The organism is Dermatophilus congolensis, from assembly GCF_900187045.1.
Lineage (GTDB): Bacteria > Actinomycetota > Actinomycetes > Actinomycetales > Dermatophilaceae > Dermatophilus > Dermatophilus congolensis.
The window spans coordinates 691,570-748,351 of the sequence record NZ_LT906453.1 but is presented as its reverse complement, the minus strand read 5'-3'; the positions used below and the strand labels follow the sequence as shown (position 1 = coordinate 748,351).

Here is a 56,782-nt window from a genome sequence, read left to right as displayed (position 1 = left end):
ACCGTCGCGATCAGTGACGTGTTTTGAGTGACGCAGAGGCGAACTCGCATCATCACATCAAGGATGTCAAGTCCTCCGACGGTATTCGAAAAGAACAACAAGACACCCCAGTCAAATGTTCCCACCGAGCCAAAACTTGAGTTGACCCGGCTCAATCCGCCACTTAACTTCCTTTCCTTCGCAGGTCACTTACAGCCACAGAACTCCTCACGACAGCATGGACACCGATACGCCAGACGGTCAAAGCATGTTGTGGGCGTCCTCACCTCTGCCGTGACTCCACCAGCGAATGCCTGCGCGCCAACACCGCACACACCATCAACTGAGCCTGATGAAACAGCATGATCGGCAACACCATCAGCCCAACCATCGCCCCGGGAAACAACACCAACGCCATCGGCACCCCTGTAGCCAACGACTTTTTCGTGCCACAAAACTGGATCGCAACGCGATCAGCCCACTCAAACCCCAACACCCCCGAAAGCCACCACGTCAGCCATAAAACAAACACCAACACCACCAACACCACCAACACCAACACCACCAAATCCCCCACCGACACCCTCGACCACATCCGCTCAACCATGCCTCGCGAAAACGCTGAGTAGACCACCGCCACGATGATTCCCTGATCCACTCGCTTCAACCAGGCATGGTTGCGCTTCAGCCATCCACTCACCCACGGCTGCACGCACTGCCCCACCAAAAAGGGAACAAGAATATGCAAAACAAGATCGACAACTGATGACCCCGAGATCGTGAACCCACCTGCGCCACCCATGGTGATCACCACAAGCACCGGAGTAATAACCACCCCCAGAAGATTACTCAACGACGCACTAACTACCGCCCCAGCAACATTTCCACCCGAAATAGATGTGAACGTGATCGACGACTGAACCGTCGAAGGAACAGCACATAAAAACAGCACTCCCGCCATCAACTCCGGCGACAACATCCACGGCTCCAACAAACGCAGAACCTGACCGATAACTGGAAAAACCACGAAAGTAAAACCCAGAATCATCAGATGCAACTGCCAATGCCGAAAGCCCGCCCACACCTCTTCCCGAGACAATCTTCCGCCGTACATGAAGAACAACACAGCGATCGCCACTGTCGTTACATCATCAAAAACGACTGCCGCCACACCCGAGATCGGTAATAGCGAAGCAACCCCCACCGCACCCAAAATCGCAAGAACAAAACCGTCCACCGGAAACGAAAAAGTCCGGCGATGACTTCTCAAAGCACCAGAAGAATCCGGATGATCTGCTCTGCGAATCACCATGCGAAACACCACCCAATCATTGCCAACAACAATACGGAGGGGCGGACCCCACAAGGTCCGCCCCTCCGAAAAAAGCTATATCTATCACACAGAGCACCAAATCAGCGCCCTGAACGATCATTAAATAATCAGTTGTGAGCCCGATCGTAGGCCTCTTCAACCTCACGGGAAACACGCCCACGGTCAGAAACCTTGAACCCGTTTTCACGACCCCACTGACGAATCTCATTCAGGTCATTACGGCGTCCCGAACCTGAACCCGAACCAGAGGCACGACGACCCGCAACACGACGGCCACCAGCACGGCGTGCCTTCTCGACCCACTCCTGCAAGGAAGCACGCAGCTTCTCAGCGTTTTCCTTGCTCAGGTCAATCTCGTACTGGACACCGTCCAGGCCGAACGACACAACCTCTTCAGCGACTCCCCCATCGAGATCGTCGATGAGGATGACCTCTACACGCTTTGCCATCATCTACTCCATCGAAAGATTTGCGCCTTCGCACCAAGCGAATCACATGCCTACCCCAGTGAAAAACCGAGGACCACAACTGAACACGCAATGCAAAAACACATAACTCGCGCACAAAAAGTACGTTGGAAATGCCCGACAGAACCTCATGACACTGGATGTGAACATCCAGAACGCCAGACGCTCATGATCTTACCTAGGCAACAACAATTATGCAGGAATAAAAGCGATCACGACAAATTACGAACACAAAAAATCACTCAAGGTTGTTTACGTTCCCGAGAGGATTCCCGAGATGCTTCTTCACCCTCTATACGAGATGAAGAAGCATCAGAACTCATATCCCACTCAGCTTGAGCACGTCGCTCGTTACGGTCAGCCTCAACCAATGCCTTCATAATCCGATAGAACAACCACACCACCCCGATGGACGGAACAAGTCCCGCAACAATTTGCCAGGCAACATCCACCGAAATCTCCTCCGTCCACGTTCGCGTAACCGACGCTACCTGAACGAAAATCTATCCCGTTCAAGCATTCAACACACCCTCAACTCATCAACGAACGATCACGTCAACAACCAGCTCACGGCAGGCACCGCTGAACACTACACCCACCCATCGAAACGCGCTGCAACACAGTTCCCCACATCAACACTCAACACCACATACACATTTTTCAGATTGCACACATGAACCAGAAGTTTTAGAGATCACCAAACAAATACCAAAATCACTCAGAAGCGCCCTCAGAACGCGGCCTATGCAACACATCAAGGATCTCAGCCATACCCGCAGCAGGAAGACGCCCTTCAAACACCGCCGAAGCCACCAAAGCTCTCATAGCCGCCACATGAACCTCCTGCCCCACCGGCCCCAAAACCACCCCTAACTCACGCAAATCCGCACTCACAACCTCCGCACCATGCAAAGCCCCCCGCGCCGCCGGCTGCTCCCCCCGCCTCATCGCATCAGCACGACCCGCCAACACAACCCCCAACACATGCGGCACCGCATCCACCCCCGTAGCTGACAACATTTCTTTCGCCCCCGAAACCACCGCATCCAACGACGCCTCCACATACGACAATGCCGCCCGCACCCGCACCACCTCATCCGGCGCAACAAAAGACGGCTCAGCCCCCATCTCAATCACCAACGCCTCACCCACCGGACGCAACTCCGGCAAACACGAAACAAGCACCGGACTGCCCCTAAACCGCTCAACATCCGCAGAATTCCCCACAAACGTCACTAACGGCTCCACACAAACCGGCAAAATCTGCTCCGAAACCACCTGATCCATCAACGAAACACCGGCAGTAAAACCCGTATGCAAAACAATCTGCCCCGGACGAAAACCACCATTGATAACCAAATGCTCCACCAAAGCAGGCAACCGCTCATCCGGCACCGCAAGGAGCAACAAATCAGCTGAAGCCGCCGCCGTTACTGGATCCACAACCGGAGCATCTGGGACCCACTGCCCTGCCAACCCCTCATCGCAACCATCTTCCTGCCACGGAGCCACAAAACCCACCGTGTGCCCCGCCTGGTCCAAAGCACGACCAAGAACCATCCCCACCCGCCCCATACCAACAACACCCACCGCCAACCGCGCAGGCCGATCCATCACGACCCCTCACCCCCCCGCAGCAACTCCACCCTCCCCATCAGGTGGATCAACCCGACCACACCTCTGCACAAACATCCCGCCACAAGCCATCGCAACACCCGACAACGCCACCGCCACCGCAGCCCACGCACCCGCCTGCACCGAACCCGCATCCAAGTCCGAAGCCACCACAACAACACGCGAGACAAACCACCCCGCCACCGCAGCACCAGTCAAAGCAGCAGCCTGCCCACCAAGCAACACCCGATTAGCAACAAGCACATCCATCCCCCGCGAAGACTTTCCCCGCACCACTCGACGCAACCACATCCCCACCACAAACTCACTCAACGCCACCACCAACAACACCACCGCAGCACCCCACGAGGGCATCAACAACGGCCCCGACACCGTCTGCCACCACGACAAAAACCCAAAACCGCACCCCCCTGCCACCAACGCCACCACCAACAACAACCGCCAACGCACCCCATAGCGATCACCCGTCATGGCAACACCACCCACTCCGGCCCCGGTCGAACACCCTCAGGCAACCCCATCTCATCCAATCCCATATCCGCCAACAACTCCCTCACCAAACGCACCTGAGAACCAACACGCAAACACGCCCCAGGATCGGCACTCACCCACGGCGCAAGCACAAATCCACGCTCATGCGCCCGCGGATGCGGCAACACCAAATCTGGTTCATCTACCACCACATCAACATCACCCACCTGACACTCAGGCCTGCCGTACTGCACCAAATCCAAATCCAACGTACGCGCACCCCAACGCACTTCACGCACCCGACCATGCTCTGCCTCAATCTCATGCAAAGCCCGCAACAACGTGCGCGGACGCAACGTCGTCCGCAAAACCGCCACCGCATTCACATACACCGGCTGCTGCGGCCCACCCACAGGATCAGTCTCAACAACCGACGACACCGCACGCACAGACGTCCTAGGCAACCCACGCAACGCCTCCACCGCCAACGCAAGCGTCCGCCCAGCAGAACCAAGATTCGCACCAAGAGCAACAACAGCAGTACGCACATCCGAACGCGACACCGTCACCGACACATCCGAAAACGGAAGCCCCACCGGCGCATGCGGTTTATGCACCTTCACCTCAACCTGCTCCACCACCTCATACCCCAACACCGCATCAGCGATACGTACCGCCAACGTCTCCACCAAATCAACATGCTCACCAGTGATCACATCCGTCACCTGCTGAGCCACCTCGGCATAATTCACCGTCGCCGATAAATCATCACTAGCAGCAGCAGAAGAAACATCCACCAACATCGCCACATCCACCACAAACGGCTGCGGGCTCACATGCTCACTATCCAACACCCCATGCGTACCGCACGCCCGAACACCCTCGATGCGCACCACATCCCCGGGAACGTCAACAGCAGAAAACCCACCAACACCAAAACCACTCATACACAAACCCATTCCCTCAACGCTGCCAGAAAATCACGCTGCTACACGGCCCCCTCACCGAGCCGCCCGAACCGCAGCCCCCACCCGCAACGCAGCCAACGTCGAACGCACATCGTGCACACGAACAGCCCACACGCCAGCCTCCTGCCCCACCAAACTCGTAGCTGCCGAGGCAGCATCACGCTCGCTAGGAGCCGAAGGATTCCCCTGAGCATCACAATCTATTGCCCCTAAAAACGTTTTACGCGAGGCCCCCAGCAACACTGGATAACCAACCCCACACACCTGTTTAAGCCCAGCCAACAAAGCCCAGTTGTGTTCTGCCCTCTTCGAAAAACCTAAACCTGGATCAAGCACAATCTGCTCAGCCGCCACCCCGGCCTCCAAAAACACTCCTACCTGCGCCAACATCTCTGAGCACACCTGAGCGACTACATCGTCATAGTGAGTCAACTCCGCTGACTGCATCGTCGTTGAGTGACCCCGCCAATGCATCAACACATACAACGCACCTGACTGCGCAATCACCTGCGGCATCGCAGAATCTGCCATCCCGCCTGATACATCGTTGATCATCACGGCACCAGCTTCCACGCAGGCAGCCGCCACCGAAGCGCGCATCGTATCTACTGACACAGCCACTCCCGCATCAGCCAACGCCCGCACCACTGGCACCACCCGACGCATCTCCTCACTTTCGGGAGTGCGTTCAGCCCCAGGACGTGTCGTCTCACCACCCACATCAACAATCGCTGCACCCTCGGCGACCATCGCCAAACCATGGTTCACCGCCGTCTGAGGGTCAACCCAGGATCCACCGTCACTAAACGAGTCCGGAGTGACATTCAAGATGCCCATAATCAACGAAGACGGCACCCCGGTTTCTTGCCGGGTCACCACCGGCGGAGCAGTGATCTCTTCCAACCGCCGCGCACCCGGAAACTTCATTTACGTCCTCCCAAAATCAACCCCAACGCTTCAGAACGTGTCGCGGCATTACGCAGCTGGCCACGCACCGCAGACGTCAACGTTGTCGCACCCGGTTTACGCACCCCTCGCATTGACATACACATGTGCTCAGCCTCAATCACCACAATTACCCCACGCGGATCCAGCGTCTCCTGCAGTGCATCAGCGACCTGCGCTGTAAGCCTCTCCTGCACTTGCGGACGCCGCGCATACACATCCACCAACCGTGCCAGCTTGCTCAAGCCGGTTACACGGCCATCCTCGTTCGGTAAATACCCCACGTGCGCCACGCCATGAAAAGGCAGCAGATGGTGTTCACATACCGAATACACCTCGATGTCTTTCACGATAATCAGCTCGTCATGGTGCACATCGAAGGTCACCGTCAACGCATCGGGCCCAGACATAGCCAGACCACCAAAAATTTCCTGATAGGCCCGTGCTACACGCAATGGAGTATCCCGCAGCCCATCACGGTCCGGGTCTTCACCAATCGCGATAAGAATTTCCCGCACCGCAGCGGCAATCCGTGGCTGGTCAACCTCACGGTCAGTCACCGGGGCAGTTGATGCCGCCCGTACCTGACCAGTATCAGGGCCCTTCTCAGCCTGTTCGACAATCTCCTGGCCACCCTCGTTGCCGACAGGTGTGCTCCCGCTCATATGCACCTCACGTGCTGAAAACACTTCGGGCACCCGTGGCGGGTGCCCGAAGTGGGTGGAAAGTTCTGTTCTTTGAGGTTAGTCGTTCGTGGTGCCTGGCATGTGATCACCAGCAGAACCCGTCGGAGGCTTCGGAGTTTGCGTCGTCGGGCCAGCTCCAGGAGAAATCACGGAGGTAGAGTCACCGCTTTCCTTAAGCTGCGATGCACCCTGTTCACCACCTTCAGCTTTCTTGGCAGCAGCCTCACGCTCGGCTGGCGTCATCACCGGTGGTAGCTCGCTGACACCACGGTGCTCACCACTAAGCCATACGTCACGACGAGGCAGCTTACGGATGGGTTTAAAGATCTCCGCCAAAGCTTCCCGACCCAAGGTTTCTTTTTCGAGAAGTTCCAGCACCAACGTGTCGAGCACATCTCGGTTCATCTGGAGTGCCTCATAGGCTTCATCGTGAGCAGCCTCGATAAGGCGGCGGATTTCAGCGTCGACAACCCCAGCCAGTCCCTCGGAATAGTCACGTTGGCTGCCCATGTCACGCCCAAGGAATGGTTCACCACCGCCAGAGCCCAAACGAATCGCACCGATCCGTTCGCTCATGCCGTACTGGGTAATCATGCGCCGAGCTGTCTCTGTCGCCTTTTCGATGTCGTTCGCGGCACCAGAAGTCGGGTCATGGAAGACGAGCTCTTCAGCAACCCGACCGCCCAACGCGTAAGCCAGTTCATCAAGCATTTCGTTGCGGCTGGAGGAGTACTTGTCATCATCAGGCAACACCATGGTGTAGCCAAGGGCGCGTCCGCGCGGCAAGATCGTGACCTTTGTAACCGGATCGGTGTGGTTCAGAGCAGCAGCGACAAGAGCGTGACCACCTTCGTGGTAGGCCGTTAGCTTCTTCTCTTTGGCGCTCATGATGCGTGTGCGCTTCTGCGGACCGGCAATCACCCGGTCAATAGCTTCATCGAGTGCCCGGTTGTCGATGAGTTGAGCGTTGCTACGTGCAGTCAGAAGTGCAGCCTCGTTAAGGACATTGGCCAGATCTGCACCTGTGAAGCCGGGGGTACGTCGGGCCACGGAGAGAAGATCGACATCATCAGCAAGCGGTTTGCCCTTGCCATGAACCTGCAGAATGCGGTGGCGTCCGATCATGTCCGGTGCTTCTACCGCAATCTGTCGGTCGAACCGTCCTGGTCGCAGCAACGCAGGGTCTAGCACATCGGGCCGGTTCGTGGCCGCGATGAGGATGACGTTTACGGAGGCATCGAACCCGTCCATCTCAACGAGGAGCTGGTTGAGGGTTTGTTCGCGCTCATCGTGGCCACCGCCCAAACCTGCGCCACGGTGACGTCCTACGGCGTCGATTTCGTCAACAAAAACGATGGCTGGCGAGTTGGATTTAGCTTGTTCGAATAGGTCACGAACACGAGAGGCACCGACACCGACGAACATTTCCACGAAGTCGGAACCTGAAATTGAGTAGAAAGGCACTCCCGCTTCGCCAGCAACGGCTCGGGCGAGGAGGGTTTTACCGGTTCCAGGGGGGCCATAAAGGAGGACACCCTTGGGGATTTTGGCCCCCACTGCCTGGAATTTGCTTGGTTCAGAGAGGAACTCTTTGATCTCGTAGAGCTCTTCGATTGCTTCGTCGACTCCGGCGACATCTTCGAACGTAACGGTGGGGCGTTCTTTGTCAGCCAGTTTTGCTTTGGATTTGCCGAACTGCATGAGTCGGCCACCGCCGCCTTGCATACGGCTGAGGAGAAGCATGAGCAGGCCGAAGAGAAGCGCGATTGGCAGGAGAGTTGTGACGATAGCGCCCAACCAACTGCTCTGCGGTGGCTCATCGGTGTACCCCTCGGGGGGCAAGTTTTGGGTCAGTGCGCGTACGAGCTCACTACCGCGTTGAGGAATGTAGAGGGTGTAAACCTTCTGGACGCCCTTAGCTTCGCCGACGTCCTGTGCCGACTTAAGCGTCAGTTCGAGGCGGTCTCCATCGCTGAAGGTGGCTTTCTGTACCTGTTTGGCAGCGATCAGTTGTTCGGCTTGTGAGGTGCCAATCCTCTGGTAGTCGCTCGCGGTGGCGAGGTTAAACGCGGTCAAGATCGCTATGACAAGGAGCACGATCCACAGCCAGCGCTGGCGCGCAATTTTTTTCACATCCATCGGCACGTTCGGCGCGAGCGCCTCCGTCCTTCCTCTTGAGCTCGGCGGTGGCCGGCGGTGGTGGGGGTTCGGGGGTGTAACGCCTGCCGGTAGGGGTGCGTTCCCTGGGATGTTTGTTTACCGGCAGGCATGGGTGTGGTCAGTTTTCGTAGACGTGGGGGGCCAGGGTTCCGATGCAACGCAAGTTGCGGTATTTCTCGGCGAAGTCCAGGCCGTAACCGACAACAAATTCGTCGGGGATGTCGAATCCGAGGTATCGGACGTCAATTTCGGTTTTGGCTGCGTCGGGTTTGCGTAGCAGTGCGCAAACTTCGACGGAGGCGGCAGAACGGGACTTGAGGTTGGCGATGATCCAGGAAAGGGTCAGGCCAGAGTCGATGATGTCTTCGATGATGAGGACATGTTTGTTGGTGATATCGGTGTCGAGGTCTTTGAGGATACGGACGACGCCGGAGGATTTAGTTCCGGACCCGTAGGAGGATACGGCCATCCAGTCCATGGGGGCTGAGCCAGGTAGTGCGCGCATAAGGTCGGCGACAACAACGACGGCGCCTTTGAGCACGCCGACGAGGAGTAGATCTTTTCCTTGGTAGTCCTGCCAGATCTGTTGGGCGAGTTCGCCTAAGCGGATTTGGATCTGTTCTTCGGTCAGCAGGACGCGCTCGAGGTCGCCTTGCATGTCCTTTGCGTCCACTCGGACTCTCCTCATGTGTTGGGTATTTCACCTGTGTGGTGATTCTTTACTGGTGTGTTGGGCACCGATGTGATGGTGCGCTACAGATCAAACCTAATCCACTTCAGGGTTTGGTGACTGGCCCGACTCGGGTGCCGGTGCGTGTGATGACGTGTCCGCCTGGTAGATGTACGCCTCCTTGGCCGTGCCAGTTGGTGATTAGGGCGTCGAGTTGGTTGACGTGGGTGGATGTGAGAGCGCCATGGGGGGCGCCGATAGTGGTGGCGAGTTGGCGCCAGACGCGTCGTCGGATTCCGGGGAGGAGTTCGGCGATTTTTTGTGTGTCCCAGGGGGGTGGGCCGAGTTTGGTGGTTTCGTGGGTGGCGATGGTGTCGAGGGTATCGGCGTCGGTGCGTAGGAGTTCGGCGGTGCGGGCTAGGCCGGGGATGATGCCTGGGCCGAGTTCGGTGGCGATGGTGTCGAGGAGTTCTCGGGTGCGGACTCGGGTGTAGCGGGGGTCAGTGTTATGAGGGTCGTGCCATGGGGTGAGGTTGAGTGCGGCGCATGCGTCGTGGGTCAGGTGTGCGGGGGTGTTGAGTAGGGGGCGGTGGTAGAGGTCGCGGTGGGGTGGCATGCCGGCGAGGGAGCGGGCTCCGGAGCCGCGCAGGAGGCCTAGGAGGACTTGTTCTGCTTGGTCGTGTTGGGTGTGTGCTAGGAGGATGGCGCTGGCGTTGGTGCTGGTGGCGGTGGCTTCGAAGGCGGTGTAGCGGGCGGCGCGGGCGGCGGCTTCGGGGCCGGTGTTGGAGTAGGTGGTGGTGTCGACGCGGTGCGTGATGACGGGGTGGAGGCCGAGGTTGGTGCAGGTGGTGGCTGCGGAGTGGGTGATGGTGTGGGAGTTGGGTTGGAGGGCGTGGTCGATGATGACTGCGCCGGGGTGGAGGCCGAGTCGGGGTGCTTCGAAGGCGGCAGCTGCGGCGAGGGCGAGTGAGTCGGGGCCGCCGCTGCAGGCGACGAGGATGGTGGTGTTGGGGTGTTGGTGGGCGATGGTGGCCAGTGTGGTGCGGGTGGCTAGGCGAATTGCTGCGACGGCGGGGTGTGGTCCGGTCATGGTTGCACTCGTGCGATCCAGATGTCTGGGTTGTGTATTTCGGTGGGGGTGGGGAGTGTTTCGGGGGATGTCCAGATGGTGTTGAAGCCGTCGATGCCGATGCGTTCGTGGATGTGTCGGACGAATGCTGCGCCGTCGCGGTATTGGGCTGTTTTGGTTTCGATTCCTAGGAGGCGTCGTAGGAGGAAGTCGATGGGGTTGGTGGGGGTTCTGCGGTCATCGAAACGGGCTCGGATGGTGGTGACTGTGGGGATGTGGCGGGGGCCGACGTTGTCCATGACGACGTCGGCGTGACCTTCGAGGAGGGTCATGAGGGCGTTGAGTCGGTCGAGGCGTTCTCTGGTGTCCAGGTCAAGGACGAGGTTGATTATGCCTACGGGGCCGTTTTGGGTGATTTCGTGGGTGGCTTCGGGTAGTCGGGTGGCAAGGGCTTTGACGAGTTCGAGTGGGCCGCCGGCGGCGGTGGTGAGTTTGTCGACGAGGATGGTTTGTTCGTTGTGCATGTGGTCGCGTAGCCAGGGGATGGCGGTGAATTGGACGCGGTGGGTTTCTTCGTGGAGGCAAACCCAGAGCCGGAAGTCGTTGGGGTTGAGGTGGAGTCGTTTTTCGGTGGCGACGACGTTGGGGGCAACGAGCAGGAGGCGGGCGGCTTCGGGGGGTTGGCCGTAGGCGGTGATGTATTGCCCTAGGACGCGGGTGGCTAGGACGGCGAGGATTCCTCCCATTTCGGTGCCTGCTGCTTTGCCGCTGACGGATCGTGCCCAGGGTGACATGGCTCGTCGGCCGTTGTGGCTGGTGAAGGTGTCAAGGGCAGGGTCGAGGAGCTCGGCAAGGGAGTTGATGTTGGCTTCGATCCAGGTGCCGCGGTCGATGATGAGGGCGTCGGGGCCTTCGTTGTCGGTGTGCAGGCGTGCGGTGTCTGCGACGAGGGTGTGGGCGCGGGTGGCGGAGCTGCGCAGGGCTGCGACGGCGTCTTTGGCTTCGGTTAGGGGGACTCTGGGTCCTGGAGGGGTGAGGGTGCGTGCGGTGTTTGCCGCGAGTTTCCAGTCGATCACGGCTTAACTTTCACGTATTGGGCTCGCGTGGTGCATGTGGGCGGGTGTGGTTGCGTGGGTTGGTTTTTCAGTTGCAGCCGCAGCTGACGAGGGTAGTGGCGACGTAGTCGAGGGCTGCGCGGGTTTCAAGGGAGGTGGTGGGGGGTGCTTGGTCAGCGAGGATTGTGTAGGTCAGGAGGCGTCCGGAGTTGGTGACGAGAGTGCCGGTGAGGCCGCCGATGCCGGTGAGTGTTCCGGTTTTCGCGCGGACGACTCCGCGGCCGGTGGTGGTTTGTGGGGTGGCGAATCTGTCGTGGAGGGTTCCGGTGAGGGCGGCTACGGGCAGGTTGTCGAGGATGTGAGTGAGTTGTTTGTGGTTTTTGTTGGCGGCCAGGGTGGTTGCTTTGTTGATGAGGCGCACGGTGACGCGGGAGGAGCGGGATAGGCCGCTGGCGTCGGCGAGGTGGCTGTGGGTGGTGTCGAGGCCGAGGGATTTGAGTGTGGTGATGATGTGTTTTCCGGCCTCGGCGAAGGTAGCGGGGATTCCGCGGTCGGCGAAGGCTCTGCGTGCGGTGGATTCGGTGAGGGCGTTGTCGGATTCGGCGAGGGCGAGTGTGAGGACGTCGCCAATGGGGGCGCTGGCGATGGAGGCTATGTGTTTTCCTTTGTGGGCGTTTTTGGGTGTGCGGGTGATGGGTTCGGCGACGGGTATGCCTGCGGTGATGAGGGCGTCACGGAAGGCTGTGGTTGCGGTCATGGCTGGGTCGTGGGTGGTGGGGTGGCCTGGGGTGGCGCGGTCTTCGGCGAGCCCGAGCATGGTGACGGGGGCGGTGAGGCCGGCGTGGACGTCGGCGGTTTCCCATTCGGGGGCCAGAGCTGGGCCGGAGGCGGTGCTGTCGTCGAGGGTGAGTTGCCAGCCTCCGGGTGGTGGGGGGGTGTTTTTGAGGGCTTTGGCGGTGCGTTCGGCTAGATCGGCTAGTCCGGCGTGGCCTTGGGTGGCGTAGGGGTTTCCGTGGCCGCGGGCTAGGAGGGTGTCGCCGTCGGCGACGAGGGTGAGGGTGTTTTTGTTGCGGGTGACGCGGGTGGTGCGGTGTCCGGCGAGGTCGGTGTGGGCGGCGATGGCGGTGGCGGTGAGAATTTTGGCGGTGGATGCGGGGGTACGTGGGGTGGTGCTGCGGGCGGAGTAGAGGGTTTTTCCGGTGGCGGCGTCGGTGACCATGATGCCGGGGTTGGTTCCTAGGGCGGGGGCTGCTAGTGGTTGGGCTAGTCGGGTGGCGAGGGTGTTGGTGCGTGGTTGGGGGGCGTTGGGGTTTAGGTGTGGGAGGGGGTGAGGTATTGCGGTGGGGCCGGTGGTGGGTAGGGGGTCGGCGCGGAAGGGTCCGATGCTTAGGTCGCTGGTAAGGGCACCGGGAGCGATGTCAAGGGCGTCGGCAGCAACGTAGGTGGTTCCTGCGGCAAACAGTGCTGTGGCTACTAGGGCGCTGGCTCTGTATCGCAACCGTGTGCCTCTCGTTGGGGGTGTTGTGGGGAATTGCTTTGTTGGGTGGTTATCTTGCCTTGGGTGGTGGTTTATCTTCTCGTGGCTGGATGGTTGGGTTAGGTGGGCGCCACGCGCCACGTGCGGGGCGTTGGGCGGGTACGCTCGATGTCAATCTGCGTAACGTCACCGGTGATGTAGCTGTTTGTCGCCGGCGCTCTTGTTGAGCACGTGATCGAAGCAGCCCGAGGAATTCCCCGCGAGGACAGGAGACGCGCACACATGAGCAGCGCATCCAGTAACGAGCCGCTCTTCTTCGACGTCACGGTCGAGATCCCTAAGGGTCAGCGCAACAAGTACGAGGTGGACCACGAGACGGGTCGTATCCGCTTGGACCGGATGTTGTTCACGTCTACTCAGTACCCGAGCGACTATGGCTACATCGAGGACACGTTGGGTGAGGACGGTGACCCACTGGACGCGTTGGTGTTGCTGGATCAGCCGACGTTCCCTGGTGTGTTGATTCAGTGCCGTGCGATCGGCATGTTCCATATGCGTGATGAGTCTGGTGGTGACGACAAGATTTTGTGCGTGCCGGCGAAGGACCCGCGTGCGCAGGACAAGCAGACGTTGGAAGACGTGAGCGAGTTCGATCGTCTGGAGATTCAGCACTTCTTTGAGACGTATAAGGACTTGGAGCCGGGTAAGTCGGTTGAGGGTGCGCACTGGGCGGATCGGGAGACCGCTGAGCGTACGGTGCGTGAGGCTTTCCAGCGCGCGATCGATGAAAACTTTCACAACCCCTTGAAGCCAGCGACGAGTTCTCCGGCACCGAGCCACCCGACGCAGGCTGCTGAGAGCACTGAGAGCACTGAGAGCTGAGTTTTTCTCAATTTCTGGTCTGGCTCGCGTGGGTTGGTTGTTCTGATGGCCCGAAGTGAGTTTTTGTCATGACTGGTTGGCGTAGCCGGGGCGTCGTCGTGTCGGGTTCGGTGGCTGCTTGTGCGGTGGTTGTCGGGGGCGCGGCGTTCGGCCTGGCTTTGTTCAATGGGTTGTCAGTGGTTCCCAGCCTGAAACTGTGGTTCCGTCGAGTGCTTTTGCGTATGCGGCGGTGGATTTGGATCCGTCGATGCGTCAGAAATTGGGGGCGTTTCGGTTATTCAATACGTTTCCAGCGGCGAAGAAAGCTGTGTCGGAGTCTGATCCTGCCCAGGTTGTGTTTGGGGCGGGGCAACAGCTTGCCGAGGGTCTTGGTCCTGTTGATTACGCCAGAGATGTGAAGCCGTGGCTGGGTAGGCGGGGTGGGATAGCGCTGCTTCCTCCTGTTACTGCTGGGGGTGCTCCGGTCACGGTTGTGGCGCTGCAGGTGAAAGATCGTGAAGTTGCTGAGCGCAGTTTGTCCACGTTTGAGGGGTTTTCTGGCAGGGCAGGGTCGCTGTCGTATGTGTTTGACAGGGATTACGTCGTGGTGGTTCCGAAGAAGGCTAAGGCTGCTGTTCAATCGCAGTTGAGTGGTGGGCGCCTTGCTGACCATGAGGCTTTTGTTTCTGATGTGGCGGCGTTGGGTGAGCGTGGCGTGGCGACAGCGTGGGTGAATCATGCTGGGGTGGCTCAGTTTGCTGGGGCTGGTTTGGTTAAGAAGTCCGGGCTGGTGGGGCATACGGCAGGCACGCTGCGTTTTGCTGCAGATCGTGCTGAGTTTGCTTCGGTGACGCGTGGTGTGGATCTTCCGGATGAGGGTGTTGCTACTCATGTGTCGGATTTTCCTGGCGATACGGGGGCGCTGTTGTCTTCCGTTGATGGTGGTGACCTAGTGGAGCGGTGGTGGCCTGCGTTAAAGGGGGTAGTGAATATTCCTGGGCTTCCGATAAAGGAGGGCCTGCAGGCGGTAAGTGCTCGTACCGGGTTTACGGTTTCGGAGTTTGTGGCAACGCTGTTGGGTGGTCAGGTTGATGTGGTTGCTGGTAAGGAACAGGTTGATGTGGTGCTCGGTAGGCAGAGTATGCGGGAGTTGTTCTCTGGTGGCGGCCAGATACCGGAGGTGACATTCCGGGCCAAGACGAAGGATCCGCAGGCAACGCTTCGCTCGGTAAGTTCCACGCTGGTGAAATTGTTGGGGCCGTTGGGGGCATTGATTCCTCATCAGGTGTCGGGTGATCGTGTGTTGGCTAGTCCGCATATTCAGCATTTGCGGTCGGTAGCTTCTCCTGATGTGAAGAACCCGTTGAGGGCTAGCGATGTTTTCCGCAGTGTCATTAACCCTGCTGAAGCGGTTGCTGAGCTTGCGTACGTCGATCTTGATGCCTTTGAGGATCAGTATCTGCAGGAGTTGCCTGCGCAGTACCGTTCGGGTGTGAAAGCGTTGCGTGCGTTGGGGATTTCTCGCACTCCGGTCAAGAGTGGTCAGTTTTCTTTGGTGGTTCGGTTGTCGGTGAACGAGGGCTGAGTGCCCAGCTCACGTTGTTCGGCGTGCGCGGGGTGGGGGTGCTGGTTTGTAGGTGGAGACGGTGGGGTTACCGGAAATCCAAAAGCGGGCGAGAGTTTCTCGTGCGGAGCCGACACCAACGCGGGGTCCGGTGGCGATTTTTCTCTCGGGTGTATGGGGGCCGTAGCGGAGCTGGATTCCGGTGGATCCGTCTAGTGGAGCGTTGTTATCGGCGGTGTTGATGCCTAGTGCGACGGTGAGCCGTGCTGGCCCGGAGGCGAGTTCTTTTGGGGATCGGACGCGGCCTTTTTCGCTGCGGCGTTGGTGCGCTAGGGCTGTTCCTTCAATGATTTCGCCAGCACGGATGAGGATACCGGTGGGGGTTCCTTCTTTTCCTACGACGATGTTGAAGCAGGTGTGCAGGCCCATGTGTCGGTAGACGTAGGCGCGCCAGGGCGGACCAAACATGGCAGCGTTGCGGCTGTTTGGCCCTCGGTAGGCATGTGAGGCGGGGTCTTCTTCTCCTGCATAGGCTTCGACTTCGGTGATGCGTAGGCTTACGCGCCCGCCGTCGCGGTCAGTGCTGAGGGTGGCTCCTAGGAGGGCGCGGGCTGCTGGGATGACGTCGTCGAAGCTCATGGGGCATGGGCTCGCGGCACTGTGATGGGGCGTTGCGAGCCGAGGTAGCCAGGCAGGGTTGCTGTGGTGTTAGCTGCCGGAGACGGTTTCGGCCAGATGAGCCAGGCTGGCTTCGAGTTGTTCTTGTGGGAAAACGGGGAAAGTTATTTTTTTGAGCAGTGCCTTGTCGGTGACTGCTGACCAGTCGTAGGTCAGGGTCACGGTGGTTTGGTCTTGGCTTTGGGGGGTGAGTTCCCAGATCCATTGCCAACCTTTGGGTTCGGTGCCTGCTGGTGCGGTTTTCCATGCGATGAGGCGATCTTTGTCGTATCCGACGACGTGGTTGTCGGTTTTATAGTCTCCGCCCATGTGTTCGGCATTCATGTTCATCGTGAATATGTTTCCGACTGCGGTGACTCGGTCGGATTTGTCGTCGGAGACGATGGTGTTGGTTCCGTCTAGCTCGGCGTGGCGAGCGGGGTTGGACAGGATGTCGAAGATGGCTTGTGGGGAGGCATCGATGGTTCGGGAGATTGTGATTTTTTTCTCGTCGCTCATCCTTTGACCCTGACAGATTTTGGGCAATACGCAACGCCATCGGTGGTTTGGGTGGGGGTGTGTCCGGTGAATGGGGTGTGGTCTTGGGGCATGGCACGGTAGGGCAATGCGTACACGTCCTGCTCTTCCGGTGGTGGTGTTGTCCGGCAAGCTTGGCTGCGGCAAGACCACCTTGCTGAACCACATTCTTGCTCAAAGCCATGGACGTGTAGGCGTTATTGTCAACGATTTTGGTGACATCAACGTGGATGCGTTTCTTATCCAGGGTCAAGTGGATGCCAAGGCCACTTTTTCTGGTGGATGTTTGTGTTGTTTGGCTGATCCGGGCGATTTGGATCGTGCTCTTGCTGATTTAGCTGCGCCTTCACTTGATTTGGATGTGATTCTTATCGAGGCTTCTGGGCTTGCTGAGCCTCGTGAGCTGGCGCGGATGGTGCTTTCTTCGAGTGTTTCTACGGTGCGTTTTGGTGGGGTTGTAGAGATTTTGGATGCGGCTGATTGGGCTACGCCAGAGGTGGGAAGTCCTGATCCAGCTCCGGTGGCTATTGATCATTTGCGGGTTGCTTCGCTGTTGGTCATTAACAAGTCTGACCAGATTGCTCAGGATGCTGGTGCTCGTGAGCGGCTCGATGCGGTTGTGGCTGCGCATGCGCCGACAACCCCTGTGGTGCACACCATGTTTGGCCGTGTTGATCCGGAGCTTCTATTTGATCCTGGTGAGCATGAGGAGCCGACTGGGCAGCTTTCGTTTGCGGATTTTCTTGCTGAGCAGCGTCATGGCGAGCGTGGTCATGACCATCACGATCATGGGCATGCTGGTTTTTCTTCGGTCAGTGTGGATTCGTCAATGCCTGTAGATCCGACCCGGTTGATTCATTTTCTTGAAAATCGTTCTGCGGGTGCGTATCGCGTTAAAGGGCGGGTGCATGTGAGTCGTCGCGGGCATCGTGATTACACGGTTCAGGCCGTGGGTGATTGGTTCGGTTTTGAGCGTTTTCGTGTTCCTGAGGGTCAGGAGAGCCGGACTCAGCTGGTGGTGATTGGTCCAGGGTTGGCGCAGGAGGGCGTGCGTCGGGAGGTGGAGTCCGCGCTGCGTGGCTGCCTGTCTGATGGGAGGGTTTGCCAGGGAGCAGAGCTGCACCGGTTTGATCGGTTTACGCGGTGAGTGCCGCCCACAGTGCACCTGTTGCTGTGTATGCCCAGCACACTGGCTCTATGACGCAAATCTCACGTGCTGATTGGCATGTTGCTCCTTTATCGCGAGAGTTGTGGGAGCGCGGTGGTCGTGTTGCGTATCAGGAGGGGATCGATACAGAGAACGCGAGTTTTGCGTCGGCTGCTCCGGACTGGGAGACGTTTGTCGCTCATAAGATCGCGCCCTACTGCCTGGCTGCTGTTGATGACGCCAGTGGTGATTGCCTGGCGGTGGCGTGGGGTATTCATGCCTTTGCCCGGCCCATTTATCTGGGGGTTGTTGAACATAGTCTTTATGTGCGTTCTTCTGCGCGGGGCCGTGGGGTAGGCAAGGGGTTGTTGGGCGAGTTCATTCGGCGCACTGAAGCTGGTGGGACGTGGACTTTGCTTGGTCTGGTGTTTCCGGAGAATACGGCCAGTATTGCTTTGCACGAGTCGTTGGGTTTTCGTCAGGTGGGCGTGTATGAGCGTGTGGGGAAGATGCCTTTCGGGGCACGTAAGGGGCAGTGGCGTGATGTGTTGTTGTTGGAGCGGCGCAGTCCGATCGTGAGTTAGTTCCTTTCTCCGGCAGGCGAATCACCGGGAAAAGTTGTCCGTATTTCGATCTCAGTCGCGCTCAATCTGTGGAAAATCTTTCACCCTTTAGGGTGAGGCCGCCTCTATGGTCACCGCATGACATCGGCACCCATCGCATCATCTTCACCGTCAACCAGCCACTCAGAAGCTGACACCACTGCAGTTCTCATCTTCCGCTCTTTCGCAGACCGCACCCGGCTAACCATCATCCGCCACCTTCTCCTGGGCGATCAGCGCGTAGTCGAGCTGGTGAATCATCTTGGTTTGGCCCAGTCGACGGTGTCTGCGCATATCGCCTGCATGCGACAAAGCCGTCTACTGCACATCCGCCACGAAGGACGCTCTACCTACTACTCCCTTGCCGCACCTGAGCTGACCCGATCTTTACTACATGCCGCCGAAAGCCTCATTGACACCCTTGGGGCCATCACTGATCCCAGAGCAGCGGAGGCCAACGCATGAACGGCCACGGGCACTGCCATGTGCACCTTCATGCCCATGAGCATGCTCAACCCCCTTGCCTTGCCAGCCGGAGTGCTCGGCGGCGTCAAAAAGCTGACACAGAATCCCACGACCACGGCCACAGCCATGGCCATGGCCATTCCCACGGACACTCGCACTCACACGCTGACAGCCACACAAATCGCACACGCATCCTCATCGCGTTATGCATCACCGGCTCTGTACTTGCTATTGAAGCGATAGGCGCTGCGCTTCTTGACTCTCTTGCTCTGCTCGTGGATGCAGCACACATGCTCACAGACACCCTGGGCCTGGCCATGGCTGCTACTGCAGCTACGCTCATGAGCCGCCCACCCAGCGCACGCCACACATGGGGCCTAAAACGCGCAGAGGTCATCGCTTCGGCAGCGCAGGCATTCATTTTGCTTCTGGTAGGCGGTTACGCCGTCTACGAGGGCCTCATGCGCCTTATCGACCCTCCCCCGGTTTCTTCGCACGGCCTGGCTGTCATTGGGCTGCTTGGCTTGCTCGCTAACTTCGCTTCGCTTCTTGTCCTTTTGGGAGGCCGAGACAGCAATCTCAACATGAAGGCGGCATTTCTGGAGGTTGCTAACGATGCTCTCGGGTCGGTAGCGGTGCTCTTAGCTGGGGTTCTTCTTTATTTCACCGGCTGGACACTCGCTGATTCCATCGCAGGTTTATTCGTCGCAGCGCTGATCGTGCCACGCGCTGTGGCGTTATTGCGGGAGTCAGGATCGATCTTGCTTGAAAGCACTCCCGACGGGCTAGATCTGGAGGCTGTTCGGGCGCATATTTTGGAGCAACCCCATGTACGTGAAGTCCACGACTTACACGCCAGCACAGTAGCCACGGGGCTTCCGCGTTTGAGCGCCCATGTGGTTCTCGATGACGATTGTTTTTTCAATGGCCACAGCCAACGTGTCCTGATGAATCTGTCCATGTGCTTGAACTCTCATCACGGTATTGCAGTGGAGCACTGCACTTTCCAGCTTGAAGCAGCCTCCGTAGCAGGAGGACACGCTGAGCATGTTCATTAATAGACACCTTTGAAGTCATGCTCTCTAGCGAAAGCACTCTAGGCACTCCGCCGGGCTCTTATGGGAGCCCGGCGTTTGTTCGCCATAGATGAACATCTTCAGCAGGATTACCCAGCAGCACGAGAGGCACAACCGCACATCGACAACAAATCGTGCAGAAAGCCAGCCACACGGCCTCCAAGAGGCCTTGAGCGCCATGAAAGCCACATAGGTGATTGGCCTTATCGGGCAGATCTCACCGCCTGAAAACCCGAAATACTCACACCCCATAGAGACAGCACTTCTACGTTCGCTTTTGGCGAAAAGTGATAAGAGGCTTCTACAAAGATCGCAACACACAAAAACACCCTCCACGAAGTGGAGGGTGTTGCTGGAGCCGCCTGTCGGAATCGAACCGACGACCTATTCATTACGAGTGAATCGCTCTGCCGACTGAGCTAAGGCGGCGTAGGCCGAAGCGCTTAATCACTGTACAAGGTGAAGGGCGCAAACTCCGAATCGACCGGAGGCACCCATCTCACCAGGACAAAAAAGCGGACGCCCCGCCCGGAGTGCTGGTCGCAGGCCGGGTGGAGCGGCGGCGACCAGGGGAGGCGCGGGTGGTAGCGCCTCAACCCAGTTGCAGTTCCGGGCGGAACGTCCTAGGCCTCCCCGTACTGGGGGTGGGTGATCAGCAGGAGAGGCCGTCCTTGGGCGGTGTGCCATTCATAAGATACCCATCAACCGCCTGGTCCACGCAACTGCTGCCCGTCTTGTAAGCCGTGTGACCGTCTCCCTCATGTGAAATGAGGCGACTGTTCGACAGCTGATCATGAAGCCGCTTAGCCCATTCGTAGGGCGTAGCAGGATCACGAGTAGTGCCGATGACCACAATCGGACCGCTTCCTTGCGCGGAAACCTTGTCTATCTTACCCGTAGCCGGGACCGGCCACGCGGCACACGAATTTCCGCCGAAAGACATCATGCCACCCCACACCGGAGCCTTCGACTCGAACTCGGCCTTCTTGGACTTCAGCTGCGCTTCATCCCATCGCTGAGCACCACGATCCAAGCAGTTCACTGCATTGATGACCTGCATCGTGTTGTTCTCGTACTCGCCGTTGTCATCACGGCTGGCGTACTCCGAAGCCAAAGCAAACAGCGGCGTCCCATCGCCATCCTTGGCCGACTGAAGCGCCTCAGTGAGGGTGTCCCAGTAGGTCTTCGTGTACATGGCTTGCGCAACACCAATCGTTGCCCAGCCTTCAGTCAATTCCTTAATGCGCGGGTTACCACTAACCGGCAAAGGCTTTGAGTCAAGCTGCTTGAAAAAGTCTTTCAGGCCTTTCATGACAGATTCGACGTCATTACCGAGCGGGCATTTCCCAGAAGAAGTACATGACTTCGCCCACGCACGCGTTGCCGACTCAAACCCAGCAGCTTGACCCAAGCTGACCTGCTCAGAGGTCAAGTCAGGGGGCATAACACCATCGAGAATCATGTTCCCGACATTCTTAGGGAACAATCCTGCATACGTTGCCCCGAGATACGTGCCGTACGACTTGCCCAAATAGTTCAGCTTAGGCTGGCCCAAAACGGAACGAACCACATCCATGTCCCGCGCAGCTTCTGCTGTCGAAACGTGCCCAACCAAATCGGGATATTTCTGCTGGCATCCCTTGCCCATTTTCGCCAAACCGCCATAAGCGATTTCTATTTCTCGTTGATCATCCGGAGTTGGGTCAGCACCCATTACCGCATCCATTGATGCATCATCAAGACACTTCATTGGCGACGATTTTCCAACCCCGCGAGGATCGAAACCAACGATGTCGTAATTCTTCCGAATAGTTCCAGAAACAATAAAGTCAGCCATCATCGCATACTGCGTAGCTGAAGCTCCCGGACCACCTGGGTTAACCAGCAACGCCCCTCGCGGAGCCTGACCATTCTTTGCGCCATTAGCCGCAACTTTCAGGACGCGCAGCTTAACGGTTTTCCCATCCGGCTTTGAATAATCAATCGGAACCTTTACCCATGCACACTTAGCCGATGCGCCCTCAGAATTATCAGAGCACGTCTCCCACACAGGCTTCTGCGTATAAAACTTCGAAAGCCTGGCATCACCCGTAGCGGGAGCCTGAGCAGCACCGTTTTGGGAACCATTGCCGGGCTGTTTCCCTTGCGAATTGCCCTGGTCGTTCTGCTCACCAACATGTGAGCTCGAAGCAGAACCATTGCCATTCTTGGACCCGTCAGTCACAGTGTCAGCTTTTTGACACCCGGCGAGAGCCAACGCCACCGCGCCGGCAACCGCCACTGTTCGCATTCTGGCTGTCCTCACGTGCATGACTCCTGTTCATTGGGCTACTTAGCGTCGGCAGGAGCGCCGGGCAGGCGTGGGGGCGCCTTCTCGATCACTGCTCGACTTTGTGAGGGATAGGGCGAGTCTTTCTACTCAACGAAACGCCCCGTTTCCTTACACCGTATCGGCTCCTCAACGTGGCATCATCTCGTCCCACATTTACTTAGGAAAGGCACTCCTTCAACCAAGACAAAATTCACTTGTCCAGGGCTGGAACCCGCAGCTGCACCAACATCGCCTCAAGCGCAAGCAAAGGCGGAACATTGGCAGCAATTCTCTCTCGTGCCGCCATAATCGCGTCCATCGCAGCAAGCAACCACTCTGCTTTTACTGCCTGAGAGAGAGCGATCACATCAGAACGAAGATCCTCATTAACAAGAGAAACCGGTTCGCCCATCGCAACCACGAAAGCATCCCGATAAATGGACTGAAGATCAATCAGTGAGCGATCGATAACATCCCGATTCCGGCGTGTAGCCCGAGTTTTCTGTTCTTTTTCCAGCGCGTTCACCTGCGCACGAACATGCGCAGGCTGCGTACGCGCAGCGGGATCAGCACCAAGCGTAACCAACAACTTCTCTTTTTCACGACGATCACGCTCACCCCCATCTGCGCCAGCCTCGTCTGTAGCAATCGACGCCAAATCAGCCGCAGCGCTAATCGCGTCAGCAACACTATGAATTCGGGTAGCCATCTTCACCGTCTCACGACGCCGAGTCCGCGCACCCTCATCCCGCGCCAAACGCCGCGCCAACCCAATATGCGACTGAGCAGCACGCGCCGCATCCGCAGCAAGCACCGGGTCCACACCATCACGCCGCACAAGAAGCTCCGCCACCGCCCCCACCGGTGGAGTGCGCAAACGAACATGCCTACTGCGCGAACGCAACGTCACAATCACGTCCTCAAGAGAAGGCGCACACAAAACCCACACCGTCGCCGGACCAGGCTCCTCAATAGCCTTCAAAAGCGCATCTGCCGCACGCTCAGTAAGCCGATCCGCGTCCTCAATCACCACAATTCGCCACTGCCCCACCGAGGGCAGATGCGCCGATTCATGAGCAAGATCACGCGCATCATGAACCTGGATAGTCAACCCCTCGGTCGCAACAACCTTCACATCCGCATGAGTGCCAGCAATCGCAGTGCGACATTCAACACACCCACCACACCCGCCATTAGGACATTGCAAAGCCGCAGCAAAAGCCCGAGCAGCATTAGAACGCCCAGAGCCAGGAGGCCCGGTAAAAAGCCACGCATGCGTCATAGCAGTCGGATCAACAACCGCCCGCTTCAAAACCTCAACCGCAGCCTCCTGCCCCACCAAGTCATCCCAAACAGTCACCCGCGCTCCCCCCGACGCTCACCCAACAGACTTTCCACACGGCCCAACACAGCATCAGCTATCTCATCAACAGGCGCAGCAGCATCAAGAACCAGATAACGCTGCGGCGCGCAGCGAGCACGCTCAAGAAACCCATCACGAACAGCCTGATGAAAACTATCCGGTTCCGCCTCAATCCGATCCCGGTCTCCCCCAAGACGAGCCGCACCCACCTGAGCAGACACATCCAAAAGAACCGTCACATCAGGCACCAAACCACCCGTGGCATACGCAACCAACCCGCGCAAATCCTCCACATCAAGGTCATCACGAGCCCCCTGATACGCAAAAGTCGAATCCACGTAGCGATCGCACACCACCACCGCCCCTGCAGCCAACGCAGGACGAATCACTGTCTGCACATGCTGCGCTCGATCAGCGGCGAACAACAACGCCTCCGCCGCAGGAGCGACCTCCTGCCCATGCAAAAGCACCTGACGAATCTGCGCCCCCACAGCAGTCCCACCAGGCTCACGAGTCGCAACAACGCGCTCCCCCCGCGCAGATAACGCCTCCACCAGACGCGCAACCTGCGTAGACTTCCCCGCTCCATCTCCACCTTCAAACACCACAAACAGCCCGCGGCCTACATCGCGTCCCGCGCCAACACAGCCCTGATCAGTCCCCATCGCCATGAAGGCCAGCCTAGTTGCGAACACCCCCAACAAAAGCTGCAGCCCCAGCCAAAAGGGACCGAAGCGCTATCCGCGCCTCGGTCCCTTCACAGCCAACAGTCACACCTCAGGCATACGTGTTGATGTTGCGCCCCACGTTGCCCTCGGTAGCCAGCGGCATCGAGCTAAGCAGCTGCACCGCAGTGGACGATTCACTGTCCATTGCCTTCTTGAGCAGGGAAACCTGGGCTTCCGAGTAGGTCGCCGCGGACCGCTGCATCATGATGCTTTGCGCCAGTGCGATGTCCATATCGTTGTCCTTCCCTCCGTAGCCACATCCGTCGTATCGGAGTAGCCACTACCCTCATCGGCATCCATCCCACCGCCGTGAGAAGTTCCGGACAGATGTCCCGAACACATCACCAGCACATCAACCCTGGCCAAGCACACTACGCGTCACAGCACTCTGCTCGGTCAACACACCAGAGATGACATTCTGCGCATCATTGATCTGCTCCACAGTCGACTTCACCTGCACCAACGCCTGAACCACCGACTGCGCGTCAGCCTGAATCGCCGACACCTTTGCTCCAACCTCTTCAGTCGCAGTACTCGTCTCGCGCGACAGTTCCTTCACCTCATTGGCGACCACTGCAAACCCCTTGCCGGCCTCACCCGCCCGAGCAGCCTCGATCGTGGCATTCAACGCCAAAAGATTCGTCTGCTCGGCAATCGATGTAATGGTGTTCATCACATTGCCGATCTCGTTCGACGACTGATTGAGATTAGCCACAATCCGGGATGCTTCATCGGTCAGCCGTTGCGCCTCAGCAGCGACATTCGAGGCTGCAACCACATTCCGCTCCACCTCCGTGATCGAACTCAAAAGCTCCTCACCAGCGTCCTTCGTGCGATCCGCATCACGAATACGCTCCAACGCACTCGAAACAAGGAACGCCGTATTACGCAACGCCGAGGCCCGATCCTCCGTAAGATCAACATCCTTGGTCGTGAAGAAGTCCATCGTCCCGATGACCTCACCCTCAACAATGATGGGAAGAGACACACCCGACTTCACCCCCGCACGCTGCGCCGCAGGAGCACGCACACAGTCAGTCACCAAACCCAAATCAGGTTCAAACACCAGATCACGCGTACTCCACGTACGACCAGCCACTCCCACCCCGCGCGCAAAACTCGCTTTACGCGTCACCTCACGGAACTCTTCACCTGCAGAACCCGACTCGTACTTGTTCTTCAACGTATTGTCAGCAGAATCCACCTCCCAATACGAGCCATACTCCCAACCAAACTGCGCCCGCACCGTGTCAAGAGTTGCCCGAATCGTCTCCCGCTCACTCGAAGACTCATTCGTTTTCTTCACCACCGCATTGATAGCGGCCATATCACTTTGCATCTCCACCCGACGCTCAGAATCCAACACCCGCTCCAACGCCTGTGACACCAACTTGGCCACACAACGCAACACCTGCAGCCGCACCAACCCCGGCGTATGTTCCTCATCAGCCATAAAATCCATCGTCGCCACGATCTGCCCCTCCCTAAACAACGGGAACGCCACCGCCGACCTCACACCACTCTCATACGCAATCTGCGCACGCGGACAATCACTCACCACACGCAAATCCGGTTCAAAAATCAACTCACGCTGACTCCACGCACGCCCCGCCAACCCACTCCCCGAAGAAAACGCCGCCCCCCGCGTCACCGGGGCGAACCGATCCGACAAACTCCCCGACTCCATCCGAAGCTTCAAAACCTTCTCTTTCGGATCTATCACCCACACCGACCCGTATAACAAATGGAAACTGTCACGAATCGTTTCCAACGCCACCCGGAAAACATCATCACCGCTACGCGCACCAGCAACCTTGTCCACCAAGATCTGCAGAGCTTCAACATATCCACGTAGCTCTTCTTCATGTGTATCTGTCTGCAGGGACACACGCGTCCCAGCCGCTCTGCCGAAGATCACGGTGAACTCCATTCACGCAAGGATCACAAAACAGATCGACAACCCTGCGCCGATCTACCTCGACAGATCGACCGCACCCACCCAGTCTTTAAAACACACAAACACAAGCTGGCCCAGAGCGAACTACACCCCGGGCCAGCTAAGAAACATCAGGCTTTCTTAGGAGCAGCTTTCTTTGTGGTTGTTTTCTTCGCGGTGGACTTCTTCGCCGGCGCTTTCTTCGCAGTAGTCCGCTTACGCGTCACCGGACCCTTAGCCCGCTTCTCCGCCAACAACTCAAAACCACGCTCAGCAGTGATCGTTTCCGGATCATCGCCACTACGCAACGTCGCATTGGTCTCCCCATCAGTCACATACGGACCAAAACGACCCTCCTTGACCACTACGTTCTTACCCGTCACCGGATCAGGACCAAGATCAGCAATCGGAGGCCTAGCCGCCGCGCGCCCCCGCCGCTTGGGCTGCGCGTACAAAGCCAACGCCTCTTCCAACGTCACTGTGAAGATCTGATCCTCCGTATCCAAAGAACGAGAATCCTTCTCCTTCTTCAGATACGGCCCGTAGCGGCCATTCTGCGCCGTGATCTCCTCGCCACTATCCGGATCGACACCAACCACCCTCGGCAAAGACAACAACTTCAACGCCTCATCAAGGCTCACCGTCGCCAAATTCATCGACCGGAACAAACTCGCTGTCCGTGGCTTAGGCTGCTTAGACTTCGGGGTACCCTCTTCAGGCTCAGGCAAAATCTCACTCACGTACGGGCCAAACCGGCCAGACTTCGCCACAATCATGTGACCCGTCTGCGGATCCTTGCCTAGCTCCCTGCCATCATCAGCAGCCAACTCCAACAACTCACGCGCTTTCTGCGGAGTCATCTCATCCGGAGCGATGTCATCATTCACCGTGGCGCGACGTCCCCGCTTCGAGGAATCCCCCTCCCCCGAAGCGCCGTCAACTGGCTCTCCATCTGCAGAGGCAACTTCTTCTACGTACGGGCCGTACCGCCCCACACGCACCACCATGCCCTCACCGAGATCAATGGTCGAAATTCCTTTCGCATCAATCTCGCCAAGGTTCGCAACTAGCTCCGCCAACCCTTCATGCGGCTCACGGTCATCCGAAACCGCACCATCGTTGCCGAAATAGAACTGCGTTAGCCACTCAACCCGACCCTCATCGCCACTAGCAATAGCATCGAGGTCTTCCTCCATCCGCGCCGTGAACTGATAGTCCACCAGCGTCGGAAAATGCTCCTCCAACAGTCGCGTCACCGCAAACGCCAACCACGTAGGAACCAAAGCCTGACCACGACTATTGACATAGCCACGATCCTGGATCGTCGCTACAGTCGCCGCATACGTCGATGGGCGCCCAATGCCCAGCTCCTCCATCGCCTTAACCAACGTAGCTTCGGTATACCTCGCAGGCGGGTTTGTCTGATGCCCCTCAGCTTGAGCATCAGCACAATCCAACTCAACGCCCTCACCCAACTTCGGCAAACGACGCTCCGCGCTGTGCTCAACAGCCCCCCGACGGTCCTCATCCCGGCCCTCCTCATAAGCAGCCAAAAACCCCCGGAACGTAATCACTGTTCCACTAGCCGAAAACTCCGCCGATTCAACAGACTCGCCAGCAACCTCAACATCAGCAACCGGCACCGACACCCGCAACGAAGCCGTTGACCCACGAGCATCAGCCATCTGTGAAGCGACCGTCCGCTTCCAAATCAGCTCATACAGAGCAAAATCCTCACCCGTCAACTGCCCCGCCACCTGAGCAGGAGTACGGAAAACATCACCCGCTGGACGAATCGCCTCGTGCGCCTCCTGCGCGTTCTTCACCTTTTTCTCATACCGACGCGGCTTATCCGGAACGAACTCAGCCCCATACATATCCCGCGCCTGACCACGCGCAGCAGACAACGCCGACTCCGACAACGTCGTCGAATCCGTACGCATATACGTGATGTAGCCGTTCTCATACAGCCGCTGCGCAACCCGCATCGCATTACGGCTACTCAAGCGCAACTTACGCCCCGCCTCCTGCTGCAAAGTCGACGTCGTGAACGGCGCCGCAGGACGACGCGTATACGGCTTCTCCTGAACTGAAGTCACCGTCCCCACACCACCGGAAACCGCAGACGCAATAGCCTGAGCCTCTACCTCACCCAAATGACGAACACCCTTGCCCGTCAGCTCACCGGCATCAGAAAAATCACGCCCCGAAGCCACCCGAACGCCACCCACGCCCGTCAACTTCGCCGTGAAATCCTCCCCACCACCCGAACGCGTCACAAAACGCGCAGACGCATCCCAATAATTCGCCACCACAAACGCCATACGCTCACGTTCACGCTCAACCACCAAACGCGTCGACACCGACTGGACACGCCCAGCAGACAGCCCCGGACGCACCTTGCGCCACAACACCGGCGAAACCTCATACCCGTACAAGCGATCCAAAATCCGACGCGACTCCTGCGCATCCACCAAGTCATGATCAAGATCACGCGTGTTCTGCACAGCCTTCGTAATCGCATCCTTGGTGATCTCATGGAACACCATGCGCTTAACCGGAACCTTCGGCTTCAGCACCTCCAACAAGTGCCACGCAATCGCTTCGCCCTCCCGATCCTCATCGGTAGCGAGATACAACTCATCAGCAGAGCGCAACAACCGCTTCAGCTCCGCAACCTTCGTCTTCTTCTCCGAAGACACCACGTAATACGGAGCAAAACCATTCTCTACATCGACCGCGAACTTCCCGAACGGCCCTTTCTTCTCCGCAGGCGGCAACTGACTCGGCGTCGGCAAATCGCGAATGTGCCCCACCGAGGCCTCAACCTCGAAACCAGCACCGAGATACCCGGCGATCGTCTTCGCCTTAGCAGGCGACTCCACGATGACCAACTTGGTCCCAGACTCAGCCACGATCCACTTCCCACTTCCCGCAGAAACTTCTCACGAACACTTCAGGTCTTCTCACAAACACATCAAGACACAACACACGCGCCCCCGGACGAAACAACGCCACGACTAATCAACGCGCAACGACCGTAACGCCTTCGCACCCCCGCAGACACTGCGGCGACACGCTCACAAACCACACAACTGCACTCACAGTAGAGCGCATACACCGCACAAACACGTCAAGACAGACGCAGAAAACCACCTGCCACAAGCTCACGCACCACCGGCAACGCCTCAGAACACACCTGTTCCACAGACTCATCCATCAAAGCCGCAATCGCTACTAGTGACTGTCGCAACGTCAAATCACCATCAGCCACATCCACCACCGCACACACTTGCGGCGAAACACCCAACGCACGACGCAACGATCCTCCCTGACGCACCACAATCGCCGCAGGGTCACCACAACCAGGCAACATGTGCTTCTCAATCGTCACATCGCCAGCAACCTTCAAACGCACCTCCAACAAAGCCTCATCATCCAACTCCGCCAAACGCGCACGGACCGCCAAACCATCCCGCACCGACTCCCCCATCGGCAACGACACCGGCCCACGCACCTCCACCAAATCCCGGAATGGTTCACGCTCACGCACAGAACGAGCCAACATCACCACCCCAAAACCAATCCCCTCCACGCCACGCTGAGCAAAATCTTCCAACCACGCCGAATACAACGACTCATACTGATACGAGCCGGGAACAAGCCCACCATCACGCGCCCACGTTGAGGCATACTCCGCCGGATCCTGCACGTCTCTTTGCACCACCCACGCATCCAGCCCCGTCCCAGCCAACCACTCCTGCAGCCGATCCGACCACACCTGACCTTGTGGAATCTCCCAATTCCCAATGAAATGAGCAACCCCACCCGGATTCAAAAAATCACCAACCTGCCCCACCAATGTCTTCATCACCGAATCCCCCGCCAAACCACCATCCCGATACTCAAATACCGGCACCCCAGCCACCCTCGGCGTAATCACATACGGCGGATTACACACCACCAAATCGAACCGCTCCCCCTCCACCGGCTCAAACAACGAACCACAGCGCACATCCCACTCAACACCAGCCAAAGCCGCCGTAAAACGCGCAAACGCCAACGCCCGCTCCGACACATCCGTCACCACCACCTCATCGGCATGCGCACCCAAATGCAACGCCTGCACCCCACTACCCGTCCCCAAATCCAAAGCACGACCAACCCGCGGACGCGACGTCCACTGCGCCAACGTCACCGACGCGCCACCGACACCCACCACATGATCCGTAGCCAACGGCCCAGACCCCAAAGCACCAGTCACATCCGAAACCACCCACCACACATTCTCCTCGTCACCATACGGACGAAGGTCCACCCCTGCCTGCAACGCCGCACCCGCACGACGCACCAACCCCAACCGAAGCAAGCCATCCCCACCAACAGAAGGAAGAGCAGCGTCAACCTCTGCGAAATCCACCTCCATACCCAACGTAAATAACCGCACGACCACACCCGTGGCGCCACCACATTCACGAGTCTTCAACTCCGCAGGCAACACCTCACCACGCCGCAACGCAGCCGAAGCCATCGTCCCCAAATATGACTCCACGCCCTCAACCGTGAAATCACACGCCAACAAATCAGCGCGCAAAGCAACAACCAACTCAGGAACGACAACCGGCGGAACAAAACTCATGCACACAGTTCACCACGGCTCACCCCACCCTCACCTACCACTCATGCACGACCTCCCTCCGTCGGACGATGACGCCCCTGCGCATCCAACGACGGCAACGCCCTGCTCTTAACCAATTCCTGCGCCACTACCCGCAACTTCAAATTCAGATCCTGTGAATACCGCCGAAGCACCGAAAAAGCGGCCTCCTCATCCAGCCCAAACCGCTCCATCAAAATGCCCTGGGCTAAACCGATCACATGCCGCCCAGCCATCGCCTCACGAAGCCCCTCCTCTGTTTTCGTCGCAGCAATCGCAACCGAGGCTTGCGAGGCCAGTCTTGCCCCGACTACACCATGAGACTCCCCAAAAGCACCAGGAACCGAGTGATAGAGATTCAGCGCTCCCAAAGTTCCATTCAACGTCGCCAACCGCAGCGACAACACGCTTCGGATACCCAACTGCGCCAACCCACGACACCACGGCTCCCACCGCGGATCCGTCAACGTATCGACAATCAAATACACAGCCTCATCACCGATGGCCTCCAAACACGGCCCCGACTCCAAATCCAGCTGCAACCGATCAGCCTGAGAAGCCAACTCATCATCAGCCTCCGCAGCCTCTACATGACGTTTAACAACCAACATTGCGCCACCACGCTCAGCTTCAACGACCTCCCGGATCGTCTCCAAAGCGGTGCGCAACGCCCCTCTTGTGCCGTCCGCCGACGAAAGTTCCAACGCAAACTCAGCGAAATCGAAAGTGCCCATACCTGAAAAGAGACTCCTGATGCACTGCGCAAACCGCAGTCTGTGCCTTCGTGACACGGTCTCCTGCACCCGGCCACCTACGGGCACCGACGGAAAGCAACAGCCGAAACACCAGTCGCGGCTCTGCGCACACCAGTCGCAGCCCTACGCCCGGCCACAAAAACAGCCCGACAGGCACGAGGAGAACTCCCTCATCACGAAGCGGGAGTGGCACAGAGGCTTGACCACTCAAATCAATAGCCGTCGAACGGTCATACACTCGACACCGCACGAACGAATGAGAAAAAACACACGCTCCACACACTGCCGCAACGCTGGAATTCCAACGTAAACAGACCAACTGGCCACCGGCGACGACCAGCACCACCAGACACGACGACCAACGAAGTTTACGATTCGGTAGCCGACAGCACCAAGCGGCCACCAAAATCGCACCCCAAAACACCACCCACATTCGCTGCCTCAGCAGCTTCTCTGCCTCGTCTCACAAAGAAAACATCTGACTCAAACGTCCCCACCAACCACAGTTCATCCCCGGCTCCAACTCAGCGAACACCTGCCCGCGCTTCAGCTCGGGCCTGATAAAAACCAAAACGCGGCAATGAACCAGACAAGTTAACGACAGCTGTCACCGCCACCTCTTTCCCACTCACCCGGCAGGAAGACAGACGCGCATCATTCTTCTGAGCAATACTGCGACCTCGACGGCACGCATCGGCTCCAGAACCACCAAGAACAAGAGACTTAGCCGCCCCTACAGCAGCAAGATCCGCAGCGGCAGTCGCACGATGCGAAGCAATGACGGCAGCGCCAACCACCACCCAAGCCAAAAACACCGTGATAACTAATCCAACAATCCCAAGGACGAGAACCGTGCCTGAGCCACGATCCCGTGCATCAACAGCAGCTTTCCTCGACGATTGAGTCAGCATCGAATTCACACCTGACCCAGCCACGAAATATCAGTAGGAAGAGCTGCCGAGCCGAGACGACGACCAGAAATACCTACCGATTCATCTGGAGCGCTGGCGCTAGCACCAGCGCGAAGCTGCTGAACCCATGCGACACGAGCGGGAGCAGTAACAGTCACCCGCATTTCTTTGCCTCGCGCAACACTGATACGAGATCCCGTCGGCGCAGTTTGTTCAGCTAGGCGAACAGCCACAGCTGCGTTGTCGCCACGCGCCAGAGCACGCGCGCCAGAACGGGCGGCATCAATGCATCGCACCTGATCCATAAGAACACCGAGCAGGACCGCAACCACGGTAACGAGAATCATCACGGCGGGTGTGGCCAACGCCAGTTCAGCGGTGCTGTAACCAGCATCGCGTTGATTTGTGTGGTTGAGGTCCTGCGCGGTGCTTTTCATCGGTTAATTCACTTGCCCTTGGATTTGATAGCGCCGGTAATTACTTTCTGCAGCTCCGCCTGGATAGTTCCGGACTTGACAATGGCCAGGAGAACACCGGCGAATGCAACGGCAGCGAGGATGCCGACGGCGTATTCAGCGGTGGTCATGCCTGCGTCATCGCGGTTGCGGAAGCGTTCGACGGTGCAGTGGACGTAGGTAGTGACCGTGGCAGCGCTAGTGGCCATGGCCTGGTCGAGACGGGAGCGGATCGTGGTGGTCTCGGCAGGTGCGAGGGTCATGGTGTTCTCCTGATATGGGTTGTGCAGCGGTGGCCGCGGAATTTTCTTGTGCCCAACGCGATGGGCACAAAGTCCATGGTTGGTTGCGCGGGGCGTTGGGAGGTTGGGCTTAGTTGTCTCTGGGGATAGCGGGGCGGGTTGTGCACATCCGAAGGCGCTGGAGAGCCTTAATGGCTGAGGACGTCTCCGGTGATGGCGATGACGATGGGGACGACCGTGGTGAAGATGAAGGCGGGAAGAAAGGCAAGCCCCAAGGGGAGAACAACTCGGACTGCGAGTTTGGCGGTGGCTAGTTCTAGGCGGGCTTGCTCGGCTTGTCGAAGGTCATCGGCAACGCGCAAGAGAAGGTCTGCCGGGGCGACGCCTGCGCGGCGAGCCAGGAGGAAAGCGCGAGCAACGGGAGTCCAAGCCTCAGGCAGCGCTGCCCACGCTTCGCGATCAGGCACTCCCCAACGGAGAGCTGAAGCCACAGAGAGTAGGTGAGCACCAATCGCATCGTGTTGTCTGGTGCCGACCGCTTCGAGGGATTCGATGACTCCTTTGCCGCTACGTAGAGTCATGGCAAGGAGCAGGACAGTACCTGCGAGTGCGTCGGCACCAACTGGGGGTGCTGTGTTCTGGGTGGTTTGGGTGTGACGCGCGAGGGCTTGTAAGTGGCGGTTGTGGGTGGGCCAGGCGAGGAGGGCTAAGGCGGTGAGGGTGGCGATGACGAGGGTCATGTGAGTACCGGTCCTGCAAGCGTGTGGGTGATGAGGTGGTTGACCCAGGTGCGGCCGATAAGGATGAGGATGATGCCAGCTGCCAGGGCTGCCCAGACGAGGGGGTTAGTGCTGTAGACGTGGAGAAGGTCCACGCCCAGGAGCAGGCCTAGCAGGGGTCCTGTTGCGGGTAAGAGGGTAAGAAGTGTCATCGTGGCTTTGGCGCCGGCGATGGCTGAGCGTGTGCGTTCGCGTTGGTCGCGGCGGTCGCGCAGTACGCGGGTAGCGGTGTGGGCTGCCTCGGCCAGGGGGGTTCCTGTTTCTTCGGAGAGAGACCAGGCTCGGGCCAGGAGTGCTAGTTCAGGGTTGTTGATGCGGCGTGCGGCTTCGCTCCAGCCTGCGGCGAGGCCTTCTCCCATACGTGCGCGGTGTTCGACGGTGGTCAGGGCGTTACCGAGTTTGCCGGTGATGCCTTCTCTGGCTAGTGCCAGGGCTGCTGCTGGTGGTAGGCCTGCGCGAAGGGCTCAGCTGAGTGCTTCAACAACGTTGAGGAGGTCTTTTTCGATTCCCGTGTGACTGTCTCTATGACGTTGTTTTTTCCAGGCGGTGAAAGCGTGTCGCGGCGAGGTCGGGATGTGGTTGGGGTGGGTGTTGGTGGGATGTTGGGTGGGCCAGAGGGTGATGGCCGCTGCGGTGAGCAGCGCGGGTATCCAGGCAGAGATCATGGGGTTCTCCTGAGCCAGGTGGGGTTGGTGAGGGGTATTGCTGGGGTTGGACGTTGGGGTCGTGAGGTGGGCGCTGCCGGGGTGGGGGGTGTGGGAGTGGCGGGTGTCTCAGGCAGCGGTGTAGGGGTGAGGTGTTCGGCAAGGAGTTCTTGCAGGAGGGTCCAGCCTGGTTCTTGGGCTCCGCGGGGCGTGTGGGGGGTGGGGTGTTGGTTGGGGGTGTCGCTCAGGTGGGGGTTGCGTAGCGCAGTGCGGACGTGGAGTTCGTCGTTTTCGGTGTGGAGGAGGCCGATGCTTTCGACGATGCGGTGGGTAGGTGTGCGGCGTAGGTGAATGACAACGGACAGGGCTGATCCGAGCTGGGCGCGGACGGCAGCTGGGGTCATTCCGGCAAGTGCGCCGAGTGCTTCGAAGCGGGTGATGACGTCGTGGGCGCTGTTGGCGTGGATGGTGCCGCTGCCTCCTTCGTGCCCGGTATTGAGTGCGGTGAGCATTTCGCGGACTTCGGCGCCGCGGACTTCACCGACGACGAGGCGGTCGGGGCGCATGCGCAGGGATTGGCGGACAAGGGCGACCATATCGACGGCGCCGGCGCCTTCAACGTTGGCTGGGCGGGCTTGCATGCGTACGACGTGGGGGTGATGGACGGCTAGTTCGCGGACGTCTTCGACGACGAGAATGCGTTCGTCGGGCCGAGCTTGGGCCAGGAGTGAGGCGAGGATGGTTGTTTTTCCGGTGCCGGTGCCGCCGGAAACGACGAAGGAACAGCGAGCAGCGACGATGGCGCGCAGGATGTCGGCCCATTCAGGTGGCATAGATCCGAGGGCTACGAGGCGTTCAAGGGAGACTACGTCGGCGCGGGGGATGCGCAGGCTGATGTGTGCGGCAGAGTCGACGAGGGGAGGTAGGACGGCGTGGAGTCGGATTCCGCCGGGCAGGAGGCCGTCGACGTATGGGCTGGCTTCGTCGAGGCGGCGGTCGGCTAGACCGGCAAGGCGCACTGCCAGTCGGCGGACTGCGTCAGGGTCGCCGATCTCTATGTCGGTGGTTTCGAGGCCGTTTCCTCGGTCGATCCATACGGTGTCGGTGCCGTTGACGAGGATGTCGGTGACGCCGGGCGTGGTCAGGAGGGGTTCGAGGGGGCCAAGTCCGAGGGTGGCGGCCCGTAGGGCGTCTCGGGTGCGGGCGGCGCCCTGTTCTCCTAGCAGGCGGCTTTCGTCGTGGGCGACGGCGTCGACACGTGCGGCTGTGGGGCCTCGGCCGGCGCGGATGTGGTTCCAGATGCTGGTGGATGTGGTGGGGGCGCTCATGTGGCTAGGTGTCCTTGGGTGAGAAGGGTGCTCAGGAGATGGTTTGCTGCTTTGGCGAGGTGTCCTCGTTGTCCTGGTGGTTCGCCGTGGAGGAGGTCGCGGTTGCAGCGGGGGTCGTCGGTGACGCGGGCAGCTAGGGCTAGTCCGAGGGTGGATTGGACGGTTTCGGGTAGGTGGGTGGCTCCTTTAGGGGTGCGTTGGGCTAGCCACCAGGTGGGGCCGGTTTCAGGGGCTGTGTGGGTGATGGCTGTTGCTGCGGCGAGGGATTGAGGGCTGTGGCCGACGAGCAGGACGATGTGGTCGGCTCCGTGCCAGGGGCGGGGGTCAAGGGTGGTGGTGTGGCAGGTGGTGTCGTCGGTGGGTGGTGCTGGGCGGGGGCGGCCGGCGTCGATGAGAACGAGGTCGGTTCCGGTGGTGAGTGCTTCGAGGGTGGTGTGGTCGGCTTCCTCTGGGATGTCGGTGATGAGGTCGTTGGAGTGAGAGAGCACCCAGATGTTTTTTTCGTTGGGCAGTTCGCGCATGAGGAGGTCGGCAGGTAGGTGGCCATGTGCGCCGAGCAGATCGGGCCAGCGTGCGCCGGGCAGGTGGTCGAGCCCGAAGATAGTGTCTAGGCCGCCTCCTGCTGTGTCACGGTCGATGCAGGCGACACGGTATCCGGCGGCGGAAGCGGCGACGGCGGTGGCGGCGAGGAGGCATGAGGTGCCGATGCCGCCGGAGGCGCCGGTGAAGGCGATGGTGGGTGCTTTTCCGCTCATGTCGTCATCGTGTCGGCATGAGGGTGGGCAGCGGTGTTGGTTGAGTGGGGTTTGTGGATTGTGGGGCGGGCAGGTGGGGTGTTGTGGATAGACGGCGGTTTTGCGGTGTTTTTCCCGGTAAATGGGTGAGTCCCCGCTGGGGGGACAGCGGGGACTCACCAAGGAACGCGCCTAGCCCCGGGGGGGGAGGAGCTGGTGCGCCGCGCTACGACCCGAAGGGAGCGCTGCATTTATTGTGTCGAGCTTGGCGACGGTATGCAACGGGGCGCGGAAAAAAGTTTGCATGAACCTGTAACGCCTTGGCAGTTACCTGACCCTGTCGTTGCTTCTTCCTTACTACTGTCGAGAATACCGTTGTGATCTGGGGATTTTCCTTTTTTTCTTGTTTTTTAGTGACGGATATCTACCGCCGAAACACGTGAATCTACTGACGCAACATCAACACGCATTTATTTTTGCGCAAATAAATGTCACCGTCGTCCAGGCCGAGTCACAGAGCAGCCCGCGCAGCATCAGCAACCCGACCCCCCTCAGCAGCACCGTGAGCAATAGCGTGACAACAGTGCTGCACCCAAACCACAACACCATCCATGTCACCCCTATCTCTAGAGCGCGCATACGCCGCAGCAGCCGCGAAATAGTCATCCACCCCCATCGCGAAATGCCCAGCCTCAGGCACCACTGCACGCGTGGAATCCACATGACGCGAACGCAACAACAATCGCTCCAACGCCCGCCCAAGAAGCCCATTCGCACATGGAAACGGCCTAGAGCGCAGCACCTCACCATGCACAAGCGCCGCCAACAACACCGGCGACGCAACCCCTTGCCGAAACTCATTAAGCAGCGCAAATAAACTAGCGCGCGCATCATCAGCCTCCGGCTCACGACCTAACGCGCCAAGCAACTCACTGCACCCCTCCCCCGCCACCCGCGTACGACCAACCTGCCCCACCGCAAGCGCATTACCCGCCACCGCATGCAACCGCGCCACCGCCTGACGCGGCGCACCCTCAAATTTGCTATCCAACCGGTCAACCTCAGCCGTCAAAGCAATCGCCGCACGAGTAACCCGATTCGACGGGTCGGTAGTAGGAGGCCACAACGCCCCCGGAGCCGACAACTGCCGAACCCGATCCACAGAAGCACGACCTTCAGAAAGCGCAGCCGACCCATGCGCACCACGAACACGCGACTCAAACATGATCTCCGGTAAATGTCGGCGCAAACCTTCATGAAACCGAAGCCGCGAACACGCACCAGCTGCCTGGGCCACCTGGGAACGCAACTCAGGCAGCGAAGCTGCCTCTGCAACAAGTAGGGGGATCTGCGACACGTTTAGACCCTAACGCCGTGGTTCGGCGGGCTATTCTCGCTCTCACGTGCAACGAGGCGCGTGAAAAGTGTCACAAGCAAGACGAAACACACTGTCCTGCAACGACACCTATCCGGCGTGCCTGCGTTGTGTCATCCGACCTCGTCGAGGCACACCGGCGACACACAACACCCCGGTCGCCTCACGGACATAGGAGAACCCAGTGGCAACCGAGGCACCCAACGCCCACGCAAACCTCTACCGACAGGCAGAAAACGACTTTGAGGCGTTTTGGGCACAGCAAGCCCGAACCTTCATCACCTGGCACAAAGACTTCGAAAACGTCCTCGACTGGAGCAACCCACCATTTGCCCAATGGTTCAGCGATGGTGAACTCAACGTTTCTTACAACTGCCTAGACCGACACATCGAAGCTGGCAACGCAGACCGCATCGCCATCCACTTCATCGGCGAACCCGGCGACACCCGCGACATCACCTACGGCGACCTCAAAAACGAAGTATGCAAGGCCGCCAACACACTCACCAGCCTAGGAATCGGCAAAGGCGACGTCGTGGCTATCTACCTGCCCATGATTCCCGAAGCCATCATCACCATGCTGGCCTGCGCCCGACTCGGCGCACCTCACACAGTCGTCTTCGGCGGCTTTCCAGCGACGCACTCCGATCTCGAATCGCCGATGCCGGAGCAAAAGTCGTAGTTACCGCCGACGCAGGGTTCCGCCGCGGAAAACCCAGCCCACTCAAACCCGCCGTAGACGAAGCACTCACGGGCGAAACAACTGTCGAGAAAGTCCTCGTCGTCAACCGCTGCGACACCAACATTGACATGCAAGAAAACCGCGACCTGTGGTGGCACGAAACAGTCACAACAGCCTCCACCGACTGCGAACCCACCTGGGTTCCCTCCGAACATCCCCTCTACATCCTCTACACCTCCGGCACCACGGGAAAACCTAAAGGCATCTTCCACACCAGCGGCGGATACCTCACCCAATGCGCCTACACCTCAGCCATCGTCCACGACATCCACCCAGGTACAGACGTGTACTGGTGCACCGCCGACATCGGCTGGGTCACCGGCCACTCATACCTCACCTACGGCCCTCTAGCCCTAGGGGCCACACAAGTCATGTACGAAGGAACCCCCGACACCCCACACCAAGGGCGCTGGTGGCAAATCATCCAGGACTACAAAGTCACCATCCTCTACACCGCACCAACAGCAGTACGTGCAGCCATGAAATGGGGGGACGACATCCCCTCCGCTTTCGACCTTTCCAGCATTCGTCTTCTAGGCAGCGTCGGCGAACCAATCAACCCAGAAGCATGGCGTTGGTACCGCGAACACATCGGCGCAAACACAGCCCCCATCGTCGATACATGGTGGCAAACAGAAACCGGCGCCATCATGATCTCTCCCCTGCCCGGCATCACCACCCTGGAACCAGGTAGCGCCCAACACCCCATCCCCGGCATCGAAGTAAAGATCCTCGACGACATGGCCCAACCCGTTGAAGACGGAACCCAAGGATTCCTCGTCATCACCAAACCGTGGCCATCCATGGCCCGCGGAATCTGGGGAGATACACAGCGCTATATCGATACCTACTGGTCACGTTTTGAAGGTATGTACTTCGCCGGAGATGGAGCTAAGAAAGACGCCAACGGAAACATCTGGATTCTTGGCCGCGTCGACGACGTCATGAACGTCTCCGGACACCGACTCTCCACTTCTGAGATTGAGTCGGCTTTAGTCAGCCATGACGCAGTGGCAGAAGCTGCCGTAGTCGGAGCCACAGACGAGATGACCGGTCAGGCTGTCGTCGCATTCGTAATCTTGCGCGCAGGGGTAGATGGATCGGACGAAAAGAGTCTCGTTGAGCAGCTGCGCGCGCACGTGGGCAAAGAAATCGGCGCAATCGCAAAACCGAAATCGATCATGGTGGTTTCTGAACTGCCAAAAACACGCTCAGGAAAAATCATGCGTCGACTGCTGCGCGATGTGGCAGAGAACCGCGAAGTCGGTGACGTCACGACTCTGGCAGATTCCTCCGTGATGGAGTTCATCAGCACCAACATGCGCTCACGATCACAGTAAGCACACTTTGGTAAGCACTGTTGCAGAAGGAGTGAGCAGGCATGAACAACGCTCATGCCTGCTCACTCCTTCTGCAACGGCAGCTTCACGAATTGATCGGCCGTTCACGCAGCACCGGAATGTGTTCTCCGCTCCACACCGCATCAGGGTCAGAGAGCGCAGTGATGACTGGACGCAGCCCCATCCACCATTGTTCTTTGGGCCTGCGATTAACGACATCGAGATGTTCCATGATGCGGTCCAGACGGTTAAGACGAACTTCACCTTCAATCAACCCGACGCAACGGCCTTCGTGACGACCTGCTGAGAGCTGCTCGACAATGTCGCGGATTGCTCCCCCAATGAGCCGGGCAGCAAGAATACGGTCATTGCTAGATGGGCTGCCGCCTTGCTGAATGTGACCAAGGACAGCAGTGCGAACGTCATAGAGACCGTGTGCTTCTTGCTCAAACAAACGGGCCATGAAATCAGCTGTGTAGCGTTCGTTAGCACGTTCGTTGCGGATTGCTAGGAAGAGACGTCGTCCGTCTTTGAAAGCGGCATTCATGTGTTTAACGTCGCGGGTGAGGTCATCAAGAGTGACTCCTTCTTCGTGAAGGTAGACACGCTCAGCACCCGTAGCAATGCCTGCCATGAGAGCCAGATAACCGCATTTACGGCCCATGGTTTCGGTGACGAAGCAACGCTGCGAGGCGGTGCCGGATTCTTTGATGGCATCGAGTGCCCAGATAGCGCGGTTTAGGGCAGAGTCTGAACCAATTGAGAGTTCAGAGAAAGGCAGATTGTTATCGATGCTGGCTGGCACGCACATGATCGGGATGGCGAGTGCTGGGTAGCGTTCGGATTCGGTGAGCATGCGGTGGGCAGTGAGATAGGCGTTGTATCCACCGATAAGCATGAGGGCATCGACATCATGCTTTTCCAGGGTGCGGGAGATGGCGTAGAGGTGTTCAAGGTCAGGCACCATGCGTCGGACACCAAGTTCAGCGCCTCCAAGACCAACCCATGAATCGACGTCAGCCCAGGAACGTTCATGGATGTCATCATCGAGCAGACCAGGCACACCGCCGGTAATTCCTAGAACGGTCAGCCCGCGCTGCATGCCTAACCGGACAGCGGCTCGGGCGGCAGCGTTCATGCCAGGAGCGAGGCCACCAATGTGCATGATGGCTAGGCGTTTTCCATAGCCGGGCCGGTCTTCACGAGGGCCGTCTTCAGGGCGCGAGAGACGACGGAACAGTTCGACGCCTTCGAGGAATTCGGTTCCGCGGGCACGAACGGCGTCGCTGTAGTTGCCTGCGGCAACAGTGGCTGCGATGTTGCCGGTGGCCGTGACGGCTTCGACAAGGTCGATGCGGGCGATGCGCCCTGATCGGACTCCGATGATGTGGGCAGGTTGGTCAGGGGTTGCTTCGAGGACTTCTTGTGCAGCGGCGTAGCCAAGCAGGGTGGACATCCATCGGTCGTAGGCGCTGGGGGTTCCGCCTCGTTGAACGTGTCCGAGGATGGTGATTTTTGCGTCTTCGCCTGTTGTGTCGTGGATTGCGGCTTGGACGCGCTCGCAGGTGATGGGGGTGCCGTCGCGTTCTTGGGCTCCTTCTGCGACAAGGATGAGGCTGTCGCGACGGCCTGCGGCACGGCCGTCGCGAATTTTTGTGGCGAGGTCGTTTTCCCATCCGGGTTCAGGTGGTGCTTCAGGGACGAAGACGTAGTCGCAGCCACCGGCGATGGCGGCAAAGAGAGGCAGGTAGCCGCAGTGGCGACCCATGACTTCGATGACGAAGGTGCGTTGATGGCTGGCAGCGGTGGAGGAGATCGCATCGATGGCTTCGAGGATGCGGTGCATGGCGGAGTCAGCACCGATGGTCATGTCGCTGCCGATGAGGTCGTTGTCGATGGAGCCGACCAGGCCAGCGACCATGAGTGCGGGGTGTGCTTTTGCGGTGCTTTGGTCGATTTCTCCGGCGGCGAGGAGTTCTTCGAGTAGTTCGGGCCAGTGGTGGCGGAATGCGTGTGTTCCGGCGAGTGATCCGTCGCCGCCGATGGCGACGATGCGGTCGATGCCCAGTTGTAGGAGGTTCTTGGCGGCGCGGCGCATACCTTCTCGGGTGCGGAAGTCGGCTGAGCGTGCGGTGCCGATGATGGTGCCGCCTTTGGCGAGGGTGCCGCCGACGTCGTCCCATTGGATGGGGGTGATGGTGCCTTCGACTGCGCCTTGGTATCCCTCCCAGATGGCGTAAACCTCAGCGCCGGCGTGGATGGCGGTACGGACTACAGCCCGGACGGCAGCGTTCATGCCTTGGGCGTCTCCCCCGCTGGTGAGGATGGCGATGCGGCAAGGGGTGTCGGTGTGGGGGTCGTGTTGGTTTGTGTTCACTGCTATCTCGTTCCGCTGCGGCGTGGACCGGGTGTTGTCTGGTTTCTATGTTCTCTTGTGCAGGTGGAGTTAGACGGGTATTTGTGCGGTGGGGGCGCGCGGGGTGTTGGGGTTTGGGTGTTGGGGCGAGTCTTGTTGTGTCTGAGGAGGGGCACTGTGTGTGGGATGGCGGGTCCATGTACTCGCCGGAGGTGGTTTGACTCGTTATTGTCAGTATTGATCAGACTTGTATGCAGACGCTTCGGTTCGTCCGCTTGACGTCCCTCGCAGAGTTGTGCGCCCGGGCTCCTACGGATCGATGGAACTGCACCGATTGGCTCACAAACGAGGAGACACTATATGCCCACTAATATTCCCCCCACTGAGAAGCCTGAGGCGTCGCGTCCGGCGGACCCGTCGCTGGGGCGTCTCATTAATTCTGCACTGGAGGATGTATCCAGCCTGGTGCGTAGTGAGATCGAGTTGGCCAAGCTCGAGATCACGAAAGATTTGAAGAAAGCTGTTGTCGGTGCGGCGATGTTCATCGTCGCAGCCGTGTTTGCTGTGTTCGGGTTGGTGTTTTTGCTGCACACCCTTGCGCTGGCTTTGGTTGCGTTGGGGCTGGCTCCGTGGCTGGGATACCTGATCGTCACGTTGTTGTTGTTTGGTGCGGCCGCTGGAGTGGCGTTCATCGGTAAGTCGAAGGTCTCTGAGGTGAACCCGACGCCTAAGCGCGCGGTGGCGACAACGAAGGACACGCTGGACTCTTTGAAGCGTTCGAAGTCCGGTGAGGCCACTGCTGCGGTGCGTCGTCAGGATGCGTTTGCTTCGGGTGCGACTTCTTCTTTCACTGCGCGATTGGAGAACGCTTCTTCCTCGCCTGAGATCCGCCACTGAATGGGAGCTGTTCCGTAGTGCATTCAGGATCGTGACCCAGCTGTCTGATCCGTTGTAACACGGCCCGCCAACCAAAAGGTTGGCGGGCCGTGGGCGTTGTTGAGGGGTGAGCTGACTCCGTTGGTTTTCTGTCTACTTAAGCGTGCGGGTTTAGTTTTGGCTGTGTTTTTGGACGAATATCTAGTTCGTACATACATGTAAAAGGCTTGGTTCTGCAGATTTTCTGCAGAACCAAGCCTTTAGCGACCGTTAGGTAACGGCTCAGAAGTCCCAGTCGTCGTCGGTGGTGTCGACAGCTTTACCCATGACGTAGGACGATCCCGATCCAGAGAAGAAATCGTGGTTTTCGTCAGCATTGGGGGAAAGCGCGGCCAGGATTGACGGTGAGACAGCGGTCGCGCTCGGCGGGAACAGCGCCTCATAGCCAAGGTTCATGAGCGCTTTGTTGGCGTTGTAGCGCATGAACATTTTGACGTCTTCGGTGAATCCGATTTCGTCGTACATGGACTCAGCGTAGGACTCTTCGTTGTCGTAGAGCTCGTTGAGCAGGTCGAACGTGTATTCCTTGATTTCATCGCGTCGTGCCTGGTCTGCCTCTTTTAGTGCCTGCTGGCACTTGTACCCGATGTAGAAGCCGTGGACGGCTTCATCACGGATGATGAGGCGGATGAGGTCTGCGGTGTTTGTCAGCTTGGCGCGGCTGCTCCAGTACATGGGGGTGTAGAACCCGGAGTAGAAGAGGAACGATTCCAGCATGACGGAGCAGACTTTGCGCTTCTCGGCGTCGTCTCCGTAGTAATAGTCGAGGATGATCTGGGCTTTGCGTTGGAGGTGCTCGTTTTCTTCGCTCCAGCGGAAGGCCTGGTCGATCTCTTCGGTGGAGATCAAGGTGGAGAAGATCGAGCTGTAGCTCTTGGCGTGCACGGATTCCATGAAGGCGAAGTTGGTGAAAACTGCTTCTTCATGGGGGGTGCGGGAGTCGGGGATCATGGCCACGGCGCCAACGGTGCCCTGGATGGTGTCGAGCAGGGTGAGCCCGGTGAAGACGCGGGTGGTCATGACCTGTTCTTGGGGGGTGAGAGTGCGCCAGGAGGGGATGTCGTTGCTGAGCGGCACCTTCTCTGGCAGCCAGAAGTTACCGGTGACGCGGTCCCAGACTTCCTGGTCGAGTTGGTCTTCGATGCGGTTCCAGTTGATGGCGTGGATGCCGCGGTCGAGGGTGAGTTTGCGTGTCATGTGCGGTTCCAATCGGTTGCAGGCGGCGGGTCAGAGCATGCAGCTGACGCAGCCGTCAACTTCGGTTCCTTGGAGGGCGAGCTGGCGCAGACGGATGTAGTAGAGGGTTTTGATGCCTTTACGCCAGGCGTAGATCTGCGCTTTGTTGATGTCACGGGTGGTGACGGTGTCGGGGAAGAACAGGGTGAGGGATAGGCCCTGGTCAACGTGCTGGGTGGCTTCAGCGTAGGTGTCGATGATTTTTTCGGGGCCGATTTCGTAGGCGTCGGCGTAGAACTCGAGGTTGTCGTTGGTCATGTAGGGCGCGGGATAGTAGACGCGACCGATTTTGCCTTCTTTGCGGATTTCCACTTTGGCGACGATGGGGTGAATCGAGCTGGTGGAGTGGTTGATGTAGCTGATCGACCCGGTGGGTGGAACGGCTTGGAGGTTTTGGTTGTAGAGGCCGTGTTTGGCGACCAGATCGGCGAGTTCTTTCCAGTCTTGGGGTGTGGGGATGTGGATTCCGGAGTCGGCGAAGAGCTGGGCGACGCGGGGGGTGCGGGGCGTCCATTCTTTGTCGATGTATTTGCGGAAGTATTCGCCGCTGGCGTAGGCGGAGCGTTCGAATCCTTCGAATGTGATGTTGCGTTCTTGGGCGATGCGGCAGGAGGCTGCGATGGCGTGGAAGGTCACCGTGTAGAAGTACATGTTGGTGAAGTCCAGGCCTTCTTCGGAGCCGTAGTGGATTCGCTCGCGGGCCAGGTAGCCGTGCAGGTTCATTTGGCCTAGGCCGATGGCGTGGCTTTGGGCGTTGCCTTTTTCGATGCTGGGTGCGCAGGCGATGTTGGAGTGGTCGCTGACTGCGGTGAGGGCACGGACTGCGGTGTCGATGGTGCCTGCGAAGTCAGGGGAGTCCATGGTTTTTGCGATGTTCAGGGACCCGAGGTTGCAGGAGATGTCTTTGCCGATTTCCTGGTAGCTGAGGTCTTCGTTGTAGGTGGAGGGTGTGGAGACCTGGAGGATTTCGGAGCAGAGGTTGGACATGGTGACGCGGCCGTCGATGGGGTTGGCGGCGTTGACGGTGTCTTCGAAGAGGATGTAGGGGTATCCGGATTCGAACTGGATTTCTGCGAGTACCTGGAAGAAGCGGCGGGCGCTAATTTTGCGTTTGCTGATGCGGGAGTCGTTCACCATTTCGCGGTATTTCTCGGTGACGCTAATCTCGCTGAAGGCTTTCCCGTAGACGCGTTCTACGTCGTAGGGGCTGAAGAGGTACATGTCTTCGTTGTTGCGGGCCAGTTCGAAGGTGATGTCGGGGATGACGACACCCAGGGAGAGGGTTTTGATGCGGATTTTCTCGTCAGCGTTCTCGCGCTTGGTGTCTAGGAAGGTGAGGATGTCGGGGTGGTGGGCGTTGAGGTATACGGCGCCAGCGCCTTGGCGTGCGCCGAGTTGGTTGGCATAGGAGAAGGAGTCCTCGAGGAGTTTCATGACGGGCACGACGCCGGAGGACTGGTTTTCGACGCGTTTGATCGGTGCGCCGGATTCGCGGAGGTTGGTCAGGCTTAGTGCGACACCGCCACCGCGTTTGGATAGTTGCAGTGAGGAGTTGATAGCCCGGGCGATTGACTCCATGTTGTCTTCGACGCGCAGGAGGAAGCAGGAGACCAGTTCTCCGCGCTGGGCTTTTCCAGCGTTGAGGAAGGTGGGGGTTGCGGGCTGGAAACGGCCGGTGAGGATTTCGTCGACGATGCGGGGGGCGAGCTCACGGTTTCCGTCGGCGAGGGTCAGGGCGACCATGCAGACGCGGTCTTCGTAGCGTTCGAGGTAGCGGGTGCCGTCGAAGGTTTTGAGTGTGTAGGACGTGTAGTACTTGAACGCGCCCATGAAGGTGGGGAACCGGAATTTGGCGTCGTAGGCGCGTTTGAAGAGGGATTTGATGAATTCGAAGTCGTATTGCTCGAGGACGCCAGCTTCGTAGTAGCCGTTTTCGACGAGGTAGTCGAGTTTTTCTTGGAGTGAGTGGAAGAAGACGGTGTTTTGGTTGACGTGCTGGAGGAAGTACTGGCGGGCTGCTTGTTTGTCTGCGTCGAACTGGATTTTGCCGTGCTCGTCGTAGAGGTTGAGCATGGCATTGAGGGCGTGGTAGTCGGCGGCGGTAGATGAGACGGACTCGGAGCCGGTGTCGGTCAGGAGGGTGGAGGTCATTGTGCGCGCAGCCTTTCGCGGACTTTCTCGACGTCGTCGGGTGTGCCCATGAGTTCGAATCTGTACAGGAGTGGGATGTGGCATTTGGCGGCCACGATGTCACCGGCGAGGCCGTAGGCGACACCAAAGTTGGTGTTGCCTCCGGCGATCACCCCTCGGATGAGGTGTCGGTTGTGGGGGTCGTTGAGGAATTTGATGACTTGTTTGGGCACGGCACCGCCGTGACGGCCGCCTCCGTAGGTGGGCAGTACGAGAACGTACGGCTGTGTCACCTGAAGGTGAGGTTCACCGGGTCGTAGGGGGATGCGTTGTGCTGTGCATCCGAGTTTCTGCACGAATCGGTGTGTGTTCTCCGAGGTCGAGGAGAAATAGACCAGGTGGGTCGCCGGGGTGTCCGCGCCCGGTGCGGGCGCGTCCATGGGGTCAGGCTGCGTTTGCGCGGGCTGCTGCGGCTTTGATGAGGTCGGGGCGGTAGCCGGACCAGTGTTCGTCGCCGTGGATGACTACTGGGGCCTGGGTGTGGCCTAGGGACATGACGTGGGTGAGAGCGTTCTCATCGGCGGTGAGGTCGACCACTTCGTAGGGCAGTCCTGCCTTGTCGAGGGCGCGGTAGGTTGCGTTGCACTGGACACAGGAGGGCTTGCTGTACACGGTGAGTGATTCTGGGGTTTCGATGGTCGACATGCTCTCTCCTCGAAGCGGGGGCGCGCCGGAGGGCGTGCGCAATAACGCGCCCGGTTTCCTGCGCGACCGTTGGCCGATAACCGGGCGGACCCGGGGTGCTGGTAGATGTTCGCGGTTGGGGGGCGATCGCGTGATGCGTTCGTCTACTGGGCGCTGCTCCTAGCTGGTGGGCTGGTGCTTGTTTCGCCTGTCGTTCCCTCTGGCCGCTGCGGGAAGGCCCTGAATTGTTTCTGGGGCTCTTCACGGTACCGCGTTCTCAACCCCAAGATGTGGGGGCTGATCCGGCGATCCAGCACAAGTGATTGTAGGGGCATGGGTGCACGCGCGCGAATGCACCGCTCTCCGGCGTGTTGAGTTTTTTCACGCAGCGCAAAGCGTCTGAGCTGGCGGAGCAGGCCGTTCGGTGAGGAATTCGTCGAGTTCTTTGAGAGTAAGAACATAGGCGGTTTCGTTCTCTGTCGTTGAACGAGCGAAAACGACTCCGGCGACACGACCATCCACGGTCAGTGCTGGGCCGCCAGAATTCCCAGGACGCACATCACCACGCACAACGTAGATCTGGCGTATCGCCTGACCTTGACCGTAAATGTCGGCGCCACGGGCGTTCATGCGGGTAGCGATACGCCCTGGCTGGGTGGAGTAAGGGCCTCCGAGTGGATATCCGGCCATAAAGAGCGCTTCTTTGCGAGAAACTCGCTCTGCTCTCGGTAGCGGCTGGGCTTGCAAGTCTTCAACTTTGAGCAGTGCAAGGTCACGGGCTGGGTCGAAAGCGATGAGATGAGCCGAGTGGCGTTCATTTTTCACTCGGACGCTGATGCGGTCAGCTCCAGCAACGACGTGAGCGTTGGTGACGATGGTGTCGGAGGTCAGTGCCCATCCGGTGCCTTCTTGGGAGCGGTTGCATCGCAGCGCAAGCGCATCGATTCGGTAGATGGATTCGCTGGCAGCTCGGAGTGCCTCATTGGATGCGATGGCCTTGTCTGGGGGCTGGACACTACGAACGTCAGGTGGTTCTTGGTCGGTGAAGACTCGGGGGAATTGGTAGGCGTCGAGAGCGACGAGTGCCTGTTCCAGCACAGCGTCTCGAGTAGCGGGCATGACGTTGTCCACCACGTGCAATGAGCGGGATGCAGAGATTCCATCTTTGAGCGCTGGGATAGGCGAGAGCGCGAGCAGCCCGGTAGCCACCCAGAGCGCCACGGCTGCGACGGTGAATTGCACAGCTGCGCCACCGAATGCATCGGTATAGCGCGCCCAGGAAGCTCGAATGCAGCTGATGAGCGGCATTGCTATACGCTCGAGGACCCCTTGGGTAATAGCTGCCAGGACTAGGATGAGCATGACCAAGATGGCTGCTTCTGAGGCAGCCCACTGCGGAGGGAGCTTATTGGCGAGCGCTCCGGGCAGAACAGCAACACCAAGAATTCCTCCAGCAGCGAATCCTGCTGCGCCAAAAAGACTTCCGATGAACCCTCGTCGCCATCCGCTCGTTACTGAGGTCCAGAGGATGAGAAGGACGACGGCATCGACCACCAGGCCCCAGGGCGCCCACGCGACCGTTCCGTTCATCACATTCTCCCTCGTCGTTATGGCGTGTTTGTGGTTAACGCCTCAGTTTTTGTGGCCTGCCAGGGCTTTCGGGAGCTTTCGTGTCGATGCACGTCATGCTCACGAACACCGCTGGTCTGGCACACTTACCTCGTGGCTCTCAACGATCTTGTCAGGCAGGCGCCTCTTTTCTCGGCGCTGAGCGACACCGATGTCCATGCACTTCAGTCGATGATGACCTCGACGCATGTGGCGCGCGGTTCAGTCCTCTTCCGTGAGGGCGACCGCGGCGACCGCCTGTACGTCATCGTCTCCGGGAAGATCAAGCTCGGACGCGCGAGCATCGATGGGCGCGAGAACCTCGTCGCTGTGCTCGGCCCGGGTGAGCTTTTGGGCGAGTTGACGGTGTTTGATCCGGGTGACCGTAACGCGACGGCCACAGCGATTGCCAACACGGAACTGATTGGTCTTACGCACGAGCAGCTGGCTGCGTTCCTGCCTGATCATCCCCAGGTGGCTTCAGCGCTGCTGGCTTCGTTGGCGCGTCGGTTGCGTCGTACGAACGATTCTCTTGCCGATCTTGTCTTCACGGATGTTCCGGGCCGGGTGGCGAAGGCTCTCATTGATTTGTCGCACCGTTTTGGCCAGGAGATCGACGATGGTCTTCTGGTTCCGCACGATCTCACTCAGGAAGAGCTGGCCCAGTTGGTGGGTGCTTCTCGCGAGACGGTGAACAAGGCGCTTGCTGATTTCGCGACGCGTGGGTGGATCCGTTTGGAGACCCGTGCGGTGGTACTTCTCGACGTGGAGCGTTTGACCCGTCGAGCTCACTGAGGCGGTTGTGTTGCTTCGGTGAGGTTCTGGTCGACGAGGACGGGGATGTCGTCCTCGTCGACCGGTCCATGCCATGTTCCGTCGGGGTGGATGACGATGACTGGGGCACGGTTGCAGGGGTAGAGGCAGCCGGTTTGGGTCAGGAGTACGCCGTTGTCGAGCAAGTCGCGGTGGCGTAGTTCGTCGCGTATTCGGGTGGCGATGGCGTCGGCTCCTTGGGCATTGCAGCGTGGCCCGCGGCAGAGCAGGACGTGATGGGTATGGGGTGGTGGTTGTTCCCAGGTGGGGTTGTGTAGTGGGGCTTCGTGTCCAGTGACGGCTCGTCGTGGCTGTTCATCGGGGTTGTAGGTGGTCGGGTCGTGTACGGGCTTAGTGATGACGTCGATGTCCATGCTGGAGTTGCGGGTGCGTTTCCAGTGTCCGGCCACGCGGCGCACCCATGAGGGGCCGGTGGCTGAGGGGCCGGTGGCGGCATTGTCGCAGGTGATGGGGATGAGCAGTACATGTTGGGTGTTTTGTGCTTCGAGGGTGTCCAGGGTGTGGGTGAGCGAGGGGTGGTTGTTGCCTTGGAGGGCGGCGACCTGAGCGTGTAGGCAGGTGGCGGCTTGGTTGATGGTGTCCTGGGGGTGGGGGTCGGTGAGGTCGATGGTGACTAGGACGAGTGTGGTCATGGTTGTTTTCCGGTAAGTCCTGTCCAGGTGATGTGGGTGCGTTCGGCGTGTTGGATGCGGGTGTTGACGCCGAAGACGTCGGCGATGAGTTTGGTGGTGAGGGTGGTGCGGGTAGGGCCTGTGGCGATGATGCGTCCGTGGTTCATGACGATGATGTGTTCGCAGAAGGCGGCGGCGAGGTCGAGGTCGTGCAGGACAGCGACGACGGTGAGGTTCAGGGCGCAGACGGTGTGTAGGAGGCTGATTTGGTGGCGTAGGTCGAGGTGGTTGGTGGGTTCGTCGAGCAGGAGGATGCGGGGTTCTTGGGCCAGAGCACGGGCCAGCTGTACGCGTTGGCGTTCTCCGCCGGAGAGGGTGGGCCAGGTTCGGTCGGCGAGGTGGGTGATTCCTGCGGTGTGCATGGCGGTGGTGACGGCGTCAGTGTCGGTGGGGTGGTGCCATCGTCCGCGGTGTGGTGTGCGTCCGAGTTCGACGATGTCTCGGGTGGTGAGGTCGAGGGGCGTGTGGGGGTGTTGTTCGAGGAGCGCGCAGAGGCGGGCGCGGTGGCGTGGTGGCATGTGGGTGACGTCGTCGTCGTTGAAGTGGATGCTTCCGGTGGTGGGGCGGCGTATGCCGGCGAGGAGGTGAAGGGTGGTGGTTTTTCCGCATCCGTTGGGGCTGACGATGGCGGTGGTTGCGGCGGCCGGGATGGTGAGGTTGAGGTGGGTGACGATGTCGCGTCCGTGAGTGTTCCAGCTGAGGTTGTGTGTGGTGATGTTCATGAGTGGCGGGCGTGGTTTCTCAGGAGGGCTACGAGGACGGGGGCTCCGATAGCGGCGGTGATGACTCCAATGGGGATTTCTTGGCCAGGGTTGAGTGCGCGAGCTGCAGTGTCGGACCACAGGAGCAGGAGTGCGCCTGCGAGGGCGGATGTGGGGAGCAGGCGGCGGTGGGTTGGTCCGATGATCAGGCGCATGATGTGTGGGATGGTCAGTCCGACGAAGCCGATGGGGCCGACGGTGGCGACGGCGGTTGCGGTCAGTAGGGCGCATCCGGTGAAGAGTGCCCAGCGGGTGTGTTCGACGCGGATGCCTAGGGAGCGGGCGGAGGTTTCTCCGAAGGCGAAGGCGTCGAGGGTGCGGGCGGAGGTGATGAGCGCTGCGGTGGCGAGCAGGGTGGTGATGGTGATGAGCCAGGCGTGTGGGGCGCGGATGCCGCTGAAGGAGCCGAGCATCCAGGTCATGACTTCACGGGCTCCGGAGTAGCCACCGAAGATCATGACGACGAAGGAGGTGAATGCGCCAGCGAGTTGGCTGATGGCTATTCCGGCGAGGATGGTTCGTCCGGGTGGGAGTGCGCCGGAGCGGCCGGTGGCAAGCCCCAGGACCAGGGCCAGGGCTGCGATTGCGCCGATGAAGGCGGTGACGGTGGTGGCTACTGCTGGGGGTAGTCCGGGGATGGTCCAGCCGAGGATGATGGCGGCGACGGCGCCGACGGCTGCTCCGCTGGAGATACCCAGGAGGTAGGGGTCGGCGAGGTCGTTGCCGGTGAGTGATTGGAGGACGCATCCGCATTGGGCTAGGGCGGCGCCGACTGCGATGGTGGCCACGATGCGGGGTAGGCGTAGTTCCCAGATGATGCGGTCGGTGAAGATGGTGACGTGGTCGCCGTGGATGAGGTGGGTGCGGCGGGCGATGACGTCGATGACGTCGGTGGGTGGGATGGGGACGGATCCGATTCCTAGGACGATGATGCTGCTGGCAGCCAGGAGGAGGGTGAGGGTGGCTGCGGTGTAGATGAAGCGGGTCACTTGTCGAGTTGGGCGAGTTGGTCGCTGACGGAGCGGGCGCCGTCGACGAGGCGGACTCCGGGTGTGCTTTCGCTGAAGGGGATTGTGATGAATCGGTTGTTTTTTACGGCGTCGAGTTGGGATAGGACCGGGTCGTTGGTGAGGTGATTTTTCTTTTTTTCGGCGGTGTTCCAGCTGGCGTCGGCCAGGACGATGACATCGGGGTTGGCGGCGACGACTTTTTCCCATGAGGCTTCGCTCCAGCCTCCGGGGAGGTTGTCGAAGATGTTGGTGGCGCCGACGGCGTTCATGATCAGGTGTGGGCCGCCTGCTCCGGCGCCAACGGTGGGGGTTTTGTCGCCGGAGTCGTACCAGAAGATGGTGTGGTTTTTGCCGGTGGCTTTGGTGCGGATTTCGTCGAGGTGTTTTTTCTGGGTGGTGATGAGGGCGTCAGCGGTGGGGGTGACGGCGAAGATTTTGGCGATTTCGGCGATTTCGTTCCAGCCGTTTTCGAAGGTGGCTTCGGCGGTGGGGGTGCCTTTGGGGCATCCGAAGGGGCTGGTGTAGGTGTTGATGCCTTCGGAGGTGAGTTCGTTTCGGGTGCCGACGGCTTTATCGGTGAAAGCGCTGGCGTAGGCGGAGTAGGCGAAGTCGGGTTTGGCTGCGAGGAATTGTTCTTTGCTGGGGTATTCCTTGGCGAGTACGGGGACGGTTGCGTAGGCGGTTTTGTAGGTGGGGGCGATGGTGTCGTCGAGGTAGGCGGTGCCTGCCATGCGGGGGGCCAGGCCTAGGGCGAGTGCTGTTTCGGTGGCGCCTTGGTTGAGGGTGACGAGTCTGCGTGGTGGGGTGGTGACGGTGATTTTTTCGCCGCAGTTGGTAAGGGTGATGGGTGCGGTGTTGCTGTTGGTGTTGGTGGGTGAGGTGGGTGCGCCGGCGCAGGCGGCAAGGAGGAGGGTGCAGGTGGCTGCGGTGATGTGGCGGGGGTGTGGGCGCACGGTGTGGCTCCTGGGACCGGTGGGCCTGGGTCGCGAGGCCTGATTCTCGATCCGCGCCCGCGGGTGACGGGGCGATCACCAACAGGTATTCGGACTTGGGGTCGTTCGGTGCGGGGCGCCTTCCCAGAGTGCTCCAGTGGCGTGTGTGCCCCGCCCGTCTCCCTTACCGCTGCGCGTCAGTTCCGGTTTTGCACCGGATTCCCTGGCCTCGTGGGCGACTGGCTTTTTCAGCGTAGCAGTGGTTTTGGTGGCTACGGAGTCGTATTTTCTTCGGCTAAGGGATAGCGCAAGCAGCTCGAGAATGTGACCTACCCCCCTCAAGGGAAGATTAGTAACGGATGGGTGAGGCAATGCGGGATGAGATGCCGGATGAAGTGCTGGCAGGTTTTGTCGAACGTGTGGAGAAGGGTGATGTTGCTGGTGTGGTGGCAGACCCCAGGTCGGCCGCGCCCGAAGACTGGAACTGTGGGTACAACTGGGATTGGAAAGAGGCCAATGGTGAGCGTTTCGACAAGTTCATCCAAACTGTGCTCGCCGCTTCAGGTGCGACGCTCCCACCCAAGCTGGTAGGGGAGCTTTTGGCGAACTACGTTCTTGTGCTGGTCGATCAGCCGGATGCAACGGATCGCGGGCTTGTGATGTGGGGTCGTTACCTTGCAGCGAAGGTGGATGAAATAACTGAATACATCACAGAAGTCATGATTGTTGGCTCTAAGTCGCCGGACGCTAGCTGGCCTACAGCGGATTTGGAAGAAATAGCGCGAGACAGCGCGAAGCTTTCCAAACGTCTCTCGCAGAGACCAACGGCCAACTGACCGCGATTTCCATTCAGAACATCGAAGTCGGCTCTTACCCTGTTGTGTGTCCCTAACAGGAACGCTTTAACTCGCAATGTTTCGGCGAACCCTTGCGGACCCATGATGGTCATGGGCGTTTTGTTGCTGGTCGCAGTGGGTGTGGGTCACAGGGTGTCGTGGTGGCGGAGGTGATCGAGCTGGGCTGCTACGCAGATGCGCGCTGCGGCCAGGACGCTTTCGGGTTGGTCGCGGTAGACGTTGTTGGTGATGGCTTCGATGTCAGTGCCGGCTCCGCTGTCGCGTGCAGCGCGGATTTGGCGCAGGCGGGTGGTGCGGTGCTGGATGTAGGCGTTCAGGATGGGGGCGGTATGGGGGCGGGTGGGGCCGTGCCCGGGCAGGAGTGCGTGCTCGCCTTTGTCTCGTAGCAGGTCAATGAGCAGGTGGAGTGTGTCTAGGTAGTCGGTAAGGGTTCCGTCGGGGTAGTCCAGGTATGTGGTGCCGCGGCCCAAGATGGTGTCGCCGGTGAATAGCAGGGGGGCTTCGTGGAGCCGGAAGGTGGTGGAGTCTGCGGTGTGGCCAGGGGTGGCGATGACGTGCAGGGTCAGTCCCTCGGCGTGCAGTGTTTGCCCGTCGGTGAGAGTGGAGGTGCCGATGGATAGGGCCTGTAGGCCGGTGGCTTTTTCGATCAGGGGGACCGCGGCTGCGTGGTCTGCGTGATGGTGTGTGAGCAGCAGGTGAGAGATTTCGGCTTCGTCGCTGGTGGCGGTGGTGAGAATGGTGGCAATGTGGGTGGGGTCAGCGGGGCCGGGGTCGATGATGATGCTGTGTTTTTTGCCTGGGGCGCGAAGGATGTAGGTGTTGGTTCCTTCGAGTGTCATGGGCCCCGGGTTCGGGGCACGCAGCACCGTCACGAACGGTGATGGTGCTCCGTCTCCGGGGCTTTGTGACTGTTCGAGCAGGGTCATTCCTCGCGTAGCGCTACGACGATTTCGACTTCGACAGGGGCATCCATGGGCAGGACTGCCACTCCAACAGCGCTGCGTGCGTGCACGCCGATGTCTCCGAAAGCTTGTGCGAGCAGGTCGGAGGCGCCGTTGATGACGGCGGGCTGCTGGGTGAATGTTGGGTCGCTGGCGACGAAGCCAACAACTTTGACAACGCTCTGGACCTGGTCGAGGTCGCCTACTACTGATTTAACTGCGGCGATGGCGTTGAGCGCGCAGGTTCGCGCTAGTTCTTGCGCCTGTTCGACGCAGACCTCGGCACCTACTTTTCCTGTGACGGGGAGGGATCCATTAACGAGGGGAAGTTGGCCGGAGGTATGGATACGCCGCCCGTCGGCTTTGGCGGGAACGTATGAACCTACGGGAACTGCTACTTCGGGTAGCGCTAAGCCAATCTCTTGCAATCGTTGTTCAACGGAACTCATGTTCAGTCCTCCTGCAGAGGACGTTTGAAATAAGCCACGAGATTTCCGGTATCGGTAGTGACGACCTGGACTAGTTCCCAACCGTCAATACCCCAGTTGTTCAAAATTTGCTGCGTCGCGTGCGGAATGATCGGCGCGGTCGCATATTCCCATTTTTTCATGAAGCAAGCCTATCTATTTCCACAGAACAGAACGAGCGCGGCTATCACACAACTGGGATTCAGTAACTCATGTAAGGGATATTTTTACCCGGCTACTTTGGCAGTACGGTTGGTGTCTTCGAAGACGCGTTTCCAGTCGGTGACCTCTGGGTGTAGGCGCAGCATCTTGCGACGTTCGCGTTCGGTCATGCCTCCCCAAACACCGAATTCAATGCGCTCATCTAAGGCTTCTGCGAGGCAATCGATAACTACTTCGCAATTGCGGCAGATCCTCTTAGCGCGTTGTTGAGCTTTTCCTTCCACAAAAAGCTCATCCGGACCAACAGTCCTGCACCAAGCCCTTGCTGACCAATGCTCGATAGACTCTTCGAACGTTGTTTCGGGCGTTTCAGTAATCACAACTCAACCCTTCAATACGCTGGCGGCCGCGTTGACGCTTCGCGCTGTGAAATCGATCTTAGACACAGACCGGGAGGGATTTGCAATACAGGTTGTCCTGAAAGTCCCCATAGACGACAGGACTGTGAGAGAGTGCCCCAGCACCTCTTAGAGTTGATGTGATCTGGATCACAATTAACGCTTTATAGGGGCATAAATAATGCCTAAGGCATGGCCTATCTCGGCTTATTACTCCGCTGCAGCGGCGCAACACGACATCGTCCAAAAGGGACGTCACCTCCGACGGGACGTAACCTTGACTACATGACGAATGACCCCACCGTCCCCGCGTCTGATCACGAGCAGAATGCGGCGCCGGAGCAACGCGAGGGGCTTCATTCCGCGTTCCGTCTACTGGGTGGAGTTGTCGCCGGGTCAACTGTTCTAGGAGTCCTCGTCGCAGGAATCTTCATGCCCGTCGTTGGAGCAGGCGGCCTAGCCACTAAATCCATCGTGGCTTCGTTCGATGCCATGCCCGCAGAATTCACGGCCTCCCCCGCTTCACAACAAACACGCATCCTGGCCGCAGACGGCTCCACCATCGCCACCCTGGCCGAAGACAACCGCCAAGTGGTCTCCCTCGATGAAATCGCCCCGATCATGCGTAAAGCACAGATCGCAATCGAAGATGAGCGTTTTTACGAGCACAGCGGC

56 protein-coding genes, 1 tRNA gene, 1 pseudogene and 1 riboswitch (1 of these 59 cut by a window edge) are annotated in these 56,782 nt (G+C 59.2%); of the genes and pseudogenes, 11 read left to right on the top strand and 47 right to left on the bottom strand.

Translation table 11 applies throughout. The features are described from left to right. Positions 1 to 262 precede the first annotated feature (262 nt). The 13 genes from CKV89_RS03250 to dacB all read right to left on the bottom strand — a co-directional run bounded on the left by CKV89_RS03250 (position 263) and on the right by dacB (position 12,936). Entirely contained in the window at positions 263 to 1,291 is a 1,029-nt protein-coding gene (locus CKV89_RS03250) for a bile acid:sodium symporter family protein (RefSeq protein ID WP_084441258.1), read from the bottom strand. A gap of 128 nt (positions 1,292 to 1,419) precedes the next feature. Continuing rightward, positions 1,420 to 1,761 carry a histone-like nucleoid-structuring protein Lsr2 gene (locus tag CKV89_RS03245; RefSeq protein ID WP_028327575.1) on the bottom strand — a complete coding sequence of 114 codons (342 nt, stop codon included), beginning with the start codon at positions 1,759 to 1,761 and terminating at the stop codon, positions 1,420 to 1,422. Between the two features lie 260 nt (positions 1,762 to 2,021). Next, on the bottom strand, positions 2,022 to 2,231 hold the full coding sequence (locus CKV89_RS03240) for a hypothetical protein (RefSeq protein ID WP_084441216.1): 210 nt from the start codon (positions 2,229 to 2,231) through the stop codon (positions 2,022 to 2,024). 262 nt (positions 2,232 to 2,493) lie between these two features. After that, a complete protein-coding gene (locus tag CKV89_RS03235; protein WP_084441215.1) occupies positions 2,494 to 3,393 on the bottom strand; it encodes an NAD(P)-binding domain-containing protein in 900 nt (299 codons plus the stop codon). Between the two features lie 9 nt (positions 3,394 to 3,402). Then, positions 3,403 to 3,885 carry a DUF3180 family protein gene (locus CKV89_RS03230; protein WP_034401334.1) on the bottom strand — a complete coding sequence of 161 codons (483 nt, stop codon included), beginning with the start codon at positions 3,883 to 3,885 and terminating at the stop codon, positions 3,403 to 3,405. Continuing rightward, the gene (gene folK, locus CKV89_RS03225) at positions 3,882 to 4,832 is read right to left on the bottom strand and encodes a 2-amino-4-hydroxy-6-hydroxymethyldihydropteridine diphosphokinase (RefSeq protein ID WP_084441213.1); all 951 of its coding nucleotides are present in this window, start codon (positions 4,830 to 4,832) and stop codon (positions 3,882 to 3,884) included. The genes CKV89_RS03230 and folK overlap by 4 nt, the downstream gene beginning before the upstream one ends. 54 nt (positions 4,833 to 4,886) lie before the next feature. Further along, positions 4,887 to 5,780: a dihydropteroate synthase gene (gene folP, locus CKV89_RS03220; RefSeq protein ID WP_231935435.1), complete on the bottom strand. Its 894-nt coding sequence runs from the start codon at positions 5,778 to 5,780 to the stop codon at positions 4,887 to 4,889. After that, the gene (gene folE, locus CKV89_RS03215) at positions 5,777 to 6,463 is read right to left on the bottom strand and encodes a GTP cyclohydrolase I FolE (RefSeq protein ID WP_084441211.1); all 687 of its coding nucleotides are present in this window, start codon (positions 6,461 to 6,463) and stop codon (positions 5,777 to 5,779) included. The genes folP and folE overlap by 4 nt, the downstream gene beginning before the upstream one ends. Positions 6,464 to 6,541: 78 nt before the next feature. Then, complete coding sequence (gene ftsH, locus CKV89_RS03210; RefSeq protein ID WP_034401332.1) at positions 6,542 to 8,623, bottom strand: ATP-dependent zinc metalloprotease FtsH; 2,082 nt, start codon at positions 8,621 to 8,623, stop codon at positions 6,542 to 6,544. Positions 8,624 to 8,762: 139 nt separating this feature from the next. Continuing rightward, positions 8,763 to 9,317 carry a hypoxanthine phosphoribosyltransferase gene (hpt, locus tag CKV89_RS03205; RefSeq protein WP_028327568.1) on the bottom strand — a complete coding sequence of 185 codons (555 nt, stop codon included), beginning with the start codon at positions 9,315 to 9,317 and terminating at the stop codon, positions 8,763 to 8,765. 103 nt (positions 9,318 to 9,420) lie between these two features. Beyond that, a complete protein-coding gene (gene tilS, locus CKV89_RS03200; protein WP_028327567.1) occupies positions 9,421 to 10,404 on the bottom strand; it encodes a tRNA lysidine(34) synthetase TilS in 984 nt (327 codons plus the stop codon). Further along, on the bottom strand, positions 10,401 to 11,459 hold the full coding sequence (locus CKV89_RS03195) for a zinc-dependent metalloprotease (protein ID WP_028327566.1): 1,059 nt from the start codon (positions 11,457 to 11,459) through the stop codon (positions 10,401 to 10,403). The genes tilS and CKV89_RS03195 overlap by 4 nt, the downstream gene beginning before the upstream one ends. 67 nt (positions 11,460 to 11,526) lie before the next feature. Then, entirely contained in the window at positions 11,527 to 12,936 is a 1,410-nt protein-coding gene (gene dacB, locus CKV89_RS03190) for a D-alanyl-D-alanine carboxypeptidase/D-alanyl-D-alanine endopeptidase (protein ID WP_028327565.1), read from the bottom strand. Positions 12,937 to 13,197: 261 nt separating this feature from the next. Here dacB and CKV89_RS03185 point away from each other — a divergent pair, with 261 nt between their 5' ends. Together CKV89_RS03185 and CKV89_RS03180 are read left to right on the top strand one after the other, a co-directional pair. Next, positions 13,198 to 13,797 (top strand): inorganic diphosphatase, encoded by a 600-nt coding sequence (locus CKV89_RS03185; protein WP_051277645.1) that lies wholly within the window; start codon positions 13,198 to 13,200, stop codon positions 13,795 to 13,797. Positions 13,798 to 13,993: 196 nt separating this feature from the next. Then, positions 13,994 to 15,361, top strand: coding sequence for a DUF3352 domain-containing protein (locus CKV89_RS03180; RefSeq protein ID WP_028327564.1), 1,368 nt, complete (start codon positions 13,994 to 13,996; stop codon positions 15,359 to 15,361). 9 nt (positions 15,362 to 15,370) lie between these two features. Here the strand turns inward: CKV89_RS03180 and CKV89_RS03175 are convergent, their stop codons facing one another. Beyond that, the gene (locus tag CKV89_RS03175; protein WP_028327563.1) at positions 15,371 to 15,979 is read right to left on the bottom strand and encodes a DNA-3-methyladenine glycosylase; all 609 of its coding nucleotides are present in this window, start codon (positions 15,977 to 15,979) and stop codon (positions 15,371 to 15,373) included. A 69-nt stretch (positions 15,980 to 16,048) separates the two neighbouring features. After that, complete coding sequence (locus CKV89_RS03170) at positions 16,049 to 16,516, bottom strand: SRPBCC family protein (protein ID WP_028327562.1); 468 nt, start codon at positions 16,514 to 16,516, stop codon at positions 16,049 to 16,051. A 106-nt stretch (positions 16,517 to 16,622) separates the two neighbouring features. On the opposite strand from CKV89_RS03170, the gene CKV89_RS03165 reads away from it, so the two are divergent. The 4 genes from CKV89_RS03165 (at position 16,623) to CKV89_RS03150 (ending at position 19,806) form a co-directional block, all read left to right on the top strand. Next, the gene (locus tag CKV89_RS03165; RefSeq protein ID WP_028327561.1) at positions 16,623 to 17,681 is read left to right on the top strand and encodes a CobW family GTP-binding protein; all 1,059 of its coding nucleotides are present in this window, start codon (positions 16,623 to 16,625) and stop codon (positions 17,679 to 17,681) included. Positions 17,682 to 17,731: 50 nt separating this feature from the next. Further along, positions 17,732 to 18,265: a GNAT family N-acetyltransferase gene (locus tag CKV89_RS03160; RefSeq protein WP_084441254.1), complete on the top strand. Its 534-nt coding sequence runs from the start codon at positions 17,732 to 17,734 to the stop codon at positions 18,263 to 18,265. Between the two features lie 117 nt (positions 18,266 to 18,382). Beyond that, entirely contained in the window at positions 18,383 to 18,748 is a 366-nt protein-coding gene (locus CKV89_RS03155) for an ArsR/SmtB family transcription factor (protein ID WP_028327559.1), read from the top strand. A gap of 191 nt (positions 18,749 to 18,939) precedes the next feature. Further along, complete coding sequence (locus CKV89_RS03150; protein WP_051277677.1) at positions 18,940 to 19,806, top strand: cation diffusion facilitator family transporter; 867 nt, start codon at positions 18,940 to 18,942, stop codon at positions 19,804 to 19,806. Between the two features lie 371 nt (positions 19,807 to 20,177). On the opposite strand, the gene CKV89_RS03145 is transcribed toward CKV89_RS03150, so the two are convergent. From CKV89_RS03145 to CKV89_RS11665, 18 genes are all read right to left on the bottom strand, one after another. Next, positions 20,178 to 20,253: transfer RNA gene (locus CKV89_RS03145), tRNA-Thr, on the bottom strand. A 223-nt stretch (positions 20,254 to 20,476) separates the two neighbouring features. Beyond that, the gene (locus CKV89_RS03140; protein ID WP_157728074.1) at positions 20,477 to 22,048 is read right to left on the bottom strand and encodes an alpha/beta hydrolase; all 1,572 of its coding nucleotides are present in this window, start codon (positions 22,046 to 22,048) and stop codon (positions 20,477 to 20,479) included. A 298-nt stretch (positions 22,049 to 22,346) separates the two neighbouring features. Then, positions 22,347 to 23,495 (bottom strand): DNA polymerase III subunit delta', encoded by a 1,149-nt coding sequence (locus CKV89_RS03135; RefSeq protein WP_028327557.1) that lies wholly within the window; start codon positions 23,493 to 23,495, stop codon positions 22,347 to 22,349. After that, positions 23,492 to 24,169, bottom strand: coding sequence for a dTMP kinase (tmk, locus tag CKV89_RS03130; protein WP_231935434.1), 678 nt, complete (start codon positions 24,167 to 24,169; stop codon positions 23,492 to 23,494). Before tmk ends, CKV89_RS03135 begins: the two co-directional genes overlap by 4 nt. A gap of 106 nt (positions 24,170 to 24,275) precedes the next feature. Next, complete coding sequence (locus CKV89_RS03125) at positions 24,276 to 24,458, bottom strand: putative motility protein (protein ID WP_028327556.1); 183 nt, start codon at positions 24,456 to 24,458, stop codon at positions 24,276 to 24,278. Positions 24,459 to 24,578: 120 nt separating this feature from the next. Beyond that, positions 24,579 to 26,156, bottom strand: coding sequence for a GAF domain-containing protein (locus CKV89_RS12485; protein ID WP_084441201.1), 1,578 nt, complete (start codon positions 26,154 to 26,156; stop codon positions 24,579 to 24,581). Between the two features lie 137 nt (positions 26,157 to 26,293). Next, the gene (gene topA, locus CKV89_RS03115; RefSeq protein ID WP_028327554.1) at positions 26,294 to 29,080 is read right to left on the bottom strand and encodes a type I DNA topoisomerase; all 2,787 of its coding nucleotides are present in this window, start codon (positions 29,078 to 29,080) and stop codon (positions 26,294 to 26,296) included. 215 nt (positions 29,081 to 29,295) lie between these two features. Next, entirely contained in the window at positions 29,296 to 30,801 is a 1,506-nt protein-coding gene (locus CKV89_RS03110; protein ID WP_084441250.1) for a DUF7059 domain-containing protein, read from the bottom strand. Between the two features lie 41 nt (positions 30,802 to 30,842). After that, positions 30,843 to 31,553: a GAF and ANTAR domain-containing protein gene (locus CKV89_RS03105; RefSeq protein WP_051277643.1), complete on the bottom strand. Its 711-nt coding sequence runs from the start codon at positions 31,551 to 31,553 to the stop codon at positions 30,843 to 30,845. Positions 31,554 to 32,098: 545 nt separating this feature from the next. Further along, a complete protein-coding gene (locus CKV89_RS03100; RefSeq protein ID WP_084441200.1) occupies positions 32,099 to 32,485 on the bottom strand; it encodes an Rv3654c family TadE-like protein in 387 nt (128 codons plus the stop codon). 5 nt (positions 32,486 to 32,490) lie between these two features. Then, positions 32,491 to 32,922, bottom strand: a complete 432-nt coding sequence (locus CKV89_RS11670) for a TadE family type IV pilus minor pilin (protein WP_154657677.1) — start codon at positions 32,920 to 32,922, stop codon at positions 32,491 to 32,493. Between the two features lie 8 nt (positions 32,923 to 32,930). Then, positions 32,931 to 33,203 carry a DUF4244 domain-containing protein gene (locus tag CKV89_RS12600; protein ID WP_324603353.1) on the bottom strand — a complete coding sequence of 91 codons (273 nt, stop codon included), beginning with the start codon at positions 33,201 to 33,203 and terminating at the stop codon, positions 32,931 to 32,933. A gap of 167 nt (positions 33,204 to 33,370) precedes the next feature. Beyond that, positions 33,371 to 33,922 (bottom strand): type II secretion system F family protein, encoded by a 552-nt coding sequence (locus CKV89_RS03090; protein WP_051277642.1) that lies wholly within the window; start codon positions 33,920 to 33,922, stop codon positions 33,371 to 33,373. Next, complete coding sequence (locus CKV89_RS03085; protein ID WP_231935472.1) at positions 33,919 to 34,371, bottom strand: type II secretion system F family protein; 453 nt, start codon at positions 34,369 to 34,371, stop codon at positions 33,919 to 33,921. The genes CKV89_RS03090 and CKV89_RS03085 overlap by 4 nt, the downstream gene beginning before the upstream one ends. 54 nt (positions 34,372 to 34,425) lie before the next feature. Continuing rightward, a complete protein-coding gene (locus CKV89_RS03080) occupies positions 34,426 to 34,626 on the bottom strand; it encodes a hypothetical protein (RefSeq protein ID WP_028327549.1) in 201 nt (66 codons plus the stop codon). Then, positions 34,623 to 35,933, bottom strand: a complete 1,311-nt coding sequence (locus CKV89_RS03075) for a TadA family conjugal transfer-associated ATPase (protein WP_084441195.1) — start codon at positions 35,931 to 35,933, stop codon at positions 34,623 to 34,625. Before CKV89_RS03075 ends, CKV89_RS03080 begins: the two co-directional genes overlap by 4 nt. Beyond that, entirely contained in the window at positions 35,930 to 36,688 is a 759-nt protein-coding gene (locus CKV89_RS03070; protein ID WP_154657676.1) for a hypothetical protein, read from the bottom strand. The genes CKV89_RS03075 and CKV89_RS03070 overlap by 4 nt, the downstream gene beginning before the upstream one ends. Before the next feature lie 490 nt (positions 36,689 to 37,178). Continuing rightward, positions 37,179 to 38,024, bottom strand: a complete 846-nt coding sequence (locus CKV89_RS11665) for a Fic family protein (RefSeq protein WP_028327547.1) — start codon at positions 38,022 to 38,024, stop codon at positions 37,179 to 37,181. A 202-nt stretch (positions 38,025 to 38,226) separates the two neighbouring features. Here CKV89_RS11665 and acs point away from each other — a divergent pair. Continuing rightward, positions 38,227 to 40,124: pseudogene (gene acs / locus CKV89_RS03055) on the top strand (acetate--CoA ligase). Positions 40,125 to 40,209: 85 nt separating this feature from the next. Here acs and CKV89_RS03050 read toward each other — a convergent pair. Beyond that, positions 40,210 to 42,501 carry a 6-phosphofructokinase gene (locus CKV89_RS03050; RefSeq protein WP_231935433.1) on the bottom strand — a complete coding sequence of 764 codons (2,292 nt, stop codon included), beginning with the start codon at positions 42,499 to 42,501 and terminating at the stop codon, positions 40,210 to 40,212. A gap of 339 nt (positions 42,502 to 42,840) precedes the next feature. On the opposite strand from CKV89_RS03050, the gene CKV89_RS03045 reads away from it, so the two are divergent. After that, positions 42,841 to 43,377, top strand: a complete 537-nt coding sequence (locus CKV89_RS03045; protein WP_051277639.1) for a phage holin family protein — start codon at positions 42,841 to 42,843, stop codon at positions 43,375 to 43,377. Between the two features lie 261 nt (positions 43,378 to 43,638). Here the strand turns inward: CKV89_RS03045 and nrdF are convergent, their stop codons facing one another. The 5 genes from nrdF to CKV89_RS03020 form a co-directional block, all read right to left on the bottom strand. Further along, positions 43,639 to 44,613 carry a class 1b ribonucleoside-diphosphate reductase subunit beta gene (gene nrdF / locus CKV89_RS03040; RefSeq protein ID WP_028327546.1) on the bottom strand — a complete coding sequence of 325 codons (975 nt, stop codon included), beginning with the start codon at positions 44,611 to 44,613 and terminating at the stop codon, positions 43,639 to 43,641. A 30-nt stretch (positions 44,614 to 44,643) separates the two neighbouring features. Further along, a complete protein-coding gene (gene nrdE, locus CKV89_RS03035; protein ID WP_028327545.1) occupies positions 44,644 to 46,803 on the bottom strand; it encodes a class 1b ribonucleoside-diphosphate reductase subunit alpha in 2,160 nt (719 codons plus the stop codon). Then, positions 46,800 to 47,222, bottom strand: a complete 423-nt coding sequence (gene nrdI, locus CKV89_RS03030; RefSeq protein ID WP_051277638.1) for a class Ib ribonucleoside-diphosphate reductase assembly flavoprotein NrdI — start codon at positions 47,220 to 47,222, stop codon at positions 46,800 to 46,802. Before nrdI ends, nrdE begins: the two co-directional genes overlap by 4 nt. A 4-nt stretch (positions 47,223 to 47,226) precedes the next feature. Next, on the bottom strand, positions 47,227 to 47,487 hold the full coding sequence (gene nrdH, locus CKV89_RS03025; protein WP_028327543.1) for a glutaredoxin-like protein NrdH: 261 nt from the start codon (positions 47,485 to 47,487) through the stop codon (positions 47,227 to 47,229). A 360-nt stretch (positions 47,488 to 47,847) separates the two neighbouring features. Beyond that, positions 47,848 to 49,056, bottom strand: a complete 1,209-nt coding sequence (locus tag CKV89_RS03020) for a MarP family serine protease (RefSeq protein WP_051277637.1) — start codon at positions 49,054 to 49,056, stop codon at positions 47,848 to 47,850. Between the two features lie 210 nt (positions 49,057 to 49,266). Here CKV89_RS03020 and CKV89_RS03015 point away from each other — a divergent pair, with 210 nt between their 5' ends. Further along, positions 49,267 to 49,869, top strand: coding sequence for a Crp/Fnr family transcriptional regulator (locus CKV89_RS03015; protein WP_095068566.1), 603 nt, complete (start codon positions 49,267 to 49,269; stop codon positions 49,867 to 49,869). Here CKV89_RS03015 and CKV89_RS03010 read toward each other — a convergent pair. The 4 genes from CKV89_RS03010 to CKV89_RS02995 are packed head-to-tail and all read right to left on the bottom strand — an operon-like array spanning position 49,863 to position 53,303. Continuing rightward, complete coding sequence (locus CKV89_RS03010; protein WP_051277636.1) at positions 49,863 to 50,540, bottom strand: (2Fe-2S) ferredoxin domain-containing protein; 678 nt, start codon at positions 50,538 to 50,540, stop codon at positions 49,863 to 49,865. The two genes, CKV89_RS03015 and CKV89_RS03010, sit on opposite strands and share 7 nt — an antisense overlap. Then, the gene (locus CKV89_RS03005; protein ID WP_028327541.1) at positions 50,537 to 51,301 is read right to left on the bottom strand and encodes an ABC transporter ATP-binding protein; all 765 of its coding nucleotides are present in this window, start codon (positions 51,299 to 51,301) and stop codon (positions 50,537 to 50,539) included. Before CKV89_RS03005 ends, CKV89_RS03010 begins: the two co-directional genes overlap by 4 nt. Next, the gene (locus CKV89_RS03000) at positions 51,298 to 52,329 is read right to left on the bottom strand and encodes a FecCD family ABC transporter permease (RefSeq protein WP_028327540.1); all 1,032 of its coding nucleotides are present in this window, start codon (positions 52,327 to 52,329) and stop codon (positions 51,298 to 51,300) included. The genes CKV89_RS03005 and CKV89_RS03000 overlap by 4 nt, the downstream gene beginning before the upstream one ends. Then, on the bottom strand, positions 52,326 to 53,303 hold the full coding sequence (locus CKV89_RS02995) for an ABC transporter substrate-binding protein (RefSeq protein WP_051277635.1): 978 nt from the start codon (positions 53,301 to 53,303) through the stop codon (positions 52,326 to 52,328). Before CKV89_RS02995 ends, CKV89_RS03000 begins: the two co-directional genes overlap by 4 nt. A 63-nt stretch (positions 53,304 to 53,366) precedes the next feature. Beyond that, a riboswitch (cobalamin riboswitch) is annotated at positions 53,367 to 53,541 on the bottom strand. Between the two features lie 112 nt (positions 53,542 to 53,653). Between CKV89_RS02995 and CKV89_RS02990 the strand changes: the two genes are divergently transcribed. After that, a complete protein-coding gene (locus tag CKV89_RS02990) occupies positions 53,654 to 54,118 on the top strand; it encodes a hypothetical protein (protein ID WP_154657675.1) in 465 nt (154 codons plus the stop codon). Between the two features lie 146 nt (positions 54,119 to 54,264). Here CKV89_RS02990 and CKV89_RS02985 read toward each other — a convergent pair whose 3' ends face one another. From CKV89_RS02985 to CKV89_RS02970, 4 genes are all read right to left on the bottom strand, one after another. Next, the gene (locus CKV89_RS02985) at positions 54,265 to 54,978 is read right to left on the bottom strand and encodes an MBL fold metallo-hydrolase (RefSeq protein ID WP_231935432.1); all 714 of its coding nucleotides are present in this window, start codon (positions 54,976 to 54,978) and stop codon (positions 54,265 to 54,267) included. Between the two features lie 83 nt (positions 54,979 to 55,061). Further along, positions 55,062 to 55,529: a RidA family protein gene (locus tag CKV89_RS02980; RefSeq protein WP_028327536.1), complete on the bottom strand. Its 468-nt coding sequence runs from the start codon at positions 55,527 to 55,529 to the stop codon at positions 55,062 to 55,064. 2 nt (positions 55,530 to 55,531) lie between these two features. After that, entirely contained in the window at positions 55,532 to 55,690 is a 159-nt protein-coding gene (locus CKV89_RS02975; RefSeq protein WP_095068448.1) for a DUF4177 domain-containing protein, read from the bottom strand. An 84-nt stretch (positions 55,691 to 55,774) separates the two neighbouring features. Beyond that, a complete protein-coding gene (locus CKV89_RS02970) occupies positions 55,775 to 56,089 on the bottom strand; it encodes a WhiB family transcriptional regulator (RefSeq protein ID WP_095068446.1) in 315 nt (104 codons plus the stop codon). A 303-nt stretch (positions 56,090 to 56,392) separates the two neighbouring features. Here CKV89_RS02970 and CKV89_RS02965 point away from each other — a divergent pair, with 303 nt between their 5' ends. After that, on the top strand, positions 56,393 to 56,782 hold the beginning of the coding sequence (locus CKV89_RS02965; RefSeq protein ID WP_051277634.1) for a transglycosylase domain-containing protein. It continues 1,953 nt past the right edge of the window; 390 of the gene's 2,343 nt are visible here — the first part of the coding sequence; the start codon lies at positions 56,393 to 56,395; its stop codon lies beyond the right edge, outside the window.

What these genes read in the sequence shown, in the direction of transcription:
- CKV89_RS03250 (WP_084441258.1), bottom strand. Translation starts at nt 1,291, where the DNA reads ATGGTGATTCGCAGAGCAGATCATCCGGATTCTTCTGGTGCTTTGAGA.
- CKV89_RS03245 (WP_028327575.1), bottom strand. Translation starts at nt 1,761, where the DNA reads ATGGCAAAGCGTGTAGAGGTCATCCTCATCGACGATCTCGATGGGGGA.
- CKV89_RS03235 (WP_084441215.1), bottom strand. Translation starts at nt 3,393, where the DNA reads ATGGATCGGCCTGCGCGGTTGGCGGTGGGTGTTGTTGGTATGGGGCGG.
- CKV89_RS03230 (WP_034401334.1), bottom strand. Translation starts at nt 3,885, where the DNA reads ATGACGGGTGATCGCTATGGGGTGCGTTGGCGGTTGTTGTTGGTGGTG.
- folK (WP_084441213.1), bottom strand. Translation starts at nt 4,832, where the DNA reads ATGAGTGGTTTTGGTGTTGGTGGGTTTTCTGCTGTTGACGTTCCCGGG.
- folP (WP_231935435.1), bottom strand. Translation starts at nt 5,780, where the DNA reads ATGAAGTTTCCGGGTGCGCGGCGGTTGGAAGAGATCACTGCTCCGCCG.
- folE (WP_084441211.1), bottom strand. Translation starts at nt 6,463, where the DNA reads ATGAGCGGGAGCACACCTGTCGGCAACGAGGGTGGCCAGGAGATTGTC.
- ftsH (WP_034401332.1), bottom strand. Translation starts at nt 8,623, where the DNA reads ATGGATGTGAAAAAAATTGCGCGCCAGCGCTGGCTGTGGATCGTGCTC.
- tilS (WP_028327567.1), bottom strand. Translation starts at nt 10,404, where the DNA reads ATGACCGGACCACACCCCGCCGTCGCAGCAATTCGCCTAGCCACCCGC.
- CKV89_RS03185 (WP_051277645.1), top strand. Translation starts at nt 13,198, where the DNA reads ATGAGCAGCGCATCCAGTAACGAGCCGCTCTTCTTCGACGTCACGGTC.
- CKV89_RS03175 (WP_028327563.1), bottom strand. Translation starts at nt 15,979, where the DNA reads ATGAGCTTCGACGACGTCATCCCAGCAGCCCGCGCCCTCCTAGGAGCC.
- CKV89_RS03170 (WP_028327562.1), bottom strand. Translation starts at nt 16,516, where the DNA reads ATGAGCGACGAGAAAAAAATCACAATCTCCCGAACCATCGATGCCTCC.
- CKV89_RS03165 (WP_028327561.1), top strand. Translation starts at nt 16,623, where the DNA reads ATGCGTACACGTCCTGCTCTTCCGGTGGTGGTGTTGTCCGGCAAGCTT.
- CKV89_RS03160 (WP_084441254.1), top strand. Translation starts at nt 17,732, where the DNA reads ATGACGCAAATCTCACGTGCTGATTGGCATGTTGCTCCTTTATCGCGA.
- CKV89_RS03155 (WP_028327559.1), top strand. Translation starts at nt 18,383, where the DNA reads ATGACATCGGCACCCATCGCATCATCTTCACCGTCAACCAGCCACTCA.
- tmk (WP_231935434.1), bottom strand. Translation starts at nt 24,169, where the DNA reads ATGGCGATGGGGACTGATCAGGGCTGTGTTGGCGCGGGACGCGATGTA.
- CKV89_RS03125 (WP_028327556.1), bottom strand. Translation starts at nt 24,458, where the DNA reads ATGGACATCGCACTGGCGCAAAGCATCATGATGCAGCGGTCCGCGGCG.
- CKV89_RS12485 (WP_084441201.1), bottom strand. Translation starts at nt 26,156, where the DNA reads ATGGAGTTCACCGTGATCTTCGGCAGAGCGGCTGGGACGCGTGTGTCC.
- CKV89_RS03110 (WP_084441250.1), bottom strand. Translation starts at nt 30,801, where the DNA reads ATGAGTTTTGTTCCGCCGGTTGTCGTTCCTGAGTTGGTTGTTGCTTTG.
- CKV89_RS03105 (WP_051277643.1), bottom strand. Translation starts at nt 31,553, where the DNA reads ATGGGCACTTTCGATTTCGCTGAGTTTGCGTTGGAACTTTCGTCGGCG.
- CKV89_RS03100 (WP_084441200.1), bottom strand. Translation starts at nt 32,485, where the DNA reads ATGCTGACTCAATCGTCGAGGAAAGCTGCTGTTGATGCACGGGATCGT.
- CKV89_RS11670 (WP_154657677.1), bottom strand. Translation starts at nt 32,922, where the DNA reads ATGAAAAGCACCGCGCAGGACCTCAACCACACAAATCAACGCGATGCT.
- CKV89_RS12600 (WP_324603353.1), bottom strand. Translation starts at nt 33,203, where the DNA reads ATGACCCTCGCACCTGCCGAGACCACCACGATCCGCTCCCGTCTCGAC.
- CKV89_RS03090 (WP_051277642.1), bottom strand. Translation starts at nt 33,922, where the DNA reads ATGACCCTCGTCATCGCCACCCTCACCGCCTTAGCCCTCCTCGCCTGG.
- CKV89_RS03080 (WP_028327549.1), bottom strand. Translation starts at nt 34,626, where the DNA reads ATGATCTCTGCCTGGATACCCGCGCTGCTCACCGCAGCGGCCATCACC.
- CKV89_RS03075 (WP_084441195.1), bottom strand. Translation starts at nt 35,933, where the DNA reads ATGAGCGCCCCCACCACATCCACCAGCATCTGGAACCACATCCGCGCC.
- CKV89_RS03070 (WP_154657676.1), bottom strand. Translation starts at nt 36,688, where the DNA reads ATGAGCGGAAAAGCACCCACCATCGCCTTCACCGGCGCCTCCGGCGGC.
- CKV89_RS03045 (WP_051277639.1), top strand. Translation starts at nt 42,841, where the DNA reads ATGCCCACTAATATTCCCCCCACTGAGAAGCCTGAGGCGTCGCGTCCG.
- nrdF (WP_028327546.1), bottom strand. Translation starts at nt 44,613, where the DNA reads ATGACACGCAAACTCACCCTCGACCGCGGCATCCACGCCATCAACTGG.
- nrdE (WP_028327545.1), bottom strand. Translation starts at nt 46,803, where the DNA reads ATGACCTCCACCCTCCTGACCGACACCGGCTCCGAGTCCGTCTCATCT.
- nrdI (WP_051277638.1), bottom strand. Translation starts at nt 47,222, where the DNA reads ATGGACGCGCCCGCACCGGGCGCGGACACCCCGGCGACCCACCTGGTC.
- nrdH (WP_028327543.1), bottom strand. Translation starts at nt 47,487, where the DNA reads ATGTCGACCATCGAAACCCCAGAATCACTCACCGTGTACAGCAAGCCC.
- CKV89_RS03020 (WP_051277637.1), bottom strand. Translation starts at nt 49,056, where the DNA reads ATGAACGGAACGGTCGCGTGGGCGCCCTGGGGCCTGGTGGTCGATGCC.
- CKV89_RS03015 (WP_095068566.1), top strand. Translation starts at nt 49,267, where the DNA reads ATGATGACCTCGACGCATGTGGCGCGCGGTTCAGTCCTCTTCCGTGAG.
- CKV89_RS03010 (WP_051277636.1), bottom strand. Translation starts at nt 50,540, where the DNA reads ATGACCACACTCGTCCTAGTCACCATCGACCTCACCGACCCCCACCCC.
- CKV89_RS03005 (WP_028327541.1), bottom strand. Translation starts at nt 51,301, where the DNA reads ATGAACATCACCACACACAACCTCAGCTGGAACACTCACGGACGCGAC.
- CKV89_RS02990 (WP_154657675.1), top strand. Translation starts at nt 53,654, where the DNA reads ATGCGGGATGAGATGCCGGATGAAGTGCTGGCAGGTTTTGTCGAACGT.
- CKV89_RS02985 (WP_231935432.1), bottom strand. Translation starts at nt 54,978, where the DNA reads ATGACACTCGAAGGAACCAACACCTACATCCTTCGCGCCCCAGGCAAA.
- CKV89_RS02980 (WP_028327536.1), bottom strand. Translation starts at nt 55,529, where the DNA reads ATGAGTTCCGTTGAACAACGATTGCAAGAGATTGGCTTAGCGCTACCC.
- CKV89_RS02975 (WP_095068448.1), bottom strand. Translation starts at nt 55,690, where the DNA reads ATGAAAAAATGGGAATATGCGACCGCGCCGATCATTCCGCACGCGACG.